The organism is Synechococcus sp. RSCCF101, from assembly GCF_008807075.1.
Taxonomy (GTDB): domain Bacteria; phylum Cyanobacteriota; class Cyanobacteriia; order PCC-6307; family Cyanobiaceae; genus RSCCF101.
In genome coordinates this window covers 2,847,160-2,902,678 of the sequence record NZ_CP035632.1, presented here as the reverse complement: position 1 = coordinate 2,902,678, position 55,519 = coordinate 2,847,160, and the positions used below count along the sequence as shown (strand labels likewise).

The 55,519-nt window shown below is 68.0% G+C and carries 55 protein-coding genes and 1 tRNA gene (2 of these 56 running past the window's edge); 28 read left to right on the top strand and 28 right to left on the bottom strand.

Annotated features, from left to right (window positions below; genetic code table 11):
* A protein-coding gene (locus tag EVJ50_RS14000; RefSeq protein WP_150884665.1) for a hypothetical protein crosses the window boundary here: on the bottom strand, positions 1 to 4,196 show its 5' portion. It extends 3,253 nt beyond the left edge of the window; 4,196 of the gene's 7,449 nt are visible here — the first part of the coding sequence; its start codon is at positions 4,194 to 4,196; the stop codon falls past the left edge of the window.
* Between the two features lie 289 nt (positions 4,197 to 4,485).
* On the opposite strand from EVJ50_RS14000, the gene EVJ50_RS13995 reads away from it, so the two are divergent.
* Complete coding sequence (locus tag EVJ50_RS13995) at positions 4,486 to 4,722, top strand: hypothetical protein (RefSeq protein WP_150884664.1); 237 nt, start codon at positions 4,486 to 4,488, stop codon at positions 4,720 to 4,722.
* A gap of 25 nt (positions 4,723 to 4,747) precedes the next feature.
* Here the strand turns inward: EVJ50_RS13995 and EVJ50_RS13990 are convergent, their stop codons facing one another.
* The 9 genes from EVJ50_RS13990 to EVJ50_RS13950 all read right to left on the bottom strand — a co-directional run bounded on the left by EVJ50_RS13990 (position 4,748) and on the right by EVJ50_RS13950 (position 13,498).
* Positions 4,748 to 4,930 (bottom strand): hypothetical protein, encoded by a 183-nt coding sequence (locus EVJ50_RS13990; protein ID WP_150884663.1) that lies wholly within the window; start codon positions 4,928 to 4,930, stop codon positions 4,748 to 4,750.
* Positions 4,931 to 5,036: 106 nt separating this feature from the next.
* Complete coding sequence (gene msrA / locus EVJ50_RS13985) at positions 5,037 to 5,705, bottom strand: peptide-methionine (S)-S-oxide reductase MsrA (protein ID WP_150884662.1); 669 nt, start codon at positions 5,703 to 5,705, stop codon at positions 5,037 to 5,039.
* 87 nt (positions 5,706 to 5,792) lie between these two features.
* Positions 5,793 to 6,995 carry a lipid-A-disaccharide synthase gene (gene lpxB / locus EVJ50_RS13980; RefSeq protein ID WP_150884661.1) on the bottom strand — a complete coding sequence of 401 codons (1,203 nt, stop codon included), beginning with the start codon at positions 6,993 to 6,995 and terminating at the stop codon, positions 5,793 to 5,795.
* Complete coding sequence (lpxA, locus tag EVJ50_RS13975; protein ID WP_150884660.1) at positions 6,995 to 7,828, bottom strand: acyl-ACP--UDP-N-acetylglucosamine O-acyltransferase; 834 nt, start codon at positions 7,826 to 7,828, stop codon at positions 6,995 to 6,997. The genes lpxB and lpxA overlap by 1 nt, the downstream gene beginning before the upstream one ends.
* Before the next feature lie 3 nt (positions 7,829 to 7,831).
* Positions 7,832 to 8,287, bottom strand: a complete 456-nt coding sequence (fabZ, locus tag EVJ50_RS13970; protein WP_191964795.1) for a 3-hydroxyacyl-ACP dehydratase FabZ — start codon at positions 8,285 to 8,287, stop codon at positions 7,832 to 7,834.
* Positions 8,284 to 9,147 carry a UDP-3-O-acyl-N-acetylglucosamine deacetylase gene (gene lpxC, locus EVJ50_RS13965; RefSeq protein ID WP_191964933.1) on the bottom strand — a complete coding sequence of 288 codons (864 nt, stop codon included), beginning with the start codon at positions 9,145 to 9,147 and terminating at the stop codon, positions 8,284 to 8,286. Before lpxC ends, fabZ begins: the two co-directional genes overlap by 4 nt.
* 2 nt (positions 9,148 to 9,149) lie before the next feature.
* Entirely contained in the window at positions 9,150 to 11,426 is a 2,277-nt protein-coding gene (locus tag EVJ50_RS13960; RefSeq protein WP_370455646.1) for a BamA/TamA family outer membrane protein, read from the bottom strand.
* Between the two features lie 339 nt (positions 11,427 to 11,765).
* Positions 11,766 to 12,527 (bottom strand): phosphoribosylaminoimidazolesuccinocarboxamide synthase, encoded by a 762-nt coding sequence (gene purC / locus EVJ50_RS13955; RefSeq protein WP_150884657.1) that lies wholly within the window; start codon positions 12,525 to 12,527, stop codon positions 11,766 to 11,768.
* A complete protein-coding gene (locus tag EVJ50_RS13950) occupies positions 12,524 to 13,498 on the bottom strand; it encodes a hypothetical protein (RefSeq protein WP_225322968.1) in 975 nt (324 codons plus the stop codon). The genes purC and EVJ50_RS13950 overlap by 4 nt, the downstream gene beginning before the upstream one ends.
* A 46-nt stretch (positions 13,499 to 13,544) precedes the next feature.
* Between EVJ50_RS13950 and purD the strand changes: the two genes are divergently transcribed.
* Together purD and EVJ50_RS13940 are read left to right on the top strand one after the other, a co-directional pair.
* On the top strand, positions 13,545 to 14,837 hold the full coding sequence (gene purD / locus EVJ50_RS13945) for a phosphoribosylamine--glycine ligase (protein WP_150884656.1): 1,293 nt from the start codon (positions 13,545 to 13,547) through the stop codon (positions 14,835 to 14,837).
* A 24-nt stretch (positions 14,838 to 14,861) separates the two neighbouring features.
* Positions 14,862 to 17,024: an ATP-binding protein gene (locus EVJ50_RS13940; protein WP_150884655.1), complete on the top strand. Its 2,163-nt coding sequence runs from the start codon at positions 14,862 to 14,864 to the stop codon at positions 17,022 to 17,024.
* Here the strand turns inward: EVJ50_RS13940 and kaiC are convergent.
* From kaiC to EVJ50_RS13925, 3 genes are all read right to left on the bottom strand, one after another.
* Positions 16,994 to 18,538 (bottom strand): circadian clock protein KaiC, encoded by a 1,545-nt coding sequence (kaiC, locus tag EVJ50_RS13935; protein ID WP_150884654.1) that lies wholly within the window; start codon positions 18,536 to 18,538, stop codon positions 16,994 to 16,996. The genes EVJ50_RS13940 and kaiC overlap by 31 nt on opposite strands.
* A gap of 73 nt (positions 18,539 to 18,611) precedes the next feature.
* On the bottom strand, positions 18,612 to 18,983 hold the full coding sequence (kaiB, locus tag EVJ50_RS13930) for a circadian clock protein KaiB (RefSeq protein ID WP_150884653.1): 372 nt from the start codon (positions 18,981 to 18,983) through the stop codon (positions 18,612 to 18,614).
* Entirely contained in the window at positions 18,980 to 19,876 is an 897-nt protein-coding gene (locus EVJ50_RS13925) for a circadian clock protein KaiA (RefSeq protein ID WP_150884652.1), read from the bottom strand. The genes kaiB and EVJ50_RS13925 overlap by 4 nt, the downstream gene beginning before the upstream one ends.
* A 182-nt stretch (positions 19,877 to 20,058) precedes the next feature.
* On the opposite strand from EVJ50_RS13925, the gene rplU reads away from it, so the two are divergent.
* Complete coding sequence (gene rplU, locus EVJ50_RS13920) at positions 20,059 to 20,427, top strand: 50S ribosomal protein L21 (RefSeq protein WP_150884651.1); 369 nt, start codon at positions 20,059 to 20,061, stop codon at positions 20,425 to 20,427.
* Between the two features lie 58 nt (positions 20,428 to 20,485).
* Entirely contained in the window at positions 20,486 to 20,749 is a 264-nt protein-coding gene (rpmA, locus tag EVJ50_RS13915) for a 50S ribosomal protein L27 (RefSeq protein WP_150884650.1), read from the top strand.
* A 66-nt stretch (positions 20,750 to 20,815) separates the two neighbouring features.
* On the opposite strand, the gene EVJ50_RS13910 is transcribed toward rpmA, so the two are convergent.
* Complete coding sequence (locus EVJ50_RS13910; RefSeq protein WP_150884649.1) at positions 20,816 to 21,571, bottom strand: bifunctional 2-polyprenyl-6-hydroxyphenol methylase/3-demethylubiquinol 3-O-methyltransferase UbiG; 756 nt, start codon at positions 21,569 to 21,571, stop codon at positions 20,816 to 20,818.
* A 25-nt stretch (positions 21,572 to 21,596) separates the two neighbouring features.
* Positions 21,597 to 22,367, bottom strand: coding sequence for a queuosine precursor transporter (locus tag EVJ50_RS13905; protein WP_225322967.1), 771 nt, complete (start codon positions 22,365 to 22,367; stop codon positions 21,597 to 21,599).
* A 51-nt stretch (positions 22,368 to 22,418) separates the two neighbouring features.
* Between EVJ50_RS13905 and truB the strand changes: the two genes are divergently transcribed.
* Positions 22,419 to 23,306, top strand: coding sequence for a tRNA pseudouridine(55) synthase TruB (truB, locus tag EVJ50_RS13900; protein ID WP_225322966.1), 888 nt, complete (start codon positions 22,419 to 22,421; stop codon positions 23,304 to 23,306).
* Between the two features lies 1 nt (position 23,307).
* A complete protein-coding gene (locus EVJ50_RS13895) occupies positions 23,308 to 24,027 on the top strand; it encodes a YebC/PmpR family DNA-binding transcriptional regulator (protein ID WP_150884648.1) in 720 nt (239 codons plus the stop codon).
* Between the two features lie 2 nt (positions 24,028 to 24,029).
* Here EVJ50_RS13895 and EVJ50_RS13890 read toward each other — a convergent pair whose 3' ends face one another.
* Both EVJ50_RS13890 and EVJ50_RS13885 read right to left on the bottom strand, forming a co-directional pair.
* Entirely contained in the window at positions 24,030 to 24,779 is a 750-nt protein-coding gene (locus tag EVJ50_RS13890; RefSeq protein WP_150884647.1) for a glucosamine-6-phosphate deaminase, read from the bottom strand.
* Between the two features lie 20 nt (positions 24,780 to 24,799).
* Positions 24,800 to 26,272 carry a SpoIID/LytB domain-containing protein gene (locus EVJ50_RS13885; protein ID WP_150884646.1) on the bottom strand — a complete coding sequence of 491 codons (1,473 nt, stop codon included), beginning with the start codon at positions 26,270 to 26,272 and terminating at the stop codon, positions 24,800 to 24,802.
* A gap of 91 nt (positions 26,273 to 26,363) precedes the next feature.
* On the opposite strand from EVJ50_RS13885, the gene rnz reads away from it, so the two are divergent.
* Both rnz and psbV read left to right on the top strand, forming a co-directional pair.
* On the top strand, positions 26,364 to 27,326 hold the full coding sequence (rnz, locus tag EVJ50_RS13880) for a ribonuclease Z (RefSeq protein ID WP_150884645.1): 963 nt from the start codon (positions 26,364 to 26,366) through the stop codon (positions 27,324 to 27,326).
* 101 nt (positions 27,327 to 27,427) lie between these two features.
* Positions 27,428 to 27,940 carry a photosystem II cytochrome c-550 gene (gene psbV / locus EVJ50_RS13875; RefSeq protein WP_150884644.1) on the top strand — a complete coding sequence of 171 codons (513 nt, stop codon included), beginning with the start codon at positions 27,428 to 27,430 and terminating at the stop codon, positions 27,938 to 27,940.
* A 152-nt stretch (positions 27,941 to 28,092) separates the two neighbouring features.
* On the opposite strand, the gene EVJ50_RS13870 is transcribed toward psbV, so the two are convergent.
* From EVJ50_RS13870 to serA, 3 genes are all read right to left on the bottom strand, one after another.
* Positions 28,093 to 28,392: a ferredoxin gene (locus EVJ50_RS13870; protein WP_150884642.1), complete on the bottom strand. Its 300-nt coding sequence runs from the start codon at positions 28,390 to 28,392 to the stop codon at positions 28,093 to 28,095.
* 211 nt (positions 28,393 to 28,603) lie between these two features.
* Complete coding sequence (gene prmA, locus EVJ50_RS13865) at positions 28,604 to 29,503, bottom strand: 50S ribosomal protein L11 methyltransferase (protein WP_150884640.1); 900 nt, start codon at positions 29,501 to 29,503, stop codon at positions 28,604 to 28,606.
* A gap of 33 nt (positions 29,504 to 29,536) precedes the next feature.
* Positions 29,537 to 31,123, bottom strand: coding sequence for a phosphoglycerate dehydrogenase (gene serA / locus EVJ50_RS13860; RefSeq protein WP_150884638.1), 1,587 nt, complete (start codon positions 31,121 to 31,123; stop codon positions 29,537 to 29,539).
* A 139-nt stretch (positions 31,124 to 31,262) separates the two neighbouring features.
* Here serA and EVJ50_RS13855 point away from each other — a divergent pair, with 139 nt between their 5' ends.
* The 6 genes from EVJ50_RS13855 (at position 31,263) to EVJ50_RS13830 (ending at position 35,401) form a co-directional block, all read left to right on the top strand.
* Positions 31,263 to 31,763, top strand: a complete 501-nt coding sequence (locus tag EVJ50_RS13855) for a hypothetical protein (protein ID WP_150884636.1) — start codon at positions 31,263 to 31,265, stop codon at positions 31,761 to 31,763.
* Positions 31,760 to 32,548 (top strand): photosystem II S4 domain protein, encoded by a 789-nt coding sequence (locus EVJ50_RS13850; protein ID WP_191964793.1) that lies wholly within the window; start codon positions 31,760 to 31,762, stop codon positions 32,546 to 32,548. The genes EVJ50_RS13855 and EVJ50_RS13850 overlap by 4 nt, the downstream gene beginning before the upstream one ends.
* A gap of 113 nt (positions 32,549 to 32,661) precedes the next feature.
* Positions 32,662 to 32,733: transfer RNA gene (locus EVJ50_RS13845), tRNA-Val, on the top strand.
* A 34-nt stretch (positions 32,734 to 32,767) separates the two neighbouring features.
* The gene (murD, locus tag EVJ50_RS13840) at positions 32,768 to 34,150 is read left to right on the top strand and encodes a UDP-N-acetylmuramoyl-L-alanine--D-glutamate ligase (RefSeq protein ID WP_150884632.1); all 1,383 of its coding nucleotides are present in this window, start codon (positions 32,768 to 32,770) and stop codon (positions 34,148 to 34,150) included.
* 49 nt (positions 34,151 to 34,199) lie between these two features.
* Positions 34,200 to 34,661 carry an EVE domain-containing protein gene (locus EVJ50_RS13835; RefSeq protein ID WP_150884630.1) on the top strand — a complete coding sequence of 154 codons (462 nt, stop codon included), beginning with the start codon at positions 34,200 to 34,202 and terminating at the stop codon, positions 34,659 to 34,661.
* Positions 34,662 to 34,672: 11 nt separating this feature from the next.
* Positions 34,673 to 35,401 (top strand): hypothetical protein, encoded by a 729-nt coding sequence (locus EVJ50_RS13830; RefSeq protein WP_150884628.1) that lies wholly within the window; start codon positions 34,673 to 34,675, stop codon positions 35,399 to 35,401.
* Here EVJ50_RS13830 and EVJ50_RS13825 read toward each other — a convergent pair.
* Genes EVJ50_RS13825 through EVJ50_RS13815 form a run of 3 tightly spaced genes read right to left on the bottom strand, consistent with a single transcriptional unit; the run spans position 35,390 to position 36,403 of the window.
* Positions 35,390 to 35,800 carry a DUF1818 family protein gene (locus EVJ50_RS13825; RefSeq protein ID WP_191964792.1) on the bottom strand — a complete coding sequence of 137 codons (411 nt, stop codon included), beginning with the start codon at positions 35,798 to 35,800 and terminating at the stop codon, positions 35,390 to 35,392. The genes EVJ50_RS13830 and EVJ50_RS13825 overlap by 12 nt on opposite strands.
* A gap of 44 nt (positions 35,801 to 35,844) precedes the next feature.
* A complete protein-coding gene (locus EVJ50_RS13820) occupies positions 35,845 to 36,069 on the bottom strand; it encodes a DNA-directed RNA polymerase subunit omega (RefSeq protein ID WP_150884624.1) in 225 nt (74 codons plus the stop codon).
* A gap of 43 nt (positions 36,070 to 36,112) precedes the next feature.
* On the bottom strand, positions 36,113 to 36,403 hold the full coding sequence (locus EVJ50_RS13815; RefSeq protein ID WP_150884622.1) for a hypothetical protein: 291 nt from the start codon (positions 36,401 to 36,403) through the stop codon (positions 36,113 to 36,115).
* 85 nt (positions 36,404 to 36,488) lie between these two features.
* Between EVJ50_RS13815 and EVJ50_RS13810 the strand changes: the two genes are divergently transcribed.
* Positions 36,489 to 38,132 carry an Hsp70 family protein gene (locus EVJ50_RS13810; RefSeq protein WP_150884620.1) on the top strand — a complete coding sequence of 548 codons (1,644 nt, stop codon included), beginning with the start codon at positions 36,489 to 36,491 and terminating at the stop codon, positions 38,130 to 38,132.
* Between the two features lie 67 nt (positions 38,133 to 38,199).
* On the top strand, positions 38,200 to 39,030 hold the full coding sequence (locus tag EVJ50_RS13805; protein WP_150884618.1) for a hypothetical protein: 831 nt from the start codon (positions 38,200 to 38,202) through the stop codon (positions 39,028 to 39,030).
* Positions 39,031 to 39,044: 14 nt separating this feature from the next.
* Here the strand turns inward: EVJ50_RS13805 and pyrR are convergent, their stop codons facing one another.
* A complete protein-coding gene (pyrR, locus tag EVJ50_RS13800; protein ID WP_150884616.1) occupies positions 39,045 to 39,617 on the bottom strand; it encodes a bifunctional pyr operon transcriptional regulator/uracil phosphoribosyltransferase PyrR in 573 nt (190 codons plus the stop codon).
* Between the two features lie 215 nt (positions 39,618 to 39,832).
* Between pyrR and gpmI the strand changes: the two genes are divergently transcribed.
* Genes gpmI through msrB form a run of 3 tightly spaced genes read left to right on the top strand, consistent with a single transcriptional unit; the run spans position 39,833 to position 42,174 of the window.
* Positions 39,833 to 41,398, top strand: a complete 1,566-nt coding sequence (gpmI, locus tag EVJ50_RS13795; RefSeq protein ID WP_225322965.1) for a 2,3-bisphosphoglycerate-independent phosphoglycerate mutase — start codon at positions 39,833 to 39,835, stop codon at positions 41,396 to 41,398.
* Positions 41,399 to 41,404: 6 nt separating this feature from the next.
* On the top strand, positions 41,405 to 41,632 hold the full coding sequence (secG, locus tag EVJ50_RS13790) for a preprotein translocase subunit SecG (protein ID WP_150884612.1): 228 nt from the start codon (positions 41,405 to 41,407) through the stop codon (positions 41,630 to 41,632).
* A gap of 59 nt (positions 41,633 to 41,691) precedes the next feature.
* Complete coding sequence (gene msrB / locus EVJ50_RS13785) at positions 41,692 to 42,174, top strand: peptide-methionine (R)-S-oxide reductase MsrB (protein ID WP_150885072.1); 483 nt, start codon at positions 41,692 to 41,694, stop codon at positions 42,172 to 42,174.
* A 137-nt stretch (positions 42,175 to 42,311) separates the two neighbouring features.
* On the opposite strand, the gene groL is transcribed toward msrB, so the two are convergent.
* Both groL and groES read right to left on the bottom strand, forming a co-directional pair.
* Complete coding sequence (groL, locus tag EVJ50_RS13780) at positions 42,312 to 43,946, bottom strand: chaperonin GroEL (protein WP_150884610.1); 1,635 nt, start codon at positions 43,944 to 43,946, stop codon at positions 42,312 to 42,314.
* A 51-nt stretch (positions 43,947 to 43,997) separates the two neighbouring features.
* Positions 43,998 to 44,309, bottom strand: coding sequence for a co-chaperone GroES (gene groES, locus EVJ50_RS13775; protein WP_150884608.1), 312 nt, complete (start codon positions 44,307 to 44,309; stop codon positions 43,998 to 44,000).
* Between the two features lie 247 nt (positions 44,310 to 44,556).
* Between groES and atpD the strand changes: the two genes are divergently transcribed.
* Both atpD and atpC read left to right on the top strand, forming a co-directional pair.
* Entirely contained in the window at positions 44,557 to 46,023 is a 1,467-nt protein-coding gene (atpD, locus tag EVJ50_RS13770) for a F0F1 ATP synthase subunit beta (RefSeq protein WP_150885071.1), read from the top strand.
* Between the two features lie 87 nt (positions 46,024 to 46,110).
* A complete protein-coding gene (atpC, locus tag EVJ50_RS13765; RefSeq protein WP_150884606.1) occupies positions 46,111 to 46,524 on the top strand; it encodes an ATP synthase F1 subunit epsilon in 414 nt (137 codons plus the stop codon).
* A gap of 401 nt (positions 46,525 to 46,925) precedes the next feature.
* Here the strand turns inward: atpC and EVJ50_RS13760 are convergent, their stop codons facing one another.
* A complete protein-coding gene (locus tag EVJ50_RS13760) occupies positions 46,926 to 47,399 on the bottom strand; it encodes a 30S ribosomal protein PSRP-3 (protein ID WP_225322964.1) in 474 nt (157 codons plus the stop codon).
* Between the two features lie 121 nt (positions 47,400 to 47,520).
* Between EVJ50_RS13760 and EVJ50_RS13755 the strand changes: the two genes are divergently transcribed.
* Positions 47,521 to 48,249: an HAD family hydrolase gene (locus tag EVJ50_RS13755; protein ID WP_370455645.1), complete on the top strand. Its 729-nt coding sequence runs from the start codon at positions 47,521 to 47,523 to the stop codon at positions 48,247 to 48,249.
* Between the two features lie 30 nt (positions 48,250 to 48,279).
* On the opposite strand, the gene EVJ50_RS13750 is transcribed toward EVJ50_RS13755, so the two are convergent.
* Complete coding sequence (locus tag EVJ50_RS13750; protein WP_150884600.1) at positions 48,280 to 49,599, bottom strand: aminopeptidase P N-terminal domain-containing protein; 1,320 nt, start codon at positions 49,597 to 49,599, stop codon at positions 48,280 to 48,282.
* 85 nt (positions 49,600 to 49,684) lie between these two features.
* Here EVJ50_RS13750 and EVJ50_RS13745 point away from each other — a divergent pair, with 85 nt between their 5' ends.
* The 5 genes in view from EVJ50_RS13745 to ald are tightly spaced (at most 60 nt apart) and all read left to right on the top strand, a layout consistent with a single transcriptional unit that may run on beyond the window.
* Positions 49,685 to 50,722, top strand: a complete 1,038-nt coding sequence (locus tag EVJ50_RS13745; protein WP_150884598.1) for a CNNM domain-containing protein — start codon at positions 49,685 to 49,687, stop codon at positions 50,720 to 50,722.
* Complete coding sequence (locus tag EVJ50_RS13740) at positions 50,719 to 52,041, top strand: GTP-binding protein (protein WP_150884596.1); 1,323 nt, start codon at positions 50,719 to 50,721, stop codon at positions 52,039 to 52,041. Before EVJ50_RS13745 ends, EVJ50_RS13740 begins: the two co-directional genes overlap by 4 nt.
* Positions 52,038 to 52,721, top strand: coding sequence for a nicotinate-nucleotide adenylyltransferase (locus EVJ50_RS13735; protein ID WP_370455526.1), 684 nt, complete (start codon positions 52,038 to 52,040; stop codon positions 52,719 to 52,721). The genes EVJ50_RS13740 and EVJ50_RS13735 overlap by 4 nt, the downstream gene beginning before the upstream one ends.
* Positions 52,681 to 54,375 (top strand): NAD+ synthase, encoded by a 1,695-nt coding sequence (locus EVJ50_RS13730; protein WP_150885069.1) that lies wholly within the window; start codon positions 52,681 to 52,683, stop codon positions 54,373 to 54,375. Before EVJ50_RS13735 ends, EVJ50_RS13730 begins: the two co-directional genes overlap by 41 nt.
* Positions 54,376 to 54,435: 60 nt before the next feature.
* On the top strand, positions 54,436 to 55,519 hold the 5' portion of the coding sequence (gene ald, locus EVJ50_RS13725) for an alanine dehydrogenase (protein ID WP_150884594.1). The gene runs 56 nt beyond the window's last position; 1,084 of the gene's 1,140 nt are visible here — the first part of the coding sequence; the start codon lies at positions 54,436 to 54,438; the stop codon falls past the right edge of the window.

Below are 55,519 nucleotides of genomic sequence, written 5' to 3'. Positions count from 1 at the left end.
AAGCTGGCGCCGCTGCTGCTGGTGAGGGTGCGTCCATCAAGGACCGTGCTGTCGGTGATGGCGAGCGGACCTGAGACCGTCAAGCCGCCGGTGCCAGCGATGGTGCCGCCGCTCCAAGTGGTGGACCCAGCAAGGGTCAGATCCCCCGCACCACCCAGACTGCCGCCGCTGAGAGTCAGCCCTCCATTCAGCGTCGACGCAAGCGTTGTGGAGTCGAGCGAGAGGCTGCCGCCGCTGATGGTGAGGCTGTTATCGGCTGTGGAGAACAGGCTGGCGATCGAGACGTTATTGGCAGCACCGGAGCCGTCAAAGAGAATGGCGTCTCCACCGATCAGTTCCAGGGCCACCTGATCGATGCTTGTGGGGAGGAGATCGGTATTCCAGTTCTCAGCTGTGCTCCAGAGGTTGTCGGTGCCGCCGCCGTCCCAGCAGATGGTGCCGTTGGCACAGCTGAAAAAGACCAGATCAAAGCTCTGCGGCGTGCTGGTGGTGTCGGTCTGAGAGGTGAAGCCTGGGGGGAGGGGTTCGCTGCTGAAGCTGCCGCTGATGGCACCGGTGCTCTCGATCAGAGCGATCTCGATCTGATCGCCGTTGGCTGGCGCGTAGCTGTTGATCAAGGAGGCATTGAGGGAGCCGCCCAGGGAGGTGGTGCCGCTGACGACGATCTGATCGGACTGGTTTGAGCCGGTGCCGCCAATCTCCAGCTCAAGCTTCCCCTCGCTGCCTTGCTCCAGGTTGCCGGTAATGGTGATGGAGCCTGCATTGTCGATACCTCCGGGGGAGATGGTCCCTTCGTTGATGAGGGTAGAGATGACACCACGATCCTGATCGTCCAGACCAATCCTTCCCTGACCGCTAATTGTGCCATCGTTAGTGAATCCAACTGGCACTCGCAGTGTCGCACCTTCAGAGATCTCGATCGCCCCCTCTTGATCAAAGAGATGCCGGACACGAATCCGTCCCTCCAGGATAAAAATCTCGCCAGAGCTCTCGTTCTCGAACGTAAACTTGGTGGAGCGCCTGAGGCCAGTGCGAAACAAACCAAGACCACTCTTCACAACTTTTCCTTTATTGCGAAAAATACCTTCCTCGTCCACCCTCTCACGGATAGCGGTAACACCGTTCTCACCAACAACCTCTATCTTGAGGTGTGCTCCAGTGTCGTTTAGGAAGGTGGCACCATTGCCGAGACTGACAGTGGCGCCGGAAACAAGGCTTGAGGAGCCCTCAGCGTTGGTGTGCTTAAGGGTGCGTCCATCGAGGACGGTGGGGACGGTGGATCCTGAGATTTCAAGGGGCCCTGAGACAGTGAGTTGACCGTTGCCGGAGATGGTGCCGCCGCTCCATGTGTTGTTGCCCGAGAGGGTGATGTCTCCGCTGCCCGTCAGCGTTCCGCCGGACATGGAGAAGCCGTTGAGGTCGTTGTAGGCGCCGTCGACCGTCAGCGATGTGGTGGCGAGAGACGTGGTTCCGGTTTGGAAGGTGGTGTTGCTGGCCACGACAGCCGCGCCGTTGATGACGGTTGGCCCATCTGTTGCCGAATCTCCAGTCAGTGCTTTGGCTGTACCGCCCCGGAGATCCAGGGTCCCGCTGGACCACTGGAAGGTCTCTCCGCCTGAGCTGTTGTCAGCATCGACGATGAACTCCACGTCCAGCGCATTGGCGGTGGACTGGATGTCGGCGTCTAGTTCAATGCTGCCGTTAGCGAGGAAGACCAGGGTGGCGCCGCCTGTTCCTGCCGTGGTGCTGATCGGCGCGAGGATGCGGATGTTGCCGGCGGGGGTGGAGGGTGCACCCTGTGTATCGATCTGAACTGTGCCGCCGGCGTTGAGTGCTGTGTTCAGGGTGGTGGCGCTGAGCTGACTGTTCTGGGTGCCATCCCCTGTGCCCTGAAACGGTGTGCCTGTGGTGATGCGCGAGTCAGGCGTGGTGACGATGTCGATGTTGTAGGGATCAATGAGCCACGTGCCTGCGTTGCCGTTGGTTGCGGAGATATCCGGAGCCTGGGTGACGGAGAGGAAGCCGGCGGAGGTTTCAATGAAGCCGCCGTCACCGGAGTCGGCACCGCCTGTGGCGGAGAGCTGCGCATCGATGGAGGCGACGTCTGAGGCATAGAGGATCAGCTCACCGCCATCGCCAGCGGTTGTGGCCTCAACGCTGATGGTGGTGTCGGCACCGGCCGTGAGGGTGGAGGCATTGCGGATGGAGGTGTCCTCACCGCGCCGTCCGCCACCGATCCGAACGGTGCCGCCTGCGGCGGTGCCACTGGCATCGATGGAGCTGGCGGCCAGGGCGATGGCGTCTGCTTCCAGGAGGATCGAGCCGCCGCGGGCCTGGGACCCTGAGCCGTTGGCGGTGAGGGTGGCGCCGGTGAGGGTGAGGGTGTCTGCGGCCTGGAGCGTGATGGCCCCGCCGGCCGGTTCTGCTGCATCCGCTGTTGTTGCCGGTTCGGGTTCGTCTGCCGGTTCCGCAGCGGCCGGGATGTCTGGTGTCGTTGCCTCGGCGCTGCCGCCGGCCTGTGAGACGAGCGTCGTGCTGCTCTCTGTTGCTGGAGCCGTGGGCTCAGGGCTGAGGCTGGTTTGAGTGGATGTGTTGTCTTCCTGCTGGAGCAGCGGATCTGGCGAAGCGGGATCGGTGGCCTCTCCGATGGCCTGATCCATCTGTGTTGCCAGACCGGTGCTCTGCAGCGAGGGGCTCCATGTGCTGGCGGAGGAGGAGTCGGTGGCGATCTGTCCGCTGTCCGTGCTGCCGGAGGCATCCAGGCTGCCGCCGGTGATGGCGATGTCGGCCCCGCTGATGCGGATCGTGCCGCCCGGCGCTGGGGCGTCTGCGGTGTCCGGTGCGGCCGGGGCCGCGTCGTTGCGAGCCGAGCCGTCCGTTTCGGTGCTGCTGCCGGGGAGACTGCCGGAAGGGTCAGGGTCAGGGTCTGTGGCTGCGCTGGCCTCGGCGGTGGACGGTTGGGTGTCCAGCTGTGGAGTGTCCTGTGGCTCGGGCTCGGGCTCGGGCTTGGGCTCGGGCTCGCCTGTGCTCACCGTTGTGGAGGCGTCGGGTTCATCGGCGCCGGGGGCGGTCTCGGTCTCTGCTGTTGATGGGGTGGTCTGGCTCGACTCTGTGGATCTGCCGTTGTCCTCTGCGGCCGTTGCGGTCGCAGAGGCATCGGTGCTCTCTGCCGTGGTGTCGGCGTCGGCGGTCTGTGTGGTGTCGTCTCCGCCTGCTCCGCCGGGGAGGGGGAGGGAGCCATCCCCCCCGATGGCGGTCAGATCGGAATCGCTGAGGTTGACGCTGCCCGTGGCGGCGATGGAGATGGAGCCGCCGGCGGTGGCGCCACTGGCGTTGATGGAGCTGGAGGCGATGACGATGTCAGCCGCATCGATCGACACCGATCCACCGCTGCCGATGTCATTGCTGACATCGAGGCTGGAGGACTCGAGCGAGACGGAGCGTCCGGCCAGGGCGATCGTTCCGCCGTCTGCGGAGAGGCTGCTGGCGTTAAGGAGGAGATGACCGCCCTGTGAATCGAGGAGGAGGGAGTGATCAACGGTGAGCAGGCCATCGTCGATGGTCAGGTCTCCGTTGGCCGAGAGGCCGATGGCGGAAAGGCTGGCGGGATCGGTGCTCAGGCCAGGTGAGCCTGGGATGGGGATGCCGCGGAGACCGGCGACCTGTGAGGCGGTGCTGCCGTAGACGTCAAAGAAACCGGAGCCGACGGCGAGTGTGGTGGCGGTGCTGAGCTGGAGTGTGGCGACGTTGGTGAAGCCGCCACCGGCGGTGAGGGAGATGCCGCCGGGAGAGAGCCAGAAGAGATTGCCCTTGCTGGAGAGGGCGACCATCTTGTTGATGAAGCTGCCGGCGGGATCGATGACGCCGACGATGACGTTGGAGAAGGAATCGTTGTTGATCGAGGCACCGCTGATGGAGCCGCGTGTATCGAATTTTTCGAAACGGTGAAAGAGGTTGCTGCCGGCGCCGGTGCCACCGGTGATGGAGCAGTGACCGGCGGTGCAGGAGCCGTTGCGGATGCCGTTGATGACCGAGCCGAGACTCTGGAGGCCGGAGGCACCCTTGATCTCACCGGCCCGGGCGACACCGCTGCCGAGGCTGGCGGCCAGGAGCAGGGGCGCGAGACCGACGGGGATGGCCAGCTTGACCAGCGCCGGTCTCTCGTCCTGGACTCCCATCCGCAAGGCCATAGACACGTTCGATCAACCGTACCCACGTCCTGCTCCGGATAGTTGTGGTCACTGTTGCCAGATCACGAATAGACGCAACAGAGCAGGGCGGCGCCAGAGCGTGACCCAGGCGAACGAATCACCTTCAAACCATTGGTCGGAACCAGGTCCGCTGACCTGGTCTCGGTCAAATCGTGGACGACCACGTCCGCAGGTTGTTGGCCAGTGTGATGGCAGAGACCCTGGCCATCACCAGCTATACCCTTGCCACCGGCGCCCGACCGTAGGTTGGGACACCGAGCTCAGCGCCGTTGCCATGCCCGCAGGCAAGATCCGCTGGTACATCCGTGCCCAGATGGGTGTGCTGCTGCTGCCGCTGGGGCTGTGCCTGTTCGGTGAGGCGATCGCCCGGCGCGCCACCCAGATGCTGGGAGAGGACCGGGGACCCTGGTTCTGGTACGGCACCCTCAGCCTGATCCTGATCACAGCCGGTGTGGGCCTGATGGTGGAGAGCGGGTTGCTGCGGGGCTATCCGAGAACGCCGAAGTCCTGAAGCCGATCCCTTCCTCAGCCGGCGCTCAGGCCACCTCGAGATCCATCGTCTTGGCGGACGGAGGAGCCTCGAGCTCATGGATCTGCCAGCGGGCCCGCTCGCCGCAGCCGCACAGCAGAGCGTCGATGTCGTCGGAGGCCTGCTTGGGGCTCTCGTACGGCCCGAAGTGACGGGTCACAAGGCCTTCTCGTATCGTCAGCACATACATTCAGCCACCCCCTGTCAGGGAAAGCAGACTCTAGGGCGCTCAGCCGGAAAGGCAAGCCAGGTCTGCACCAGAGCATTCCCCGCAGCAGATCCCGCCGGACGGTCGATCAGGGAGTCGCGGCATCGGCAGGCACGCTCCAGGGGCCACCCTTGCGGGCCTTGTCACCCCACACACGGCGCAGGCGCTGGTCACGCCGGCAGGCGAGCCGGTAATAGCGGTATTTCACCGGCTCCTTGCTGGCGTAGTCCTGGTGGTAGTCCTCCGCCGGCCAGAACGCGGCCGCCGGCCGGATCTCCACCTGGATCGCCTCGGGAGAGCGGCCCAGCTCACGCGCCGCTGCATCCAGGCTGGCCCGGGCCGTGCGGGCCTGGCGCTCGTCAGCCGTGAAGATCACCGGCCGGTAGGAGCCGCCGCGATCGCAGAACTGGCCCGATCCGTCGAAGGGATCCACGTTGCGCCAGTAGGCCCGCAGCAGATCGCCGTAACTGAGCTGGTCGGGATCGAACGTGACCCGCACCACCTCCTGGTGCCCCGTGCCGCCTGCCGAGACCTGCCGGTAGGTGGGTGCCTCCACCGTGCCGCCGCTGTAGCCGCTCACCACCTCGCTCACCGCCGGCAGCTTCTCGAGGTCGCTCTCCAGGCACCAGAAGCAGCCGCCGGCCAGGATTGCCGTTTCCGTGGCCGCCCAGGCCGCCGCCGGCATCAGAAGGCTGCCGGCCCAGAGGAGCGCCGCCACCAGGAACGGGGCTGAGGCACGGGAGGAGCGGACAGGCATCGGCGCAACACAAACGACAGCCAGCATCGCCAACGAAGACCCTGAAGCGACGGGGGCGGGAGGCCGGAGGCCGCCGGCAGGCGCCGGTCAGGCCGGCAGGGTGGCCCTGGCTGCGGGCACGAGGCGATCGAGAACGGCATCGGCGGCCCGGTCCGTCACGCCCGGATCGCCGAGCACGCCTCGAAGGCGCGCATACCCGTCCAGAACCTGCTGTCGGGGCAGCCCGTCGTTCAGCAGGCGTTCGGCCTCATCCACCAGCCGCTCCACGGTGTACTCGTCCTGCAGCAGCTCCGGCAGCAGCCGTTCGTGCAGCAGCAGGTTCACCGGTGAGATGTGCGCCACGTTGAAGCGCAGCAGCCAGCGGGCCACGAAGGCCGTGATCCGGCTCAGCCGGTAGCCCACCACCTGGGGTACATCCCGCAGAGCCAGCTCCAGGTTCACCGTGCCGGATTTGGTCAGCGCCAGATCGGCGGCCGCGAACAGCACCGGCTTCATGGCATCGGCCTGATCGGCCCCGATCATGCGTGCCCTGAGCCCGGCGGCGCCGATCATGCGCTGCAGGGGGGCTTCGAAGCGCTCCATGCTGGCCGAGAGGATCACCCGAAGCTTCGGGTGCCGGGCCTGGAGCCTGGCGGCGGCCTCGGCCATGGCCGGCATCAGGTAGGCCAGCTCCTGCTGGCGCGAAGCCGGCAGGAGCAGGAGCAGGCGTTCATCGTCCGCCAGGCCCAGCTCCCGACGGGCCTGCTGCCGGTCGGGGCCGTCGCGGACGGTGTCGAGCAGGGGATGGCCGACCCAGGACACGGACGCCCCGCGCTCGGCATAGAAGCGGGCCTCCTCGGGGAACACCGCCAGGATCAGGTCGGTGAAGCCGAGCAGCCGCGTGGTGCCGCCCTCACCGAGGCGGAAGGCCCACTCCTGCGGCGCGATGTAGTACAGGATCGGCAGGTCGGGATGCCGGCGCCTCAGTCTGCGGCCGAGGCTCACGTTGGCGCCCATGTAATCGATCATCACCACCCCGTCGGGCGGGGTCCGGCGCAGCCAGGCATCCACACGCCGCTGCAGCTTCAGGGTGGGCAGCACCAGGGGCAGCGCCTCCCAGAGCCCGATGGCGCCCATCGGCGCGGTGTCCGCCAGGAGGGTGGCGCCGGCCCGTTCCATCCGCGGCCCTCCGAGGGCATGAACCTCGAGCTCCACGCCGCGGGCTGCTGCGCGCCGGTGCAGGGCCTGGATCAGAAGGCTGCCCTGGAGATCACCGGAGACCTCGCCGGTGCTGATCAGCAGCCGCACCATCAGCGGCTCTGGGCCACCGGCGGCGGGAGGGGACCGCGCCGGCCGGGGCCGATCGAGGCCTCGAGGAACTCGCACAGATGGGCCGCCGGCGGCAGCAGATCCAGCTCGCGGGCCTCCCGCAGCGCATCGGCCAGCACCCGGTCGCCCTTGTAGAGCAGGGTCCAGACCTGCTGCAGCTGACGCATCTGGGCGCCGCCATCCGCCTGGGCCAGACCGCTGCGCCGCAGGCCGATGCGGTTGAGACCCCGCACACGCCCGGGGTGCCCCTCCACGATCGAGAAGGGCGGCACGTCGCGGTCGATGCGACTCATCCCGCCCACCATGGCCAGCCGGCCGATGTGAACGAACTGGTGGATGCCCAGCACACCACCGATCACGGCCCGGTCGTCGATGTGCACGTGGCCCGCCACGGCCACGCTGTTGGCGATAACCACCCGGTCGCCGAGCAGGCAGTTGTGACCGAGGTGGCTGTAGGCCATCAGCAGGTTGCCGCTGCCCAGCTGGGTGCGCTCCCCCTCATGGGTGGCCCGGTTGATGGTCACGCACTCACGGATGCTGTTGTCATCACCCATCACCACCTCGGTGGGCGCACCGCTGTATTTGAGATCCTGCGGCTCCAGGCCGATGCAGGCACCGGGGAACACCCGGTTGCGGCTGCCCATGGTGACCCGACCCTCGATCACCACATGCGGACCGATGGAAGAGCCATCGCCGAGGCTCACTTCCGGGCCGATGATCGCGTAGGGCCCGATCTCCACCCCAACCCCCAGCTGGGCGCGGGGATCAACGATGGCGGTGGGGTGAACCCGGGTCTGCAGGGCCGACGGAGTCATCGATCAGTCCACCAGCGAGAACATCAGCTCCCCCGAGCACACCAGCTTGTCCTCCACCGTGGCTTCAGCCTTCACTTTGCCGAACCGGCGCCGTTTCAGGCTGAGCAGCTCACAGGTGATCAGCAACTGATCACCCGGCACCACCGGATGGCGGAAGCGCACCCCGTCGATCCCGGCGAACACGAACAGGCCCTTGGGCAGATCAGGCATCTGGGTGACGATCAGCCCCCCCACCTGGGCCATCGCCTCCACGATCAGGACCCCCGGCATCAGGGGGCGGCCGGGGAAATGCCCCTGGAACTGGGGCTCATTCACGGTCACGTTCTTGAGCGCCACGGCCCGCTTGCCGGGCTCGTGGGCGATCACCCGGTCCACCAGGGCGAAGGGGTAGCGATGGGGCAGCAGGCCCTGGATCGCTTCACTCGAGAGCAGGCAGGGGGTGGTGGACGGCGCGGTCACGAAGCGATCGGTTCAGGCGATGGGGACGCCGCCAGGGCGGCGGCCAGGCGGGTGTGAAGGGTGTGGGAGGCGCGGAAGGCGAACACCTGGGCCCGCGGCAGACCCACCAGAGCCAGATCCCCCAACAGGTCCAGCAGCTTATGGCGCGCCGGTTCATCGGGCTGGCGCAGGGGCGGATTGACCCAGCGGTCGCCATCGCAGACCAGGGCATTCTCCAGGCTGCCGCCGCGGATCAGCCCGGCCGCCCGCAACTGCTCGAGCTGCTCCCGGAAGCCGAAGGTGCGGGCCGGGGCCACCTCACGCACGAACACCTCGGGGGTGAGGGTGAAGCTGACCAACTGGCGGCCGATCGCCGCCTGGGGATAGTCGACGCCCACGGCGATGCGCAGACGATCGGAGGGCAGCGCCGTGACGAACGACGTGCCCTCCTGCACCGTGAGCGGTTCCCGCACCACCGGACGTGTGGGGGGCTCCGCCAGAGGGGCCAGGCCCGCTTCGGCGATCGCCTCCACCCAGGGCTGGGCCGAGCCATCCAGCAGCGGCACCTCCTCCCCCTGCACGATCAGTCGGGCCTGGGTCACACCGCAGCCGGCGAGGGCCGCCAGCAGATGCTCCACCGTGGCCAGGCGACGGCCATTGTCGAAGCCCAGGGCGGTGCAGAGGCGGGTGTCGGTGACCTGGCCAGGCTGCAGCCGGACGGGACCCTCGCTGCCGGAATCCGACCACTGCACCCAGAAGCCGTCGACCTCGGATGGCTCCAGACGCACTGACCCGCTGGATCCGCTGTGCAGTCCATCTCCACGCCGGCTGCTGGAGCCGGCCAGGGTCCAGCGGCCGCTGTAATCGGCTGGCCAGTCCACGCTCAGAACTTCCAGCCCACCCCCAGGTTGAAGCGCCAGTCGCCGCTGAGATCGCGGCTGGCAGCCTCCAGCCGCAGGGGGCCCACCGGGGTGGTCACGATCACGCCGGTGCCGAGGGAGAAGCCGCTGCCGGGCTTGTCGAGGATGTTGCCCGGTTCGCCCGGCACCGCAGACTGGCTGCTGAAATCGGTGGCGGCATCGGCGAAGACCTCGCCACTGATGATGCTCCAGATCGGGAAGCGGTATTCGATTGTGGCCTCGCCGAAGCTGCGGCCCACCGCCAGGTCGCATTCGAAGTAACCCCGAACCGAGTTGGTGCCGCCCACACAGAACGCTTCATAGGGAGGCAGATCACCGATCACCGTGCCCGCCTTCACCTGGAAGGCCAGGGCCTGCTTGCAGTCCTCCGGTTCGCCGGGCTCGGGCCGGCAGCCCTTGTAGAACTTCAGCCAGTTGACCGGAAAGAACTGGGTGTAGGTGGCGCGCAGTCGGTTGAAGGTGGGTGAATCCTCACCCACCGAAACGAACTGCTCGGTGCTCATGCTGAGGAAGTTGCCCTCGCGGGGATTGCGGGGGTCATCGAGATTGTTCATCGTGGCGGCGAAGCGCAGCCCCACGAGCTGGTTCTCGCTGGCGCAGTTGTAGGCGATGCAGATGACATCATCGGTGGGGACCCGGCTTTCGGTTCGGTCCTGGGTGCCCACGCCGAAGCGTCGGCTGGCACCGGTGAAATCGATCGGGCGCACCTGCTGGGCATTGAGTCCGAGCACCAGCGTCCACGGAGCCCGCTTGAACGGGTCACCCCCGTTCATGGGACGGATGAACTGCATCGTGCCGCCGAAGCGCTCGAGGGCCACCGTGTTGCCGCGGTAGTCGTACCAGCTTTCGTCCGGGAACAGATCCTCCGCCTGGCCGACGGAATCGAACTTGCGGCCGGCCGGGTTGTTGTCGGAATCGATGTCGTAGGCGATGTCGGTGCCGGGAGCCTCGTAGAAATCCGACGCAGTGCGGATGTTGCCGTTGTCCTGGCTCTGGAAGATCTGGGGCACCTCCCGGCTGATGAACAGGCGGGCGTTGAAGGCGGTGCGATGCCGGTCACCCCGGATCCAGGGGTCTGTGAAGCTCAGGGTCGCCAGACCGCCGAACTGGCCGTAGGTGAAGTTGAGGGCCGTGTTCCAGGCCCGCCCGAGCAGGTTCGAGTCACTGACCTGAATCTGACCGAACACACCCTGGCTCTGGCTGTAGCCCAGGCCCCCTGAAAGTGAGCCGGTGGACTGCTCGACGATGCCCAGGAGGATGGTGACCTCACCCGGCGTCTCCGGCACCGGCTTGAGGCTCACCTTCACATCGCTGAAGAGGTTCGTTCCGTAGAGGCGCTGCAGATCCGCCTCCAGGTCGTTGCGGTTGAACACATCGCCCGGCTGCAGGGAGATCTCCCGGGTGATCACCCAGGGCCTGGTCTTGCCCCGCACCGGCTCGCCGTTCTCATCGACGTTCTCCCCTTCCCGATTGAGGAACTCCACCTCCACACCGGCCACCAGACCTTCGCTGATCTTCAGCTCGACCACACCCTGGGGGCTGACCCGCTCCGGGCCGGTGACCCGCGCCAGAGAGAAGCCCTCATCCGCATACCAGGTCTGCAGCTCCTTCATGCGCGTCTGGAGCACATTCAGATTGAGGGTGCGTCCGAAATCAGCGGCGAAGGTGTCGGCAACGATCTGGTCTGGGATGCGGGCGTCGCTGGGGTCGAGATCCACCTCGGTGAGCACCGGGTTGGGGGTGACCATCACCACCACCTGCACGCCCAGAGGACCATCGACCGGCTGGATCCGCACATCGGAGAACCAGCCCGTGGCGTAGATCGCCGAGAGATCGGTTCTCAGCTCCGAACGGGTCACCAGGCTGCCCGGCCGGGTGCGCATCGCGTCGTAGGCCTCCAGCTCGAGCCGTTCCTGCTCGGGATGGCCCTCCAGGCCCTCGATCACCACCTCGCTGATCAGAACCTGCGGCTCGGCCGGCTCCTGATTGAAGTCTTCCGCCGCGGGGCCCGGAGCGCCCTCCACCCCGCCGCCGGCAGGTGGTGCATCGGGAGCGGGGACCTCCTCGACCGTCTCAACCTCGATCTCTTCCACTTCGATCTCCTCCACCTCAGCGGGGGGGGCGGCGGGATCAGCGTCGTCGGCTTGGGCCAGCTGGGCGTTGGGCAGCCGGCTCTCGCCAGCCTGTGGGGGGAGAGACTCCAGCGGAGGGAGGGGCTCCAGCCGGGGGAGGGTCACCACGTGTGGTGACAGCGCCGTGCGGCCCAGGGCTGCAACAGCCCCGTCCAGGGCCGAGGCCACCGAGGTCACGCCCGTGGAGGCACCCGAGAGAGCGGCGAGGGCGGCGCGGGACTCTCCGGCACCGGCACGCCCGGCCAGCTCAACCACTGACCCAACGCCCGCATCAGAGGGAAGCTCAGCAGCCCGTGCCGGGCCCATCCCATCCAGCATGAGGCCGGCGCCACCGCTCAGTGCCAGGGCCCAGGAGACACGAGTCAGTGCTGCACGAAGGGATCCCTGTCGGTGGCCGGCCATCACAAGTCTGAGGACATGCGGCCGAGCCGCAAATGCCCGCAGACCTTACCTGCAGACGCAAGGGTCGGGGCAGGCCCCTTGGACCCGTTTGTAGACCTCCCTGTAGGCCTCGATCACACCGCCGAGGTCGCGGCGGAACCGGTCCTTGTCGAGACTCCGCTGCGGGTCGTCGCCCGCCCGATCGCGCTGATCCCACAGACGGCAGGTGTCGGGGCTGATCTCATCGGCCACCACCAGGGTTCCAGCCTCGGTTTCGCCGAACTCGAGCTTGAAGTCGATCAGATCCAGATCCAGAGGAACGAGGAGCGCCTGCAGGGCGGCATTCACCTGGCGGGCCATCCGTTCAATCTCCTGCCGTCGCTCGGGAGTCACCAGATCCAGCAGCGTCAGCCTGGATTCGGTCAGCAGCGGATCCCCGAGGCCATCGTCCTTGTAGTAGAGGTCGAGCAGCGGCGGATCGAGCGGGGTGCCGGGGTCGATCGGCAGCTCGCGGCAGAGGGACCCCGCGGCGCGGTTGCGGATCACCACTTCGATGGGCACGACACGCACCCGCCTGGCCGTCATCCAGTGGGCGCCCCTGGGGGACAGCCCCAGGTAGTGGGTGGGGATACCGCTGCGTTCCAGGTGATCGAACAGCCGGGCCGAGATCTGGCAGTTCAGCCAGCCCTTCCCCTCGAGATGGGCCCGCTTGGCGGCATTGAAGGCAGTGGCCTCGTCCTTGAACTCCAGATCCACCCGGTCCGACGAGGCGCCGGCATGGATGCGCTTGGCCTTGCCTTCGTAGAGGAATCCGCTGCTGCCGGTCATGGGCCTGCCTGAGGGAGGGTCGATGCGCCGTGTCCGCCGGGATCGCGGGGGGAGCGCAGCCGTTCCTCCAGTCTCTGTCGCCGCGCCTCGCTCTCGGGATCCAGCGCTTCGTCCTGAAGCAGACGCCACTGGTTGTAGGGATCACGCAGCCGGCGACTGAGGCGGTCGCGCCGCTGGCGGGGCCGCTGGGCGTCGCCACCGGCGGCCCGTTCGATCGATTCCTGAAGCACCAGCAGCTCCAGGGCCAGTCCCCAGGCCTCATCCACGGCCGCCTGGTCGAGAGCCTGCTCCAGCAGCAGAAGGCGGCGCTCCAGGGCGAGATCGTCCATCAGGGCGGCAGCGCGAGCCAGCCGCTGAGCCGTCTCGGGGCCGGCGCTGCGGCTTGCGAGCAGCACCTCCACCGCCCGATCCGGCGCGCCCATGCCCTCGTAATGGTCGGCAAGAACATCGACTGCGGCACGGGTGGTCCAGGTGCCGTCCTCCTCTCGGCGCACGGGCAGGAGCACGGTATCGAGGCGGGAGAGATCGCCTTCCACCAGACGGTGCAGAGTCCTGGCGGCGCGGCGGTGGTCGAGGGCCGCATCGGCGGCCTGCCAGCGGAGCACGAGCCAGGCCCGCCGGGTCGGGCCCGGCGCGGGGCCGACCCGGCTGAGCACCGTGAGGGCGGCGGAGGGGGCACGGCACTCGATCAAGGCCGCGGCATTGGCCATCACCAGCACCGTGTTCTGGGGTGCGGGCCAGCCCTCGAGCAGGCGGGAGCGAAGCGGCTGCAGGCGCTGGTCCAGCCCCGCCGCCAGCGACTCGCTGCAGGCGGCCTGAAGCTGATCGATCGTCCCGTCCTCGAGCAGGGTGAGGAAGTCGGCTTCCGACATCGCCACAGGCAGTGGTGTCTGCGCCGCCGAAGGCCCGGCGGCCGCGAGCAGGAACAGGCCGGAGATCAGGCCGGCCGCGGCAGTAGGAAGATGAGGCAAGCGTCCGGGCCCCGACCGCCGCACGCTATCTCCTGTGGTGACGAGCATGACCCTGACCCCCGAGCGGATCCTGGTGGTGGGCTCCGGTGGTCGTGAGAACGCCCTCGGCTGGGCTCTGGCCCGCTGCCCGGGGGTGGCCGAGGTGCTGATCGCGCCGGGCAACGGCGGCAGCGATGACCATCCGGGCTGCCGCAGCGTGCCCGTGGCGGCCGGCGATGACCCCGACCTGGAGGCCCTCTGCCGCAGCGAGCGGATCGAGCTGGTGGTGATCGGTCCGGAGGCTCCGCTGGCCGATGGCCTGGCCGACCGGTTGCGGGGGGCGGGCTTCCAGGTCTTCGGTCCGGGTGCCGAAGCCGCCCGGCTGGAGGCCAGCAAGCAGTGGGCCAAGCAGCTGATGCAGGAGGCGGGAGTGCCCACCGCCCGGGCCTGGCGGGTCGGCAGCCTCGAGGAGGCCCGCCCCGTTCTGGACGCACTGGCCACATCGCCGGTGGTCAAGGCCGATGGCCTCGCGGCGGGGAAGGGGGTCACCGTCGCCGAAACGCGTGAGCAGGCCGAAGCGGCCATCGCCGAGGCCCTGGCCGGTCGCTTCGGGGCGGCCGGAGAACAGCTGCTGCTGGAGGAACGGCTGCGGGGCCCCGAGGTGTCGGTGCTGGCCCTCAGCGATGGGCAGGATCTGGTGCTGCTCCCGCCGGCTCAGGATCACAAACGCATCGGAGAGGGGGATACCGGGCCCAACACCGGCGGCATGGGGGCCTACGCACCGGCTCCGGTGCTGGACGCGGCCGGGCTGGAGGCGGTCCGCCGCACCATCCTCGAGCCCACCCTGGCGGCGCTGCGGGCCCGGGGGCTCGATTACCGCGGCGTGCTCTACGCCGGCCTGATGGTCACCGAGGCCGGGCCCCAGGTGATCGAATTCAACTGCCGCTTCGGGGACCCCGAATGCCAGACCCTGATGCCCCTGATGGGTCCGGAGCTGGCCGCTGTGCTCCTGGCCTGCGCCCGCGGCGAGCTGGCGGAGGCCCCCGACCTGACAGTGCGGGACGGGTGCAGCGCCTGTGTGGTGATGGCGGCCCCCGGCTATCCGGGCTCGGTGCAGCTCGGTGACCCGATCCGGATCGCGTGGCCGGAGCCGGCCGGGGATCGTCAGCTGTTCCATGCCGGCACGCGACGGGAGGCCGGCGGCACGCTGGTCACCTCGGGCGGGCGGGTGCTCGCGGTGGTGGGACAGGCCGATAGTTTCGACGGCGCCTTCGAGACGGTCTATGCCGCCATCGAGGACATCCGCTTCGATGGAGCGCTGCTGCGGCGCGACATCGGCCATCAGGTGCGACATCTCTAAGGTTGGGCAACGCCTCTGGAGCGGATGAATCCCACATCTGCCGCTGCTGACGCTTCCGCCGCACCGGAACCGGCCGCCTGGGCCGAGGGTCTGGATCTGCAGCCTCAGCCCACGGGCTGGCGCCGGCGACTGGCGCTCTGGTGGGCCGAATTCAGCCTGCAGACCAAGCTGCTGGCGGTGGCGACCCTGGTGGTGAGCCTGGTGATGACCGGCATCACCTTCTTCGCCCTCAACGGCATCCAGGTGGATGCCCGCAGCAGCGACACCCGCTACGCCCGCGATCTGGGTCTGCTGCTCTCGGCCAACGTCACACCCCTGGTGGCGGAGGGCAACGACCGTGAATTGGCTTCGGTCGCTGATCGCTTCTGGCGATCGAGCCGCAGCCTCCGCTACATCTTCTTCGCCGATCCCCAGGGAATCATCTACCTGGGCATCCCGATCAGTGGCAGCGCCAGCGGCGATGCCGGCGACGGCAGCGAGCTGCTGCTCAACCGGCGGCTGGAGCTGCCACCCGACCTGCGCAACCGCCCCCAGAACCCCCTGATCCGCCAGCACCTGACCCCGTCCGGGCAGGTGACCGATGTGTTCGTGCCCATGGTGAGCGACGGCACCTATCTGGGTGTGCTGGCCCTGGGCATCAATCCCAACGAAGCGGTTCTGGCCACGGCCGCACTCACCCGGGAGGTGACCGTGGCGGTGTTCATCTCGATCTGGGTGCTGGTGATCCTGGGGGCCGTGTTCAACGCCCTCACCATCACCCGACCGGTGAAGGAGCTGCTGCGCGGGGTCCGCGCGATCGCCGGTGGCACCTTCTCGGCCCGCATCGCGCTCCCGGTGGGTGGGGAGCTGGGGGAACTCCTCAACGGTTTCAACGACATGGCCTCCCAGCTGGAGGCCTACAACGAAGCCAACATCGAGGAACTCACCGCTGCCCAGGGCAAGCAGCAGTCCCTGATCGCGACCATGGCCGATGGCGCGGTGCTGCTGGATGAGGAGGGCCGGATCGTGCTGGTCAACCCCACGGCCCGGCGGCTGTTCCGCTGGGAGGGCCGCAACCTGGAGGGCAAGGAGCTGGTGCTGGAGATGCCGGAACGGCTCACGCTCGAGCTGGGCGGTCCGCTGGAAACGGTGCTGGATGGAGAGCGGGAGAGCACCGACGTGCGCTGCAACTTCGGCGAGCCGCCGCGCACCCTCCGGATCGTGCTCCAGTCGGTGCGCGACGGCAGCGGCACCAGCATCAAGGGCATCACGATGACCATTCAGGACCTCACCCGCGAGGTGGAGCTGAATGCGGCCCAGAGCCGCTTCATCAGCAACGTGTCGCACGAGCTGCGTACACCGCTGTTCAACATCAAGAGCTACGTCGAGACCCTGCACGATCTGGGCGATCAGCTGAGCGATGAGGACCGCAGGGACTTCCTGGCCATCGCCAACGACGAGACCGACCGCCTCACCCGGCTGGTGAACGACGTTCTCGACCTGTCGCGGCTGGAGTCGGGACGGCAGGTGAAGCTGGAGAGCATGGATCTGCGTCCGGCGCTGGAGCAGGCGGTGCGCAACTACCGGCTCAATGCCGAGGACAAGGGGGTGCTGATGGAGCTGCTGGCCGAGGATCCGCTGCCTGCCGTTCTGGCCAACTGGGACCTGCTGCTGCAGGTGATCGACAACCTCCTGGGCAACGCCCTCAAGTTCACCGGCAATGGCGGAGCGATCCGGCTGCGGGCCTACGTCTGGCCGGACAGCTGTCAGCTGACAGTGCCGAACACCGCCCTGAACGCCCCAGCAGACGATGAGAGTGAGGCCGAAGCCGGAGCCGATGCACCGAGCTGCGAGCTCAGTTCACCGCTGCCGCGCCTGCGCGTGGAAATCGCCGACAGCGGCTGCGGGGTGTCGGAAGCGGATCAGCAGCGCATCTTCGAGCGCTTCTTCCGGGTGGAGAACGCGGTGCACACCGAAGCCGGAACCGGCCTTGGCCTCTCGATCGTGCGCGGCATCCTCGACAAGCACAACAGCCGCGTTCACATGATCAGCGAACCGGGGATCGGCACCACATTCTGGTTTGAGCTCCCCCTGGAAGGAGCCGATCAGGATGAGCTCAATCTGATGGTGGAGCGGCGCAGCAGCCAGGAACGGACCGATTCGCGGGCGAAAGCCAATCAGGTGTTGTCTTCACCGGCAACGCCGTGAAGGATGCGGGAGAGCTCGGTGCGCTCGCTGCCGGTGACGCGGTGGGGGACACCGCTGATGATGCGTTCGAAGTTGGTGAAGGAATCCTTGATGTCGGGACCGTTGGAGGTGATCACGAATTCGCGGATGCCCTTGTCGTGCTGTGAACCACGCATCTTGAAAACGTTGATTGCGCGGGCCATCTCACCGCGGATCTCCACATACTGAAGCAGGATGATCGTGTCAGTGATCGTGGAGATGTGGGAATCCGTGATCGAGTGGCTGCCCATGAACTCCTCCGAGGTGTTCGTGAAGAAGCCGGCGATCTCTTCCTGCTTGGCGTAACCGGTGACTCCGATCACGAACTGGCGGAAGGCGTTATGGCTCACGCCTCGTGCCAGAGCCGACAGGGAGTCGATGGCCATACGGGATGGCTTGAACTCCTGAATCTCGGTTTTGATGATCTGCAGGTGATCTTCCAGGCCAGTTGACTCCGGGTAGGCACAGATGATCTTCAGCAGACCATCCTTCTCCATTTGCTCGAAGTCGGTGCCCCAGCTGGATCCGTTGCGCAGCAACTGAGCGCGGGATTCCTCGTAGGCGAAGAGAATCGCCCGCTCCTGGTTGACGCAGGCATTCTCAATGAACTTGCTGACCAGAAGCGTCTTGCCGGTTCCCGTCGCGCCGGTGGCCAGAATGATGGAATCCTTGAAGAAGCCACCACCACACATCTCGTCCAGACGCGGAACGCCGGAGCTGACCCGAACATTCGAGGACCGCTGGGTGAGGCGCATGGCACCCAGCGGGAAGATGTTGACGCCGTGGGCACCCATCGTGAAGGGAAACTCCCCCTTCATGTGGGTGGTGCCGCGCAGCTTGAGGATCTCAACGGTGCGGCGACGCTTCTCGCCCTCAAGCACGTTGCGGAGAATCACCACGTTGTCGGAGACGAACTCCTCCACCCCATAGCGCGCGATCGGGCCGTATTCATCGATCCGCTCGGTCGTCATGATCGTGGTGACGCCGATCTCCTTGAGGCGTGCGATCAGACGGAAGATCTCGCGGCGCACCGTGGACACGGCGTCGTATTGCTGGAAGACAGCTGTGATCGAGTCGATCACGACCCGCTTGGCTTTGTATTTGCGAATCGCGTAATTGATCCGCTCGATCAGACCTGAGAGATCGAAGCTGCCGGCCACATCCTGACCATCGGGGTCGGGTGAGGCATCAAGAATGAAGAGCTTGTCCTGCTCCGCCATCTCCTGCAGATTCCAGCCGAAACTGGCCGCGTTTCGGAGGATGTCGAGCGGGGACTCCTCAAAGGTGACGAAAATCCCTGCCTCGTCGTAGTAGGAAATTCCGTTCTGGAGGAAGTGCAGCGAAAACACCGTCTTGCCCGTTCCCGACGTGCCGCTGAGCAACGTCGCCCGGCCGGCGGGGAGACCGCCCTGACAGATGTCGTCGAAGCCCTCGATCCCCGTCGGCAGCTTCTGAACCTGCATCAGGGGCAGGGTTCCGGACGACTGGTCAATCATGGTGAGGGGGGAGAGTCGCTGCTGGGAACGCGTGCGAAGGGTGGAAGCGGTGGCGGCAGACGGGGCAGAAGCCTCAATCGGTCGGATCAGCCGGAACGGCAGTTCCATCCTCCGATTCCAGAGACTGACTCAGCGGAATGCCAAGTGTGTCATCCGTTAATTCATCGTACAGCAGATCGAGTCCGATCAGAACACGCTCGCGATCGGAAAGATCACCGATGATCCGGCGCACTGGGGGTGGCAGGATCTTCGCCAGAGTCGGTGTCGCCAGGATCTTGTCTTCCTCGGCGAGCTGGGGGTTCTTGAGCACATCAATCACCTTCAGGGCGTAGACGCCGCTGAAGTCTGTTTCAAGAATGCTGCGCAGGGTCTTGAGAGCCCGCATCGAGTTGGGCGTGTTGCCGGCGACGTACAGCTTCAGGATGTAGGTCTTGCGGGCACTCATTGGGCCACCTCCCCCTCACTGGCGACACGGGAGGAGGATCGGCGCCTGGCGCCAAGCTCGGCATCGGGCGGCACGGAGCGCCGGTACATTTCGCAGAGGTGAGCCATCACATCCAGCAGGGCCAGGCGATAGTCCTGGAGAAAGTCATTGTTGTGGCCCTCCAGTTTTAGCTGCTTGCCGAATCGGTCAATGAGATTCATGTGGATTTCCACGGTTTTTGTAATCGGGAGATCACTGAAGAAGGCGGTGTTCACGAAGCTTTCCAGCGCCTGGTTCGCAGCGGGACGGTCGCGGAAGTAACTCAACAGCAGATCGCGGTAGGTTCGCTCCAGCGACTGAAACAACTCGGCCCGCTCACCCGGCGGCAGGCTGCGCAGGAAGCGGCTGGGATCCCGCTTGTAGAAGACTCCGAGATAGCCGAGGCGCTCCCGCAGGCGCTGCGCGAGCTGCCAGGTCGGTGGCGTGGCGTCCTCGCCCTGGGCTGCCGGCCCCGTGCTGCTCTCGGAGTCCGATGCACCGCCCATGCGCAGCCCCTGGCGAAGGAACCTGGCGATGCAGGCATCGACGCTGTAGCTGAGCTGCTCCAGCTGATCGGCCGGCAGGTGCACCTCGGCCTCGTGGTAGTCGACGCTGCCGCTCACATCGCCGATCACCACGGCCGGCACCAGGACATCCGCATCCCGCAGATCCCTGAGCTGCTCGGGAGTCAGCCCCTGCCGGTCGAAAACAATCACATCACAGCCATCGGGGTGCTCCCTCAGGAAGCGGACCGCATCCCATCCCAGGCCGAGCGGATTCTGGCGGTGGCCTGTGGCCTTCAGCCACTGGTTGCAGGAGTGCTGAAGCGTGTCATCCGTGAGCGCATACCCGATGGTGAGAGCCGCCTGGCTCATGCGTTCGGCGTGTCCCAGCTGAGGTCAATGTTGACAGGGCCCCGTCCGTCGCCCGAAAATCTCTGTTTGATTTCACAAGCGATCTGAAGCGGCCGGCAATCGCCGCTCACCGCCCTCTTCCGCCGGATCAGCGGCGTGAGGAACCGGTGCCGGCAGCCGTGTTCAGGAGCTCCCCGACGCCCATGACCAGCACAACGGCCCCGGAGACGGCGGCCACCTCCCTGTACGCCATCGTCGAGACCTCCGGTCAGCAGATGTGGCTGCAACCCGGGCGTTACTACGACGTCGACAGGATTCAGGCCGAAGCCGGTGACACCCTTGAGCTGACCGACGTGCTCCTGGTCCGTCACGGGGATCAGTCCCTCGTCGGACAGCCCACCGTGGAGGGCGCAGCCGTTCAGCTCACCGTGCTCTCCCACCGCCGCGGCCCCAAGGTGACCGTCTACAAGATGCGGCCCAAGAAGAAGACGCGCCGCAAGAACGGCCATCGCCAGGAACTCACCCGCGTGAGCGTCACCGCCATCACAATGGCCGGCAAGCCCCTGAGCTGAGGCCTCGGCACAGGCCCAACTCCACCATTTCCCTTCCCTCCAGCGTCCCCATCAGCGAATGGCTCACAAGAAAGGCACCGGCTCCACCCGCAACGGCCGCGACTCCAACGCCAAGCGCCTCGGCGTGAAGGCCTACGGAGGCGAGCATGTGCGTCCCGGCGCGATCCTCATCCGTCAGCGGGGCACCAGTGTTCTGCCCGGCGTGAACGTGGGTCTCGGCAAGGACGACACCCTCTTCGCCCTTGTTGAGGGAACCGTTCAGTTCCAGACGATCCGCCGCGGTCTGCGCCAGCGCAAGCGCATCTCGGTCGTCGGGGCCTGAGCGGAAGCCCGGCTGACCGCCAGCCTGGCCTCAGCAAGCGATGACCCCACCGTCTGTACCGGCGCCTCAACGCTGACGCCGGTACAGACGGGTGGTGATCAGGTAGGGGTGAAACACCTCGAGGTAGCGACTCTGAAGCGTCTGGAAGAACCGCTCGACCAGTTCGGGGTCGTCGTAGTGAAAGGGGTACTCGCCTGAGAACCCCTTGAAGAAGTACCAGTTCAGCGCCGCCACGCCGGTTCCGGTCAGCCGCTCGGCAAAGATCTCGAGCTGACCGGCGGGGTCGCTCAGGTGTTCCAGCACGTCGAGGCAGATGAGCGTATCGAAGCGGGCCGGGAGCGCGGGGTCGTCGAGATCGCGGCAGCAGTGCAGCCGCGATGACACACCGAGTCGTCGGGCACGTTCGGCGACAAAAGCCCGGTTGTGGGGATTGAGATCCACCACCCACACCTGATCCACGGCTTCCATGGCCAGAGCGGCCAGGGCATGGGTACCGATCCCCCCGCCGAAATCCAGCACCTGCCCCGTGGCCGCCTGCTCGATCACCCGGATCGTGTCGGCGATGTAGTCGCAGCTGCCGAGATGCCAGTCCGCCAGCTCCAGCAGATGACTGGTGCCCACGGCGTCCTCGTAGAAGCGCTCCGGGCTGGCCTCATCGAAGCCGCCCGGATGGAGGGCAGCCAGAGCCTGCCGGCTGTGGGGCAGCCGCTGTTCAAGCGTCTGGGAATCGAGACCGAGGTACTCCTGCAGGTGCAGCCTCAGATCGAAGCCGTCGGCGAGAAAGCGGTCCGCCGCCGGTTCAGCCGATGGGGAGACGGTCAAGGCGGAAGGCCGGTGCTCTCAGAACCTACGCCTGGGGAGCGATCTCCTCCCCGGGCTCCGGAATCCCGAGCCAGGGGCGCAGCCAGCCCACCAGGAGGATGAAGGGTACGGTGTCCGCCAGTGCGACCAGGAGCTTGAACAGATAGCCGCTGGCGATGAAGCCGAGCAACTGGGGCGGCAGTGCCGCAGCGGGGTCCACCGGCAGCACGTGGGCGCCGTAATGACTGATCAGCACAACCGCACTGGTGTCGACCAGCTGGCTGATCAGGGTGGACCCGTTGTTGCGCAGCCAGAGGGCACGGCCTCCGGTCAGGCGTTTCCAGAAGTGAAACAGGCGCACGTCGGTGAACTGGGCGGCCAGGTAGGCCACCATCGAGGCCGTCACGCCTCCGAAGGTGAGCCGGCGGAGCTCGTAGAACACCGGCAGGTCACCGGTGGCCGCCGGATCCGGCAGCCCCAGGCCGCCTCCGAAGCCATCGGTCCCGGGCAGCACGCCACCCAGCCAGAGGATCAGCACGATCCAGCCATTGAGCAGGAAGCCCACCCACACCAGCTGGCCGGCCCGGCGCTCGCCCCAGAGCTCACTGATCAGATCCGTGCAGAGGAAGGTGAGCGGGTACGGCAGCGCTCCCACCGCCACCACGAGAGGCCAGCGGCCCAGGGAGCCCAGCAGCAGGAACCGCGTCAAGCCCAGCAGATTGAGCATCGCCATCGTGCCCAGGAACAGGCCCGAGAGCAGCAGAAACACCAGGTCGCGCCGCTCCTGGAACGCCTGATGGTCCGTCGCCGACGGCACTGCTGGGTGAGACACTCGTTCAGCTGATGTGGAGCGAGGGGTGAGAGCGGCGTGACCGGCTCGGGCCTGCCCTGCGGCTTTCTGGTGCTGGACAAGCCGGCCGGGCTGACCTCCCACGATTGTGTCTCCCGGGTGAGGCGGGCCTACGGCCTCCGGCGTGTCGGTCACGGCGGCACCCTCGACCCGGCCGTGACGGGTGTTCTGCCGATCGCGGTGGGAGCCGCCACCCGGTTCCTGCCCTACCTGCGGCAGGACAAGCGCTACCGGGGACGCATTCAGCTGGGGCTGCGCACCGACACCGACGACCTGGAGGGCGCGGTGCTGGAGCGTCAGCCGCCTCCCGACCTCAGCCGCGACGAGCTGGAGACGGCGCTTGAGCGGTTCCGGGGCGTGATTCAGCAGGTGCCGCCCCAGGTGTCGGCCGTGCGGGTGGATGGCGTGAGGGCCTACCGACTGGCCCGTCAGGGGCAGACCGCCGTGCTGCAGGCACGCAGCCAGACGGTGCACTCCCTGGAGCTGGAGCGCTGGGACGCCGCCAGCGGGGAGCTGGAGCTGAGCGTGGTCTGCTCCGCCGGGACCTACATCCGGGCCCTGGCACGCGACCTCGGGCAGCTGCTCGGGTGCGGGGGATGCCTGGCTGAGCTGCGCCGCACGGGTGCCCTCGGATTCGAGGAGAGCGAGGCGGTGCCGCTGGCCCGCCTGTCGGAGCCCCCACCGCCGGACCTGCTCGATCCCCTGCAGGCCCTGAGGCACTGGCGCTGGCACCGGCTGGATCATGAAGCCATGACCGCCTGGCAGTGCGGGCGACGGCTCCGGGCGGCGGAACCGGACGAGCCCGGGCCGGTGGTGGTGCTCGGGCCCGAGGGCGACCTCGCCGGCATGGCCCATCCCGACGGGGAGTGGCTGCAGCCGAAACTGGTGCTCAACGCGAGGGGGTGAGATGGCGGGTCACAGCAAATGGGCCCAGATCAAGCGCACCAAGGCGGTGGTGGATGCCCGCCGCGGTGTGGTCTTCACCCGGCTGGCGCGCGAGATCACCGTCGCGGCCAGAGGCGGGTCCGATCCGGCCGGCAACTTCCAGCTGCGCACGGCCGTCACCAAGGCCCGTGCGGCCGGGGTCCCCGCCGCCAACATCGAGCGGGCCATCGCCAAGGGCTCGGGAGCGGCCGGCTTGGCCGGCAGCCAGCTCGAGGAGGTGCGCTACGAGGGCTACGGGCCTGGCGGGATGGCGGTCCTGGTCGAGGCGCTGACCGACAACCGCAACCGCACCGCGGCCGATCTGAGGCTGGCCTTCAGCAAGAACGGCGGCAACCTCGGCGAAAGCGGCTGCGTCAGCTACCTGTTCCAGCAGCTGGCCGTCATCAGCCTGGCCTCCGGGGACGCGGAGAACGAGCCGTTGCTCGAGCTCCTCACCAGGCTCGAGGCTGAGGATGTGCGGCCCGCCGATGAGGGACTGGACGTGATCGGCCGGCCGGAGCGCCTGCAGGCCCTGCAGGAGGGCCTGCAGGCCGAGGGGTTGCCGGTCACAGGCTGGGAGCTGGTCTGGCAGCCCCTCAGCACCGTCACGGTGGATGCCGATCTGGAGCCGGCCTGCCTCAACCTGCTGGACAGCCTGGAGAACCTGGATGATGTCCGGGCGGTCAGCAGCAATCTGGCCTGATCTCAGCCCTGCAGCCCGGCGGCAGCCATCGCGTCGGCCCAGACCGTGAACCGGGGATGCTGCTGCAGCCAGCTGGCCGGGCAGTCGGCTGCGGCCGGCTGCCGCAGGGCCCGGGCCAGAACGGAGGCCTTCGCCGTGCCGTTCACCACGAGCCAGAGCTCGCGGGCCGAGAGGATCTCCTTCAGGCCGAGGGTGATGGCGCGGGCGGGAACGGCAGCGGCGGTGTCGAAGCCGCCGGCATTGCTGAGCCGCGTGCTGGGGGAGAGTGTCACCACGCGGGCCGTGCAGTCACGCGGGCTGGGTGGCTCGTTGAAGGCCACATGACCATTGAGACCGAGGCCCAGCAGCTGCAGGCCCAGGCCTCCCGCGGCCGCGACACGCTCGCCGTAGGCACGGGCCTCGATCTGGGGATCGGATGCCTCGCCGCGGGGACCGTCGCAGGCCCCGGGCGGCAGCTCCAGCGGCTCCTCGAGCTGCCGCCTGACGTACGCGGCGAACGAGCCGGGATCGGCCGCGTCCAGGCCGACATAGTCATCGAGATTGAAGCTGGACCAGCGCTGACGGATGCCCGCCAGAGCGTCTCCGGAGCCATGGGCCTTCAGCTGCTGGCAGAGGTGTCCATAGACCGGTTCCATCGTGCGTCCCGTGGCCAGGCCCAGAGGCCATGGAGCGCCACCCAGCAGCCGCCGGCTCAGCTCCGTGGCCACGGCCTTGGCCAGCGCCTCGGGCGAGGCGAACACGCGCACATCCATGGTCGTCCGGATCGCGCCTCTCAGCGCATCGCGGCCCGCCGGCCGGCGGGCTGCAGACGAGCCAGAGGCCCCGAACCCATGGAGGTGTGGGGGGTGATCTGAACGCCCCGGTAGTAGTGGCGCAGGATCGTTCTGTAAGTCTCTCCCTGCAGCGCGAGCCCGTGGGCACCCCACTGGCTCATGCCCACGCCATGGCCGAATCCCCGCCCGACGGCGACCAGACCCATGGCCTGGGTCTCCGGGACCGGGAGGGTGGGCGAAGGGGCCACCGGGACCATCTCGCCGGAGAAGGGGGAGACCGAGCGAGTGGCCACCATCGGCTGCATCCCCGGCCGCCAGCGGACTCCTGCGCGGTCCGCGGCGACGTCCGCAGGGACGGCGGTGGGCGCAGCGGGCTGGAGCGGCTCGAAGGTGACCAGGGTGCTGCGGAGGCCCAGACGGCGGCGCAGCTCGCGACCGCTGACGCTGAGCTGACCACCGGGACCGAGCACGAGGGCCTGGCGCACGCGGCCGGAGGGCGACGTTCCCGAGATCCGGATGCTGTGAACCCCGCCGATCTCGGAGAAGGCTCGGCGCAGCGTGGCCGCATCGAGAGGCTTGCGCCAGCGATGCACCGGGCTGTGCTCGTCGTGATCGGGCACGCTGATCAGATAGGGCAGCTGGGACGTCCAGACCTGGCCGCTGTAGGCGGTGCGGCCACCACTGCTGCTGTGGAACACCGCATCGATCAGCCGGCCGCGGAAGGTGAGCACGAGGTCCCGCGTGCTGTGCACGGCCTGGCGGGTGGACTCCGTTTCGGACTCAACCCCTTTGTAGACCTGGCTGGCCACGGTGGCCTTCAGGTCGTAGCGACCCCGTCGCCCGCGGTGGCGCAGGGCATAGGTGCGGGCGGCAACGGCCTGGGCCTGCAGCGCCGCCAGGGGCCACTCGGCCGGCATCTCGGCACCCACCACGCTCGGCAGGTAGGTTTCGAGCGGGATGTGGTTGATCACCTCGAGCGCCTCACCCGCCGGCACGATCCGCAGCGCCCCCCGGTAGCGGCGGGGATGGAGCCACACCCCGGCATCGGCGGCGCCCCCGGCCGCCCCACCCGCGGCGGGAACCGAGAGCACCCAGAGCTCGGCCTGCGCTCCCCGGAGACCTGAACCGGCCGCCCCGGGCCCACGAACCGTCAGCGCGCCGCCCTCCATGCGCAGCTGCAGGCGCTGAGCATCCTTCAGGCGGGCCAGCGTCCGGCCGCTGCCGTCGCGCACCTCCAGCTCACGGCCGCGTGGGGCCCGAAGGGTCACATCGGGGCCATGGCGCACCAGGATGCGCATCATCGGATCGCTCCCCATGGCGACCGCCGAGCTTGCATCGAGTCCGGAGGGGCCGGACCGGTTGTGCGGAGACAGGGGGCGCGCCGCCAGCGGAGCGCTGGCCAGCAGCGCGCACACACCGACCAGCGCGGCCAGGCCCCGGGCGGGGGCAACGGACAGACCACCTCGTCGCATCACGGCGTCTGCAGGGCAACCGATTGTGCACCGCTCACCCGACCGCCGCCAGTGCACTGCATGGCAGCATGCGGGCTGGGTGTGATCAGGTGTGCAGATCACTTTTCTGGGCACGAGTTCGGGCGTGCCGACCCGTGCCCGCAACGTGTCCTCCGTGGCGCTGCGGCTGCCCCAGCGATCCGAGCTGTGGTTGTTCGATTGCGGTGAAGCCACCCAGCACCAGTTCCTGAGGTCCGATCTGAAGGTCTCCCAGCTGCGGAGGATCTTCATCACCCACATGCATGGGGATCACGTGTTCGGGCTTCCCGGACTGCTGGCGAGCCTCGGGCTCTCCGGCGTCTGCAACGGGATCGACCTCTACGGGCCCGATCCGCTCAAGGACTTCGTGGAATCGGCCCTGCGCACCTCCTCGACGCGACTGGGCTATCCGCTTCGCTTCCACCGGGTCTCCCGGGCGCTCGAGCGCGACGGGACGGTTCTGGCGAGCGACGGCTTCCTGGTGCGCTGCGCCCCCCTACGCCACCGCATCCCGGCCTTTGCCTACCGGGTGGATGAGGAGCCGCGGCCGGGCCGGTTCGATGTCAGCAAGGCCGCAGCGCTGGGGATCGCCCCGGGGCCCGTCTATGCCCGGCTGAAGGCTGGCGAGACGGTCACCCTCGACGACGGCAGGCAGGTGGACGGCCGCCAGCTGACCGGCCCGGACCGGCAGGGGTTGAGCATCACCTACTGCACCGACACGGTGTATTGCGAGGAGGCGGTGGAGCTGGCCCGCGGCACCGATCTGCTGATCCACGAATCCACGTTCTCCCACGCCGAAGCCGATCTAGCCTTCCAGCGGCTCCACTCCACCAGCACCATGGCGGCCCAGGTGGCGCTTCAGGCCGGCGTGGGGCAGCTGGTGCTCACCCACCTCAGCCCGCGCTACACGCCGGGCAATGCAAAGCGTCCGGAGGATCTGCTCAGCGAAGCCCGCGCGATCTTCCCCGAAACGGTTCTGGCACGGGATTTCCTCACCCTGGAGGCGGGGCGCCAGCCGGCGGCCGCGATGGTCTGAGAGCCCTCGCAGCGCAACAGTTCGTGATCCGTGAGCGGAGGGCCCATCCTGCGTGATACAAGAGCTTTGCTCGGTGCCACGCACCCCCACCGGCTTCGTCCATGGTCCGATTGCTCACCCACCTCCTGTCCAGGCTGCGGCCGCTGCTGCTCATCCTTCCTCTGGCCGCCATCAGCTGGCTCGGAGCGCCCGCGATGGCCGCTCAGTGGGACGCCGCCACACTCACGGTTCCGGCCGATGCCAGCGGAACGGAGGTGACCTTCTCCGAGCCGGAGATCAAGTCCGGTCGCCGACTCTTCAACGACAGCTGCGGCACCTGCCATGCCGGTGGCATCACCAAGACCAACCAGAACGTGGGTCTGGATCCCGAGGCCCTGGCTCTGGCCACCCCGCCGCGGGACTCGGTGGCCTCACTGGTCGACTACATGAAGGATCCGACGTCGTACGACGGTGAATTCAGCATCGCCGACATCCACCCCAGCCTGCGCAGCAGCGATGTGTTCGTGAAGATGCGCGATCTCGATGAGGACGACCTCCGCCTCATCGCCGGTTACATCCTCGTGGCTCCCAAGGTTCAGGGTAACCAGTGGGGTGGCGGCAAGATCTACTTCTGATCGCAGGAATCCCAACCCGGCGGCATCCCGGCTGATGGGATGCCGCCGAACTCTCCCAACGGGAAAGCCACTCCCTCGGGAGTGGCTTTCGACTTGAGGGGACTACCCGAAACGGATCCCCTCGATCGCGACACCTCAGCGCGAGGCAGGGCTCAGTAGAGCTCTTCTTCGGCGTGGGTGGTGATGGTGCAGTCGGAGGTGGGGTAGGCCACACAGGTCAGAACGAAGCCCGCTTCAATCTGGTCGTCGTCCAGGAAGCTCTGGTCGGACTGATCCACAGTGCCGGTGGTCAGCTTGCCGGCGCAGGTGGAGCAGGCACCGGCACGGCAGGAATACGGCAGATCAATGCCCTGCTCTTCGGCCGCGTCAAGGATGTACTGATCATCGGGGACCTCGATGGTCTGGTTGAGACCTTCGCCTTCGTTGACGAGGGTGACCTTGTAGGAAGCCATGAACGGGGTGGGACGATTCGGATCTCCGTGAAAGGGTTGGGCCGAAGCCCGCGGAGCCCGAAGGACAGCCCTGTCCTAACTCGGAAGCGGCGCGGCATCGCATGAGAAGGGTCGGGTTCGATGGAAGGCCAATCGGATGAGCCATTCCCCATAAGCCAAAGTGATCGGCACCGTTGGTTTGTGCCGCGTCCCCTCACACCCCGGCGCGCTCTCAGCTCCTCTCCGGGCTGCGGATCAGGAGCATCGACCAGCGTTCGCGTCGCGCCACGTCGAGCCGTTCCCAGCCCGCATCGCGGACAGCGGCCAGCACGGTGGATTCCTGATCCTCAAGCAGGCCGCTGAGGATCGCCAGGCCGCCGGGCTTCACCAGCGGCTGAAACGCCGGTGCCAGATCCACGAGCACCGGCGCCAGGATGTTGCAGAGCAGCAGATCGGCGGGCTCGTCCCCCAGCAGCCCCTGCAGAGCCTCAGCCGAGCCTGCAACCACCCGGAGATGGCTCCCCAGTTGGTTGAGCGCAGCATTGGCCTGGCTGGCTCGAACGGCGAGTGGGTCGACGTCGCTCGCCAGCACGCAGCGGGCACCGAGGCGCAGAGCTGCCAACCCGAGAATCCCGCTGCCGCAGCCGAGGTCGGCCAGGCGGAAGCCCTCCGGCTGGAGCCGCTCCAGGGCCTCCAGACAGAGACGGGTGGTGGCATGGCTGCCGGTGCCGAAGGCGCTGCCGGGGTCGATCCGAATCACCCGGCGCTGACGCAGAGCATCGGGGAGCGGAAGCCAGGCCGGCAGGATCAGCAGCCGCTCGCCGACCGGGTCCGGGCGCCAGTGGGTCTTCCAGAGGCTGGACCAGTCCTCCTCCGGCGCCTGCCGCCACTCCAGTGGCTCCAGGTGGCCGCCGGAGAGATCGGTCAGCTCCGAGAAGCGCTGATCGAGGCGGCGACGCCGCAGCTCCGGCCAGTCGGCCACCGGCAGCCAGGCCCGCAGAGCGAGCCGGCCGCCGGGCTCTGGATCGCGCTCGAAGGCGACACGATTCACCCCCTGGTCATTGAGGAGCCAGTGGAGGGAGTCCTCGAGCTCCCAGGGCACCGGTCCGCTCAGAAGCCACCAGCTCTCCATGGCCACCTCAGCCGTCCCTGGACCGGAGTCCGCTCAGAGGGTGACGGGGTGAGCCTGCTGGATGCCGTTGATCGTGTGGATGCTGGCCAGCAGGCTGGGGGGAATCGGATCGTCGATGCTCAGCACCATCACCGCATCGCCGCGGACGATGCGGCGGCCGACCTGCATCGAGGCGATGTTCACGTTGTGCTCACCCAGAAGAGATCCCAGCTGGCCGATGATCCCCGGCATGTCCCGGTGGCGGGTGAACAGCATGTGCCGGCTGGGAGGAACGTTGACGGGGAACTCATCGATGGCGGTGATGCGCAGCACTCCATCGGCGAAGACCGAACCGGTGACCTGATGGTCGCCCTGCCCTCCGCGCGAGGCCAGCTGCAGGGACCCCCCGGCGAAATCACGGCTGGATTCATCCCGGATCTCAACCACATGGATGCCGCGGCCACGGGCCTCCAGTGAGGCGTTCACGTAGTTGATGCGCTCGCCCAGGGCACTGGAGAGAAGGCCCTTCAGGGCCGCCACCACCAGGGGCTGGGATGGGTAGGTGGCGAACTCCCCCTGGAGGCGCACTTCCAGCTGATCGAGCGGTCCGCCGCTGATCTGGCTGAGCAGATGGCCGAGGGTTTCCGCGAGCTGCAGGTGGGGCTTGAGCCGCTCCATCACCTCCGGTGTGAGGCCGGGGATGTTCACCGCGCTGCGGGCCGGCAGGCCGAGCAGCACATCCCGGATCTGCTCCGCCACGTCGATGGCCACGTTCTCCTGCGCCTCAGCGGTGGAGGCACCCAGATGGGGCGTGAGGAGCAGGTGTTCCTCCACGCCGCGCAGGGGGGAGGCCGGGTCGAGGGGCTCGCTGGCGAAGACATCGATGGCGGCACCGGCGATGACGCCGGAGCGCACGGCCTCCGCCAGGGCCGCCTCGTCCACGATGCCGCCCCGGGCACAGTTCACGATGCGGGCCGATGGCTTCATCGAGCGCAGCAGCTCGGCATTGACCAGGTTCTCCGTCTCCGGCGTGCGGGGAAGGTGGAGCGTGATGTAATCCGCCTCGGCGAAGACGCGGTCGAGGTCGGTCAGGCGCACCTGCATCTGCTGAGCCCGCTCAGCCGAGATGAAAGGGTCGTAAGCCAGAAGATCCATGCCCATCGCCCTGGCGACACGGGCCACATGGGAGCCGATCTTCCCCAGACCGATGATGCCGAGGGTCTTCTTGTAGAGCTCGTTGCCGACGTACTTCTTGCGGTCCCAGCCGCCGCTGCGCATGCTGGCGTGAGCCTGGGCCACATGGCGCGAGAGACCCAGCATCAGAGCCAGGGCATGTTCCGCCGCCGCGACCGTGTTTCCCTCCGGTGAGTTGACCACCAGCACGCCGCGCTGGGTGGCGGCGGGAACATCGACGTTGTCGACGCCGACACCCGCACGCCCGATGATGCGCAGGCTTCCGGCCGCTTCGAGGATGTCGGCGGTGACCTGGGTGCCGGAGCGGATCATCAGGCCGTCGTACTCACCGATGACCTCCTTCAACTGGTCAGCGCTGAGACCGGTCCGGACATCGACCTGGGCCACCTGCGACAGGATGTCGATTCCTGCCTGATCGATGGGGTCGGAAACCAGAACCTTGGTCATGAACGGGGCCGTGGGTGAGGGCGAGCCGGGCGAGTGCCCGTGGCCGGTTGAAGTGTAGGGATCGGCCCCTGAGGCCCTTTCCCGGGCCTGGGCCTCCGGACTCGCACGACAGAATGGGCAGCCCGATCCCCCGGTACCCGTGGCCACCTGCGTCGTCGTGCTCTCGAAGCGGTCTCAGCTCGACGACCTCTGCAGCGCGCTCGAACGCCAGGAGCCCGGCCCCTCCCGGCTCGAGCGCATCGGAGAGGGCGAGACACCGGTGGACGCCGTGGACCTCCTCTCCCCCAACATCGGCCGGCGGCGCCGGCAGCAACGGATGGCGCTGTGGCTGATGCCGTTCGGCTTCTTCGCCGGCGCCACCTTCACCCAGATCGCCGACATCCACCCGTTCGCCTTCGCCGGAGCCATCGGCGAGGCCGTCCTGGGCGGAATCCTCGGGATGGGCTCCGGCTGGATGGGCAGCATCGCCGCGGCCGCCAGCGTCACCTCCGACAGCGATGACGCCGTGCGCGTGCTCCGGAACCGCCTCAATGAAGGCAAATGGCTGCTGCTGATCGAGACGCCCATGGGTGTGCCTCTGCCCTGGCCGCTGCTGCAGCGTCAGGCGATGGCCGGCGTGGTGAGGCTCTCCGATTCGTGAGTGGAGGCCTGAGCGCCCTCCTGAGGGACTGCCGCAATCCGGATGCGCTGCGCCCCCTCCTTGTGCAGGCCGAGGCGAGTCTGCGCACCTGGACCGTGCAGGTGACCCCGTTTCTGCCCGGCCCGATCTGGCATGAGCTGACGGAGCGGTTGTCCGTTCTCAGCGAGCTTCAGGTGCAGAGCCATGGCGGGGTGCCCGGTGCGGAGCGCCGCCGACTGATCTTCAGCCGTGCGGAGCAACCGGGCCCGGACCCCGCCGCCGCCGCCGGCTGTGAGGGCCTGGCCGTGCATGCGAACTTCCTCTTCGATCGGCCCAGCGGCGACGAGCTGAGGCAGGCCGTGGAAAGCCTGGGCGTCAGCTCCGGCGCACTGGGAGATGCCTGGCTGTGCGGCGACCGCGGCGGCCAGATGGTCTGCACGGACACGACGGCCGGGCAGCTGGACGGCCGCGGCGTGAGGCTGCGGGATCTCGAGCTGAGGCTGGAGCGGATCGATTGCGACTGGCTGCAGCCGCCCCAGCGCCGGGCTGCCCGTCGCTTCACCTCGATCGAGGCCTCCTGCCGGCTGGATGCCGTGGCCTCGGCCGGATTCGGGATCTCCCGCGCCCGGGCCGCCAGGCTGATCCGCAGCGGCGGCATCCGTCTGAACTGGGAAACGGTGAGCCAGCCCAGCAGGCCGGTGTCAGCCGGAGATCGCCTCCAGCTGGCCGATCGGGGCGAGGTGAGCGTGGAACAGATCAGCCAGACGAAGCTGGACCGATGGCGACTGGAGCTGGCGCGCAGCTGAGGGCCTCAGCAGGGCAACTGCTAGGTTCCTGGTGTCGCACGAGGGGTTGATCCCCTGTCCGGGCGGCGACGTCACGGAGGGAATTCAGGCCTGGGCTCTGACGTTCTCCGACCGGGCGATTAGCTCAGAGGTAGAGCACTACCTTGACACGGTAGGAGTCACTGGTTCGATTCCAGTATCGCCCATTCGTTCTCACAACCTCCGTTGCCGACCGGTCTGATGGATGCCACCGCCGTCATCGGTCTCGGCCGATCCGGCCTCGGTGCAGCCCGTCTTCTGAGCCGGGCTCCGGGCACGATCGTGGTGGGAATCGACTCGGCCGAGGGCGTTCTTCAGCAGGAGCGCGCCGCAGCCCTGAGAGCTGAGGGCATCGCCGTCGCCCTGGGCTGCCCGCTCACACCGGACGCTGTCCGGGCGGCCGCGCCACCCGGCACGGCCATCACACGGGTGATCCTCTCTCCAGGGATCGCATGGGATCACCCGGCCATCGAGGCGATGCGCCGGAGCGGCATTCAGGTCGACGGAGAGATGGTGGTGGCCTGGCAGACCCTGCGGCACACGCCCTGGGTCGGCATCACCGGCACCAACGGCAAGACAACGGTCACCCACCTGCTCAACCATGTGCTGACCCAGGCCGGGCTGGACGCACCGATGTGCGGGAACGTGGGGTTCTCGGCCACCGAGCTGGCTCTGGAACGGCATGGCGGGGCGGCCCCCGAGGCCGTGGTGGCGGAACTGAGCAGCTACCAGATCGAGGCGGCAGCCTGCATCGCACCCCGGGTCGGGGTCTGGACCACGCTCACACCCGACCATCTCGAACGTCACGGCACCATCGAGGCCTACCGGGCGATCAAGCGCGGACTGCTCGAACGCTCGCAGCACCGGATCCTCAACGCGGACGATCCCGACATCGCCCGCTTCGCCGCCAGCTGGGATCAGGCCCTCTGGGTCACCGCCGGCGACCGGTCCGCCCTGCCGGGGGGCATCGCCCCCTTCCTCTGGGTCGAGGGGGACTGGATCCGATCAGAGGAGGACCGGATTCTGCCCGTCTCCGCCCTCGCCATGCCCGGGCGTCACAACCGGCAGAACATGCTGCTCTGCTGCGGAGCCGCCCTCGCCCTGGGCGTCGAAGGATCCAGGCTGGAGCCAGGCTTCCGTTCCTTCAAGGGGGTGCCCCACCGCCTGGAGACGCTGCGACAGCTTGACGGTCTCACGATCATCAACGACAGCAAGGCGACGAACTTCGATGCCGCCGAAGTCGGCCTGGCCGCGATCGATGCCCCGGCGGTGGTCCTGGCGGGCGGCCAGGCCAAGACGGGAGACCCGGAGCCCTGGATCCGACAACTCAGCCACCGTGCCGCGGCCGTGGTGCTCTATGGCGCCTCGCGGCAGGCTCTGGCGGAGCAGCTCACTGCCGCTGGCTACCCCGGCCGGGTCACCCTCTGCACCGGCCTGAATGACGCCGTTCCGATCGGTCTTGATCTGGCCCGGCAACTGGGCTGTCGCACCCTGCTGCTCTCACCGGCCTGCGCCAGTTTCGATCAGTTCCGTGATTTCGAGGATCGCGGCGATCAGTTTCGGCACCTGGTCGAAGCGCTCTGAGCCTGCGATCGGCCAGCGCGTCAGGATGGCAGGCCCGCCTGAACTGCCGATGGCCACCTGGCTGATGAAGAGTGAACCTTCGGCCTACAGCATCAGCGATCTGGCCAGAGAAACCATCACGCTCTGGGATGGGATCCGCAACTACCAGGCGCGCAATCACATGCGCACGATGCAGCCGGGAGAGCTGGTGTTCTTCTACCACTCCAATGCCAGGCCGACCGGCATCGTCGGCGAGATGGAGGTGATCGAAACCGGTGTGATCGATCCCAGCCAGTTCGACACCACGTCTCCCTATTTCGATCCCGCCTCCTCTCCCGAACGCCCCCGCTGGGACTGCGCCAGGCTCCGCCACCGCCGCACCTACCCAGGCATCATCGACCTGCCGACGCTCCGGGAGACCTTCACACCGGAGGAGTTCATCCTGGTGCGGCGCGGCAACCGTCTCTCGGTTCTGCCCGTTCCGGACAGCGTTGCGGAGAGGATCCTCGCCATGATCCCCGCAGGCGCCTGACCCGACGCACCGTGCCCCCTGAACCCGCACGTCAAGGGGACGATGAGCCACTGAGGCCGGGGGCCAGTCTGAGTCAGGCCTGGGATCTGTTCCATCAGGCGCCCTGGCGCTTTCTGGGTCTCTCCGCTGCGGGGAGTGCCGCCTTCATCGGCCTCGGGCTTCTGGCCCGCGCTCTCCAGGAGAGTGAACGGGGAGCGCGGGGGGCTCTGCTGATTCCATCCCTCGTGTTGACCGCCCTCAGCCTGACCATGCCACCGCTGACCGTGGCGCTGGTGATGCGTTTCGGTGACGGTCTGGAGCAGCGCAGCAGCGGACAGCCCCCCCTGCCGGAGGCCCTGCGCAGGGCACTTCTGGTTCCGGCGCTCCAGATCCTGTTGGTGGCCGGCCTGGCCCTGCTCGCCCTGGGGGGATGGGTGCTGATTCAGCCCCTGTCCGACTTCGCCGGTCTCGTGCTGCTTGCCGCGGTGGGACTGGTGGCCCTGGAGCAGATCATCACCCAGCTGTTCGCCCTTCCCATGGCGGTGCTGACCCGGCGGGGCCCCTTCGAGGCGATCCGGAGCAGCCACCGGGTGCTGGCGGCACACCGGTTCGAAGCCACACTGCTGCTGCTGCTGATGGTGGCGGTCGCGGCCGGGGGGCTGCTGCTGATGGTGGGCGGGGTGCTGATCAGCCTGCCGATGGCAATCCTGATCCAGATCAGCTGCTTTCGCCGCTGGCAGCGGCGCCATTCAGACGGGTGAGGCGTCAACGCCACCGGCATCGGTGAGAGCCCCCTGTCGCAGCAACCGCAGCGAGGCCATCAGCGCGCGGGTCGCCGCTCCGTGCCAGGCCCCCTCGACGCCGCGACGGCCGGGCTGCGCCGGCGTGAGGACGAACCGGAGCGTGCGCTGCTGGCGACAGCCCTCCAGCTGAACCCACAGCTCACCACGCTCGAGCTCCAGGCAGAGCTCCTCCTCGGGCATCAGATTCGCCGAGCAGCGAGACCATTCCCGCTCCAGATCGGCCGCCGCGCGGGCCAGGTCGTGACCCTCCTGCAGCGTGAACTCCGCAGCCCAATCCTCTCCGGCAAGCAGCAGGGCATGGGTCTCGCGGGTTCTGTCCAGGCTGAACCGCCAACCAGGTCCCTCCTCAACGATCACCCGTCCTGATCGGGAGGTCAGACCAGCGGTTCACTGCAGCCGACTCAGCCGGCGAGCAGAGCGGGCTGGTCCTGTTCATCGCTGAGTTCCACGATCGCCCGCTGAACGGGCTTCAGGGGTGCTTCCTCGAGCAGGCCGTCGAAATCGTCAAAGCGGCGCTGCTTGGCGCGGAAGGCAACCCTCACGGTGGTGAGATACCGGTTGCTCGACTTGGCGATCAGACTCTCGGCCCTCTGGGCGAGGTCGTTGGCATTGGGATGAAGGCTCAAGCGCGAGGTGCGGCAACGGAGAAGCTGACTCTAGGCGAGGCCCTCAGGCCAGGAGATCCGGCGAAAGGCTCACCCGCACGGGGTAGCTGCGCGTGGGCCGGCCGGGCGCCCGGAGCACGATCTGCCTGGCCAGGCCCAGGGCCAGGATCGGGGCTCTGAGCAGATCGATCAGGGCGTTGACCTCCTCCAGGTGGGCGCCGTCGACGCAATGGACCCGAAGCACCCCCCAGAGGCGGGAGAACTGGCAGTCCTGCAGCGGCTCGAGGCGATCCCAGAGGTGAGGCTCCTCCCTGTAGAAGGAGAACAGAAGTCGCTGCAGGCGCTCTCCACCCATGACACTTGATCGACCGTCTCTTCCCAAGCTGGCGAGGGAGCGCGCCTGAGGAACCCGCCAGCAGGAAAGCTTCAAGAACTCAGCCATGCACGGCACGCTTGCGATCGACCTGGGCAGCACCACCACCGTCGTGGCGTTTCAGGCCAGCGGCAGCCCGACCTGCGAGCTGGTGGCGATCCCGGAGCTCTCGCTCGGGGATCCTGCCGTCATCCCCAGCCTGGTCTGGTCCCGGGGCGGAGCGGCGATGGAGGCCCGAGCCGATGGAACGATCCCGGATGGGGCGGTCCTGGTGGGCCGGCAGGTGCTGGAGGCGGGTCTGGATGTGGCTCCCGCCACCGAGCTGAAGCGGGATTTCAAGCGCTGGATCGGTGCTCCGCCCGGCGTGGAGCGTCCCGTCGAGGCCTCGCTTCCCGCGTTCTCTGCTGAGACTGCGGGCTCGCTGCTGATCCAGCGACTCTGGGCGCGTCTGCCCGGCGAGCTGGTGCCCGACCGGCTCGTCCTGACCGCACCGGTGGATGGCTACAGGGCTTACCGGAGCTGGTTGATGGAGGCCGTGGCCTCGCTGGACATCCCCGAGGTGGCTCTGGTGGACGAACCCACCGCCGCGGCCATCGGTGCCGGGGTGCCGGCCGGGTCCCGACTGCTCGTGGTGGATCTGGGCGGAGGAACGATCGACATGGCGCTGGTCGCCCTGGAGGGGGGAGAGGGACGGGCAGCGCCCCTTGCCCAGCTGCTCCGGTTCGCGGGGCGGGACCTGCCGCAGCGGGACTCCGGCGGCCAGACGCTGCGATGCGCCAGGGTGATCGCCAAGGCCGGCCTCCGTCTGGGCGGGCGGGATGTGGATCGCTGGATCGCCCGGCATCTCTGCCCGGATCGGCCGGCTTCCGCGGCCCTGCTCCGGGCGGCCGAACGGCTGAAGTGCCGCCTCAGTGACGCTGAGGTGAACGGCCGTGAGGACCCAGCGGAGGAGGTGGAACTGACCGGTGACGGGGACCCGGACACCGCTCGGCTGAGGCTGACGCGGAGTGAACTGGACGATCTTCTGCAGCGGAACGGCCTGGAGGGCGCACTCGACCGGATGCTGGAGGAGGTGCTCACCGGCGCCAGGGCTGGCAGCGTGGCGGAGGAACAGATCGATGCGGTGCTGCCGGTGGGCGGGTCCGCCCGGCTGCCCCTGGTGCGTCGCTGGCTGCAGGAGCGCTGCGGACGCTGGCGCTGCCTGGACCGCCATCCGATCGAGGCCGTCTCCCGGGGAGCCCTCTCGCTGACGCCGAACGTGGCAATCCAGGATGTGCTGCATCGGGGCGTGAGCCTGCGCACCTGGGACCGTCGTCAGTCGGTGCATCGCTGGCACCCGCTCTTCCTCGCCGGCCAGACCACGCCCACCACCACGCCACTGGAGCTGGTGCTCGGCTGCCAGCATCCCGACCAGCCCGCGATCGAGCTCGTCCTGGGTGAGCCCACGCTGCGCTCCCAGCGGGAGGTGGTGATGGTGGACGGCCTGCCGGTGGTCATGCCTGTCGGACAGGACGACGACCCGGAACGGGAGACGGCACGACCCTGGCCAGGTGATCCCCTGACCCTTCCGCTCAGCCCCCCCGGTCAGCCGGGCAGCGACCGCGTGCTCCTGCGCTGGTCGATCACGGGCCGCGGCGCCCTGACCCTGAGCTGGAGGGATCTGCTCACAGAGGCGGAGATGGGTGAGATCGTGCTCGGCACGCTCCGCTGAACCCTCACGGCAGGTCGGAGCGGAGACGCAATCCGCCTAGGATTGCAAAACCCCTTCATTTCAGGCGTTGGCCCTGCGCCGCCACCGGCTCCCGCGGTTCTGGCTGGTGGCCACCCTGTCCCTGGTGGCGGCCGGAGTCGGATCGGCCCTCTGGTGGGAGAAGCAGCTGCCCAGACGACTCGAGGCCGCGGCCGCGCGGGGGGATCTGGAGGCCTGCCTGCGGTATGGCGAGCAGATGGCCGCCCTGCGCTGGTTGTCAGGCGGTGGTCAGGACGCCCAGGCGGGATGCCGCCGAACCCAGGCGGAGCAGCTCTGGAGCCGCTCGGAATGGACCGGCGCCATCGCGCTCCAGCGCAAGCTGGCCCAGTCACCGGTTGCCCTTGACAGCGACAGGGAGCGGCTCGTGGTCTGGGAGGACCAGCTGCGCAACCAGGCTGTGGAGCGCTTCCGGGAGGGTGATCTGGACCGTTCCCTGGCCCTGCTCGAGCCCCTCGGCGTCGCCGGCAACGCTGATGGCGACGCCCTGGGCGACACCTTCAGGGAGATCTGGAACCGCAACCAGCTCGACCATGACCGTGGGGATCGTCTGGTCCGGGAGGAGCGCTGGTGGGAAGCCCTCGCAGCGATCAACCGGCTGGATCACCCGTGGTGGCAGAACCGGGCCGCCGATCTGCGACGCAGGGCCGAGGCCGGCATCGAAGCCAGCCGCGAAGCTGAGGAGGCTCTGCACACCCATGGCGACGGCCCCTCGGATGCGGTGCCGGCCGAGGAGCTCGACCCGGTTGTGCAGCGCCACCTGGCTGCCGGGATGGATGCCTGGCAGGCGTTCGAGGCGGGCTGCCGCGAGCTGGGCGGTCGCATCGAGGAGTTCGGACCGGAAAGCGCCTGCCGTCGCTGACCGGCGGATCCGGATCAGTCGGCGGCGGGCTCCTTGATCAGATAGACGCCCTCCTCTCCGTCGATCGCGGCCAGACAGAGATGAATGCGCTCCAGCCGGCTGGTGGGGACGAGCCGGCCGCAGAAGTCGGGCTGAATCGGCAGTTCGCGGTGGCCCCGATCCACCATCGCGACCAGCTGCACGCGGCGGGCCCTGCCCCAGGTCTGAAGCGCCTCCAGCGCGGCACGCACCGTGCGCCCGGTGAAGATCACGTCATCCACCAGCACCACCTCCCGGTCTTCGACCGACGCCGGCAGCTGCGTGGGTTCGACCAGCCGCGTGCCGACCCGCTCGAGATCATCCCGGTGGAAGGTGGGGTCCAGCGTTCCGCGGTCCACGGGATGGCCGGAGACGCGTTCGATCTCGGCGGCCAGCACATCGGCAAGGGCCACGCCGCGGGTAGGAATTCCTAGGAGCACCAGATCGCCGGCGTCCTGGACGCTCTCCAGCACCTGGGAGGCCAGGCGTCGGATGGTGCGGCGCAGAGCCTCCGCCGAGAGGATCTCTACCCGCTGCAGGGCGTCAACCGCGCCGGAGCTTCGTTCCATTCTCACCGTCTGCGCCCATCACACTAGGAAGTGGACTGTGTTCAGGTTGTCTGACCTGAGCGGGCCGGCGTGCTGCGGCTGAAGGCCCCAGGGTTAGCGTTGGATCATGAAGAAGTGCTGAAGAAGACCCGGTGCCGGTATCCGTCCCCTCTTCATCGTCCGGTCCTGAGCGTGACTCGCACGCGGCCCCAACGGGTCGAGCCTCCGTGGCTCCGGTGGTGCTCACCATCCTCGATGGCTGGGGCTATCGCCCTCAGAGCGACCACAACGCGATCCGGCAGGCCGACACCCCCGTCATGGATGCGCTCTGGAGCGCCTACCCCCACACCCTGATCCAGGCCAGCGGAGCCGACGTGGGCCTTCCCGACGGGCAGATGGGCAACTCCGAGGTGGGGCATCTGACCATCGGTGCCGGGCGCATCATCCGCCAGGAGCTGGTGCGGATCGGCCAGGCCGTCCGGAATGGCGATCTGGCCCCGAACCCGGCTCTCCAGAGCCTTGCGGCCGAGCTCCGCTCCAGCGGCGGCACGCTCCATCTGATGGGACTGTGCTCCGAGGGGGGAGTCCACAGCCATGTGTCCCACCTCATCGGGCTGCTGGAGTGGGCTGCCGCCAACGCCATCAACGATGTGGTCATCCACGCCATTACCGATGGTCGTGACACCCCCGCCCGCAGTGCTGAGTCCGCACTCACCACGCTTCAACAGGCCATCGACGCAACGGGCACCGGAACCGTCGCCACCCTGTGCGGTCGCTACTGGGCCATGGACCGGGACACCCGCTGGGAGCGCACCGAACGCGCCTACCGGCTGATGGCCGAACCCGGCGAGCCCTCCGGGGCCTCTCCGCTGCAGGCCCTCGCCGCGTCCTACGCCGACGGAGTGGGCGATGAATTCCTTGAGCCCGTGCGTCTCCAGCCGGGCCATTTCAAGGATGGCGATGGGCTGATCTGCTTCAACTTCCGGCCCGATCGCATGCGCCAGATCCTGCATGCCCTGGTCAGCAGGGACTTCCAGGGCTTCGAGCGGGGTCCGGTGCCGGCTCTCGATGTGGTGACCTTCACTCAGTACGAACGGAATCTGCCGGTCCGGGTGGCCTTTCCGCCCGAGAGCCTCGACGGTCTGCTCGGTCAGGTGGTGGCCGATGCCGGCCTGTCGCAATACCGCACCGCGGAAACGGAGAAGTACCCCCACGTCACCTACTTCATGAACGGGGGCATCGAAAAACCCTTCGCCGGTGAGGAGCGGCATCTCGTGCCCTCACCGAGGGTCGCCACCTACGACCAGGCTCCCGCCATGTCCGCCGTGGAGCTGACCGACAGCTGCATCGACGCCATCCGTCAGGGCACCTACTCCCTGGTGGTGATCAACTACGCCAACCCCGACATGGTGGGCCACACCGGCCGCATGGAGGCCACCACCGAGGCGATCGCCGCGGTGGATGCCTCGCTCGGGCGCCTGCTCGAGGCCACCAACCGCATGGGCGGCACGATGCTGATCACGGCCGACCACGGCAACGCGGAAGTGATGCAGGGAGAGAACGGCCAGCCCTGGACCGCCCACACCACCAACCCAGTTCCATTGATCCTGGTGGAGGGGGAGAAGCGCAAGCTGGCCGGCTACGGCAATGCCATCCAGTTGCGTGACGGAGGCGGGCTGGCGGACATCGCACCCACCTTGCTCCAGATTCTCGGACTCGCCCAGCCTGCCAACATGACCGGTGAGTCGCTGGTGCGCCCCCTCAGCCTGCCGACTCTGCCCAGAACTCCCCAGCCCGTCTGATTCGCCATGGTCGCCACCGTCCTGTCCTGGATCTGGATCGCCACGGCCATCCTTCTGATCATCAGTGTTCTGCTCCACAGTCCCAAGGGAGATGGCATGGGTGGTCTGGCCGCCAGCGGCAGCTCCATGTTCAGCAGTGCCAGCAGCGCGGAAGCCACACTGAACCGCATCAGCTGGACGCTGCTGACCCTCTTCCTCGGACTGGCGGTGATTCTGAGCGCCGGCTGGCTGTGACCTCGTTTCTCATCCGCGTGCCCCACGACGCTTCAACGGACCACGACCATTCCATCGCGCTGCCGCGACGCAGCGTCCTCCAGGCCCTTCTGGGTGTCTCCCTGCCACTGGCCCTGCCGATCCCGGCGGCGCTGGCCGCCTCTGCGGCAGACGATCCGGCCTGGGATCTGACGCCACAGCAGTGGCGCAAGCGCCTGTCCAAGGAAGCGTTCGAGGTGCTGCGCCAGGAAGGAACGGAACGCCCCTTCAGCAGTCCGCTCAACAATGAGAAGCGCGACGGCACCTTTCTCTGTGCCGGCTGCGGTCTACCCCTGTTCAGTTCGGTTACCAAGTACGACAGCGGCACCGGCTGGCCCAGTTTCTACGACCACCTTCCCGACGCGATTCGCACCAAGGTGGATTTCAAGCTGATCATCCCCCGCACCGAGTACCACTGCCGCCGCTGCGGCGGGCACCAGGGTCATGTCTTCAATGACGGCCCCCGACCCACCGGCAAGCGCTACTGCAACAACGGCGTCGCCCTGGTGTTCGAGCCCGGCTGAAGCGCACTGAAAACGAGGAACAAAAAAGGAGGGCCTGAGCCCTCCTGCTTCGTCCGTCCGGCCGCTGCACGTGGCACCGGCCATGGCCAACCGATGAGGGGTCGCGGCGCATGGCTGCGACCCCTGCGTGGATCGGATCAGTAGTCGAAGTCGCCGCCCATGCCGCCGCCACCGGCGGGGGCCGCTTCCTTCTTCTCGGGCAGATCAGCCACGATGCACTCGGTGGTGAGCACCATGCCGGCGATCGAGGACGCGTTCTGGAGACCGGAGCGCGTCACCTTGGCCGGATCGACGATGCCGGCGCTGAGCATGTCCACGTACTCGCCGTTGGCGGCGTTGTACCCCTCGGTGAACGGCTTGGACTTCACGTTCTCAGCCACAACCGCGCCGTTGGCACCGGCGTTCTCGGCGATGCGCATCAGCGGAGCCGTGAGGGCGGACGCAACGATGCGGGCACCGATCAGCTCCTCACCGGTGAGGTTGGCTGCTGCCCACTCCTCGAGGGTGGGGGCGAGGTGAGCCAGGGTGGTGCCGCCACCGGGAACGATGCCTTCCTCAACGGCCGCCTTGGTGGCGTTGATGGCATCCTCGAGGCGCAGCTTGCGGTCCTTCATCTCGGTTTCGGTGGCCGCACCCACCTTCACCACGGCGACGCCACCGGCCAGTTTGGCGAGACGCTCCTGCAGCTTCTCCTTGTCGTAGGAGGAATCGGTCTCGTCGATCTGCTTGCGGATCTGCTCGCAGCGGGCCTTCACCGCCACCTCGTTGCCTTCGGCCACGAGGGTGGTGGTGTCCTTGTTGATGGTCACACGACGGGCGGTGCCCAGCATCTCGAGCTTGGCGTTCTCGAGCTTGAGACCGGCGTCCTCGGTGATGAGCTGGCCGTTGGTCAGCACTGCCATGTCCTCGAGCATGGCCTTGCGGCGATCACCGAAGCCCGGAGCCTTGACTGCGGCGACGTTGAGCACCCCACGCAGGCGGTTCACCACCAGGGTGGCCAGGGCTTCCTTCTCGATGTCCTCGGCGATGATCAGCAGAGGCTTGCCGGTGCGGGCGATCTGCTCGAGCACGGGCACCAGATCCTGAACCAGACCGATCTTCTTGTCGGTGAGGAGGATGTAGGGCTCATCGAGCACCGCTTCCATGCGCTCGGTGTCGGTGGCGAAGTAGGGGGAGATGTAACCCTTGTCGAAGCGCATGCCCTCGGTGACCTCCAGTTCGGTGGTCATGGACTTGCCTTCCTCGAGGGAGATCACACCCTCTTTGCCGACGCGGTCCATGGCGTCAGCGATCATCTGGCCGACTTCCTCGTCGTTGCCGGCGGAGATGGTGCCCACCTGGGCAATGGCGCTGCTGTCGCTGATGGGCTTGGCCTGTTCCTCGATCTTCTGGACCAGGAAGTCGGTGGCCCGGTCGATGCCGCGCTTCAGGGTGATGGCGTTGGCTCCTGCCGCCACGTTGCGCAGACCGGCCTTGACCATGGCGTGGGCCAGAACGGTGGCGGTGGTGGTTCCGTCGCCGGCCGCATCGTTGGTCTTGGAGGCGGCCTGACGGATCAGGGAGACACCCGTGTTCTCGATGTGGTCCTCGAGCTCGATCTCCTTGGCGATGGTGACGCCGTCATTGATGATCTGGGGAGCACCGAACTTCTTCTCGAGCACGACGTTGCGTCCCTTCGGTCCGAGGGTCACGGCAACGGACTCAGCCAGGATGTCGATTCCCTTCTCCAGGGCGCGACGGGCCTGCTCGTTGTAAATGATGCGCTTGGCCATGAGAGGCGATTCGAATGGTGTATGGGGTTCGTGAACGACGCGTGAACGCGCTCAGCTGACGACAGCCAGGATGTCCTTCTCGGACAGCAGCACGTACTCATCCGTCGAGAGCTTGATGTCCGTGCCGGCGTACTTGCTGTAGAGCACCTTGTCGCCGACGCTCACTTCGGGAGCCTGGCGGGTGCCGTCGTCGTTGCGCTTGCCGGGGCCCACCTGGACCACCTCACCGACCTGGGGCTTCTCCTGAGCCGTATCGGGCAGGAGGATGCCGCCGGCGGTGGTCTCCTCCGCAGCGGACACCTTCACGAACACGCGATCTCCGAGCGGCTTGACCGTGGAGACGCTGAGGGAAACAGCAGCCATGGTTGGAAAAATGACGGGGATGTGGCGCGGTGCACCACAGAAAAACGGGCTGCCCGGCGCTGGACCTGGCACTCATGCCCGCTGAGTGCCAACGTATGGGTTGAGGCGTCCGTAGCGCCACCGCTTCGGCGTGCGGTTGACCGAACAGGAACCGTCCATCAGGGCGGCCCGGAGGAGGGGTGGCGAGCGGTGGTAAGGTTGCCGCGCTTTGGGTGGAGCACATCCGCCGCAACACCCCTTTTCCTCCATACATATGGCTGCAACTGCCTCCGCCGGCACGACAGGCGTCGTCCGTCAGGTCATCGGTCCGGTTCTGGATGTGGAGTTTCCCGCTGGAAAGCTGCCCCGGATCTTCAATGCCCTGCGGATCGAGGCCAAGAACTCCGCCGGACAGGATGTGGCCCTGACCGCCGAGGTGCAGCAGCTGCTGGGCGACCACCGTGTGCGTGCCGTGGCCATGAGCAGCACCGACGGCCTCGTCCGCGGCATGGAGGCCATCGACACCGGTGCCCCGATCAGCGTCCCTGTGGGTGAAGCGACCCTCGGACGGATCTTCAACGTTCTCGGCGAGCCCGTGGACGAGCAGGGCCCGGTTCCGGCCAGCGCCACCGCGCCGATCCACCGGGAGGCCCCCAAGCTGACCGAACTGGAGACCAAGCCCAAGGTCTTCGAAACCGGGATCAAGGTGATCGACCTCCTGGCTCCCTACCGACAGGGCGGCAAGGTCGGCCTCTTCGGCGGCGCCGGTGTGGGCAAGACCGTTCTGATCCAGGAGCTGATCAACAACATCGCCAAGGAGCACGGCGGTGTGTCCGTGTTCGGTGGAGTGGGCGAGCGGACCCGCGAGGGCAATGACCTCTACGAGGAGTTCAAGGATTCCGGCGTGATCAACGCCGATGATCTGAGCAAGTCGAAGGTGGCCCTCTGCTACGGCCAGATGAACGAGCCTCCGGGTGCCCGCATGCGGGTGGGCCTCTCGGCGCTCACCATGGCGGAGCACTTCCGTGACGTGAACAAGCAGGACGTGCTGCTGTTCATCGACAACATCTTCCGCTTCGTGCAGGCCGGCTCCGAGGTTTCTGCCCTGCTCGGCCGCATGCCCTCGGCTGTGGGCTATCAGCCCACGCTCGGCACCGACGTCGGCGAACTGCAGGAACGCATCACCTCCACCCTGGAGGGTTCGATCACCTCGATCCAGGCGGTGTACGTTCCGGCCGATGACCTGACCGACCCGGCTCCGGCCACCACCTTCGCCCACCTCGACGCCACCACGGTGCTCAGCCGTGGCCTGGCCTCGAAGGGCATCTATCCGGCCGTGGACCCGCTCGATTCCACCAGCACCATGCTGCAGCCCTCCGTGGTGGGAGAGGAGCACTACCGCACAGCCCGCGCCGTGCAGTCCACCCTGCAGCGCTACAAGGAACTGCAGGACATCATCGCCATTCTCGGCCTGGATGAACTGTCCGAAGAGGACCGTCAGACCGTGGACCGGGCTCGCAAGATCGAGAAGTTCCTGTCCCAGCCCTTCTTCGTGGCTGAAGTCTTCACCGGCATGCCCGGCAAGTACGTGAAGCTGGAAGAAACCATCGCCGGATTCAACATGATTCTCTCCGGTGAGCTCGACGATCTGCCGGAAGCCGCCTTCTACCTCGTCGGCAACATTGATGAGGTCAAGGCCAAGGCTGCCAAGATCGCCGCTGAAGCCAAGGGTTGAGGCACCCCCCTGCAGCGCCGGCACAGCTGTGCCGGCGCTGCAACCCACCCGTTCCAACCATCCATCCCCTGAACCCCTGCCACACCCATGTCGCTGACGCTGCGCGTTCTTTCTCCTGATCAGAACGTCTTTGACGGTCCGGCCGACGAGGTGATCCTTCCCAGCACGACCGGTCAGCTGGGCATTCTTCCCGGTCACGTGTCCCTGCTCACCGCTCTGAGTATCGGTGTGATGCAGGTCAGGGAAGGCAAGGAGTGGCAGTCGATCGCCCTGATGGGCGGTTTTGCCGAAGTGGAAACCGATGAAGTGACCGTTCTCGTCAACGGTGCCGAACTCGGCTCCGGCATCGACTCCGAGGCGGCCTCAAACGAACTCAGCAGCGCCCGCGAAGCCGCTGAGCGGTTCGAGGGCACCCCTCCCAGTGTGGAGAAACTGCGTGCCCAGCAGACGCTGGAGCGAGCCCGTGCTCGTGCCCAGGCGAGCGGCAGCACGGACGCCTGATCGGACAGGCGACAGCGCAACACACAACCCAATTGGTCGCGATCGATTGGGTGCTCCCGACCCGTTCCCGGATCGTCCGTCCTTGCGTCCTGTCCGGTGCATTGAAGCTGAGCCGACCACCGAGGCCGATGAACAGCAGTTCAGTGAAGCGAACCACAGCTCACTGATCGGGGGCTTTCCTCCGTCGACGCACTGATGCATCCGTCGACGTGACCGTTCAGGTCTGGCTTATCCAGACGTGCGGCAGAGAAAAGCCCACGTACAAGGGCTGGGCTGCACGTGGGCTTCGATCCCTGGTGGGTGAACGCCGTGGATCAGGCTTTCAATCGATCTGTCAGAACCTCGCGGCCGGAACGCAGGACTTCGAGGCCCGGCCGTGAGGCTGCGCAGTGCGCCCCCGTTCAGGCCGTGCCGCAGAACGTCACTTCCGGGAACTTGAGCTTGGCTTCCTCAAGACTCTTGCCCTTGCCCTCTTCCTGCCAGTAGTTGATCACTTCCGTGGCCTTGTTGAGGACTTCAACCCTCTCGTTGTCGGTGATCCAGCTTTTGCCCTCGAGTTCACTCTTGAGCGTCTCCCAGGCATCCTCGCGCGGCCAGAAGAAGTAGGCCGTGAGCGGGCTGGGCCCGCCCCCGACAATCTGATCCACCGCAAGGGCCACATTGTCGGGCAGCCAGAGGATCTTCAGGAGGAACCGACCCTCATCGGCCTTCGGTGTGTATCCGGAGGGCACACCATCGGCATCGATCGTGGCCGTGGCCAGTGCCGCGCTGCCGCCCCGTTGCGCCGGGCGTCCTTCCACAGGAGCGGGTGTCGCCGCCTCCTCGGGTGCTGCCACGGCCGGGGAGCTGCCGTCACCGCTCTCAGTCACGACCATGCTTTCAGCGCTCAAATCGTCAGGGACAAACAACTACCCTACCAGCCACATCCCTCTCCTCCCGGAGCCCCCAACGCAGGTGTCAGCGCGTCTCTGTGCCGTGGTCTTCGACATCGACGGGGTGATCCGCGATGTCTCCCGCAGCTACCGCAGGGCCCTCGCCGCGACCGTGCATCACTACAGCGGCTGGCGGCCCGACAACACCCACATCGACGCCCTGAAATCAGAGGGCTGCTGGAACAACGACTGGGACGCCAGCCTGGAGCTGCTGAGGCGACGCGCCCATCAGCCCTTACCGGAGCGAGAGGAGGTGATCCGAATCTTCAGCGGGTTCTACTTCGGCCCCGAAGCCGGGGAGGATCCCGGCAGCTGGACGGGCTGCATCCGCGACGAGCCCCTGCTGGTGGCGGCCCCCTTCTTCGCAGCCCTCAGCGGCGCCGGAATCCAGTGGGGATTCGTGAGCGGAGCCGAACCCGCTTCGGCCCGCTTCGTGCTCGAGTCGCGACTGGGCCTGGCGGATCCCCCCCTGATCGCCATGGGCGATGCGCCCGACAAGCCCGACCCCACGGGACTGATCCGCCTGAGCAGGACGCTGATCGACAGGGATGGCGGCGCCGGGACCGCGCCCCGGGTGGCCTATCTCGGAGACACCGTGGCGGACGTGCTCACCGTGCAGGCCGCGCGCAGGGAGCATCCAGCCATTGACTGGCTGAGTCTGGCGGTACCCCCGCCGCACCTGAACGGGAGCGAATCGGAACGAGCGGCCTATGCCGAGCGCCTGCGTGGGGCCGGAGCCGATCGCATCCTCACCTCCACGACTTCACTGCTGGCGGAGCTCGACGCGCTGTGAGTCCCGTCACCGGCCGGGATCGGCGCGGGGTCACCGCTCCATGGCGTCGGGCAGCTTGAGCGCCGCCGCGCTCAGCACCTCGGAACCGCTCTCGGTCACCGCCGCGTCGTCCTCGATGCGGATTCCGATGCCCTGCCAGCGGGGATCGATCTCCGGCTGCCCGTCCGGGACCGGCAGCCGATCGCTCACGTAGAGCCCCGGTTCCACCGTGAGCACCATCCCGGGCTCGAGAGTCACCGGGTGGTCCCCGAGCCGGTAGGCGCCGACATCGTGCACATCCAGACCGAGCCAGTGCCCGGTCCGGTGCATGTAGAGATGGCGGTAGGCGCCCGTCTCGATCACGGCATCGGCACTGCCGAGCAGCAATCCCAGATCGAGCAGTCCCTCCACCAGCACCCGCAGAGCGGTCTCGTGCACCGCGTCCGCTGTCGTGCCAGGCCTCACGGCAGCCAGTGCAGCCAGCTGAGAGGCGAGCACGAGCTCGTACAGCAGCCGCTGCTCGCTGGTGAAGCGCCCGTTGATCGGGAACGTCCGGGTGATGTCGCCGTTGTAGTAATCGCTCAGGCTGCAGCCGGCATCGATCAGCAGCAGATCTCCGTCGCGCAGCACATCGGCATTGCTGGTGTAGTGGAGAACGCAGGCGTTGTCGCCCCCGGCCACGATCGAGCCGTAGGCCGGCCCACGGGCCCCGGCCTCCAGGAACGACTGTTCCATCAGGGCCTGGACCTGACGCTCGCTCATGCCGGGCCGGGTCCGGGCCCTGGCCAGCTCATGGGCCGCAGCCGAGATGCGGGCCGCCTCCCGCAGTCGGTCCAGCTCGATCGGGTCCTTGATCTGGCGCATCCCGTGCAGGAGCGCGCTGGGATCCTGCAGGGCCAGAGGGGCCTGGCCGCTGCGCGGGGCTCGGTCGAGCTGCCGGGCCAGGGCCTTCAGCACCAGGGGCTCGACGCCCGGGTGGCGACCCACCCGGAAGAGAACGGCGCTGGCACCGTCGAGGTACTCATCGAGGCGGCTCTCCAGCTCGGCGATCGGGTGGGCCACATCGGCGCCGAACTGCTCCACGGCACCCTCACAGCCCCAGCGGAATCCGGTCCACACCTCCGCAGCCGGGTTCCGGGGCGACACGAAGAGAACGAAGCGCTCCTGCTCGCGGTGCGACAGAAACAGCGCCACGGCGTCGGGCTCATCGAAGCCGGTCAGGTACCAGAAGTCGCTGTCCTGGCGGAAGGGGTATTCGACGTCGGCATGGTGGGTGACCAGCGCCGCGGCGGGAATCACGGCGGCACGGTCGACGAGCTGGCTGAGCAGACGGTCGCGTCGCGTTCCGTGAACGGGTGAGACCTGAACCATGGCGGGCCCGCGCAGAGACGGGACGAGGGACAACCGATTTAATGAATGTACGAATTCCCGCATCCGGCGGTCCCACAGCTCCTGCATGACTCCGCTGCTCGGACTGACCGCCCTTGTGCTGGTATTGCTGCTGGGATCGGCCCTGAGCTCGGGTGTGGAGGCCGCCATGCTCACGGCCAGCCCGGTTCAGGTGCACGAGCTGGCGACGGCTCCCCATCCCGTGGCGGGGGCCCGGACCCTCGAACGCCTGAAGCAGCGGATGGGGCGCACCCTGGTGGTGCTGGTCATCGCCAACAACGCCTTCAACATCTTCGGCAGCCTGATGCTGGGCAGCACCGCCAGCGCGGTGTTCAGCGGCATGGGGATCGAAGGAGTGGCGCTGCCGCTGTTCTCGGTGGGCCTGACCGTTCTGGTGATCCTGCTGGGCGAGATCCTTCCCAAGGCGGTGGCCAGCCGCACCCCGATGGCCATCGGTCTGGCTGCCGCACCTGTGCTCAGCTTCCTGCTGCGCCTGCTCCTGCCGCTGGTGCTGCTGCTGGAGCGCCTGATGCCGGCGATCACCGCCCAGAGCGAACTCACCACCGATGAGAACGAGATCCGCCTGCTGGCCAGGCTCGGATCCCGCACCGGTGGCATCGAGGCCGACGAGGCGGCCATGATCGGAAAGGTGTTCCAGCTCAACGACCTCACCGCCAGGGACCTGATGATTCCGCGCGTGTCGGCCGACACCCTGAGCGGTCAGCAGAGCCTGGCGTCGGCCCGGGAGGAGCTGCTGGACTCCAGCTCCAGCTGGTGGGTCGTTCTGGGTGAGGAGGTCGATGAGATCCTCGGCGTGGCCAGCCGGGATCAACTGCTCACCGCTCTGCTCAGGGGGGAGGGGGAACGGCCCATCCACAGCCTCTGCGAACCCAGTGACTTCGTTCCCGAGATGATGCGGGCCGATCGCCTGCTCACCTCCATGCGGCGCCGCAGCCGCGGCGTACGGGTGGTGGTGGATGAATTCGGGGCCTTCGTGGGGGTCGTGGGGGCCGACGCGGTTCTCGCCGTGCTGGCCGGCTGGTGGCGCCGCCCCCAGCTGGGGGCCGCCCCGGAGAGCGGCAGCACCGCCCGGGACCAGCCATGAGCGGGCCGAGCGCCGCATGGAGGCCTCCCTCGGCGGAGCAGCGCTGCGACCAGCTGCTGCAGCAGTGGCGAGGCGGGCTTCGGCTCGATCGCTCCGAGCGCACCCGGTTGGCCGCCGATCTCGCCGCGCTCGACGATCACCTGGGACGGCTGGAGCGGCGCGAACTCCGCATCGCCGCCGTGGGACGGGTCGGTGTCGGCAAGTCGAGCCTGCTGAATGCCCTGCTGGGGACACCCCGCTTCCACACCGATGTGGCCCACGGCTCGACACGCACGGCGGAGCAGGCGCACTGGTCGCGGCAGCTGCCCGGGCTGGGGTCGCTGACCCTGATCGACACGCCGGGCATCGATGAAGTGGACGGTGAGGTGCGCGAGCTGCTGGCCCGGAGCGCCGCGCTGGGGGCGGAGCTGGTCCTGTTCGTGCTCGACGGGGATCTGAGCGCGCCGGAACGGCTGGTCCTGGAGGGGATGCTGGGCCGGGGACAGCCGGTGCTGCCCGTGCTCAACCGGCTGGACATCTGGCCGGAGGAGCAGCGGGAGCAGCTGATGGCCAGCCTGCGGAAGCGGTTGCCGCGCTCACGCTTCTGCCTGGAGCCGGTGGGGGTGATGGCGGCCCCGCGCCGCCCGGCGCTGCTGGAGGACGGCCGGGTCCGCAGCGAGCCGGGGCCTCCGGACCTCACGGCCCTGCTGGAGGCCCTGCTGCCCCTGCTCGAGCAGCAGGGTGCCCTTCTGCTCGCCCTCAACTGCCTTCAGGCCGCGGACCGCTTCCATGGACAGCTGCACCGCTCGCGCCTCAGGCGGGGCCAGCGGCAGGCCCGTGGGCTGATCCAGAGGGTCGCAGGGGTCAAAGCCGCTGCCGTGGCCGCCAATCCGCTGCTGCTGCTCGATCTGGCCGGCACCGCAGCCATGGACGCCACCCTCGTGCTGCGGCTGTGCCGGCTCTACGGCCTGGACATGGATCCGGCCCAGGCGCGCCGTCTGCTGCGGCAGCTGTCGGGGCATGGCCTCTGGCTGGGAGGCGCCCAGCTGGGGCTGCAGACCGTGCTCAGCCTCCTGCGCCAGCTGCTCACCCTGGCGGCACCCGTCACCGGCGGCCTGAGCCTGGCGCCGGCAGCACCTGTGGCGATGGCGCAGGCCGCTCTGGCTGTCCACACCACACACCGCACCGGCCGGCTGGCGGCCGAGGCTCTGCGCCGCAACGCCAGCCTGGCGCCGGGACGACCCGGCGCTCTGATGCGTCGTCTCTGGCGGGACGACCCGCAGGCTCGCCGCTGGCTGTCCCCACCGGTGCGGCGGCCGGCGGCCCCGCAGCGACCGTGATCGAGGGGACCGGTGCAGCGGGCCGGCCGCCGGCCGGGGCTGACGCTCCCCGGCAGTCCCTGGCCCTGTTCGGGACCAGCGCCGATCCACCGACCCTCGGGCATCGCGCCTTTCTGCAGGGCCTGAGCGAGCGTTACGGGCTGGTGCGCACCTGGGCCAGCGACAACCCGCTCAAGCAGCACGGCGCGCCCCTCGCCATCCGCAGTGCTCTGCTGCAGGCGGTGGTGACGGATCTCAATCGGCCCGGTCTGAAGCTCGACCAGCGCCTCAGCAGCCGCCACACCCTCACCAGCGTCCGACGGGCCGCTGAGCTGTACCCCGGCCGGGACCTGGTCGTTGTGGTCGGCAGCGACCTGCTGGGCCAGATCCCCCGCTGGCATGCGAGCGAGGAGCTGCTGCAGCACTGCAGCCTGGCGGTGGTGCCGCGGGTGGGCTGGCCCGCGCGGCAGAGCGATCTGGAGCGGCTGCGCGCCATGGGGGGGACGGTGACGCGGCTCGATCTGACCATCCCGGCCACGGCCAGTTCGAGCGTCCGCGCCCGACCGGACCCCGCGATGGTGCCACCGGAGCTGTGGCAGAGGCTTCGGGAGCAGGATCTCTACGGATGGGGAGGACTCGATGAGTGGAGCGGCAATGGCGATCCGGCTGGCGCTGGCGCAGCTGAATCCCACGGTCGGTGATCTGCAGGGCAACGCAGACCGGATCCTGTCGGCCTGTCGTGACGCCGCCCGGCAGGGGGCCTCATTGGTGCTGACACCGGAGCTGAGTCTCTGGGGCTACCCGCCACGGGATCTGCTGCTGCGTCCGTCGCTGCTGGAGGCCCAGCAGCGGGCCCTCGACCGCCTCGCAGCGGCCATGCCGGCGGACCTCACGGCGCTCGTGGGTGTGGTGGAGGGCGTGGGCGACGGGCGCCAACCGGCTCTCTTCAATGCGATCGCGGCGGTCCGGGCTGACGGCTGGCGCATGCAGTCCCGCAAGCGCCTGCTGCCCAGCTACGACGTCTTCGACGAGCAGCGCTACTTCCGCAGCGGCGGGGAGGCCGGCCTCCTGCGTCATGAGACCGCGGGCAGAGCGGTGCATCTCGGGCTGACCCTCTGTGAGGACCTCTGGGTGGATGAGGCACTGCAGGAGCAGCGCCTGCATGGCGCCGACCCTGTGGCGGAGCTGGCCGGACGCCGGCCCGATCTGCTGGTGAATCTCTCGGCCTCCCCCTACGGACGCGGCAAGAGCGCGATCCGCAGGCGGCTGGCGGGGGCAGCGGCCAGGCGGCTCGGCTGTCCCGTGGTCTACGTGAATCAGGTCGGCGGCAACGACGAACTGGTGTTCGACGGAGGCTCCTTCGTTGTCGGCGCCGACGGGGCCGTTCTGCTGCAGCTGCCGCACGCCGAATCGTGCCTGGCGGTGTGGGCCTCCGACGACGCGCAGGCCCCTGCCCCTGGGGCCGTGCCGGCGATCGAGCCGCTCGAGGAGGTGTTCCGGGTGCTGGTGCTCGGCGTGCGGGACTACGCCCGCAAGTGCGGCTTCCGCTCAGCCCTGCTGGGCCTCAGCGGAGGCATCGATTCGGCGCTTGTGGCGGTGATCTCCGCGGCCGCGCTCGGGCCGGAGCGGGTCCGGACGCTGCTGATGCCCTCGCCCTACAGCTCCGAGGGCTCCTGGAAGGATGCGGAGGCGCTGGCGAACCGCCTCGACCTCCGCACCGATCAGTTGCCGATCGCCCCTCTAATGGAGGCCTTCGACGGGACGCTGACCGCGATCTATCCCGGAGGCCCGGCCGGTGTGGCGGCGGAGAACCTGCAGTCGCGCATCCGGGGCACCCTGCTGATGGCGCTGGCCAATCAGGAGGGGGGTCTGCTGCTCTCCACCGGCAACAAGTCCGAGCTGGCCGTGGGGTACTGCACCCTCTACGGCGACATGAACGGCGGCCTGGCGGTCATCGGTGATCTGTACAAAAGCACGGTGTTCGCCCTCTGCGACTGGCTCGACAGCCCCGCCTCAAGAGGCTGCCGGCGCGAACTGGGTCTGCCCGATCAGGTGGCTCCCGTGGGCGAGGCCATCCGCCGCAAGCCCCCCAGCGCGGAGCTGAGGCCGGATCAGAAGGACAGCGATTCCCTGCCTCCCTACGAGCGACTCGATCCGATCCTCAGGGCCATGATCGATGACCACCGCACGCCGGAGGAGCTCATCGCCGAGGGCATGGAGCCCGATGTCTGCCGCCGCGTGGACGCCCTGATGCGCCGCGCCGAGTTCAAGCGCCGCCAGGCACCACCGGTGCTCAAGGTCAGCCGCCAGGCCTTCGGCGGAGGCTGGCGCATGCCGATCGCCGCCGGAGGCTGAATCGGGCCGCGTGGCGCACTCGCCCGGCAGCGGGCAGGCTTGGTTCAGCGATCCGCTCCCATGGCCTCCTCCGTTCTGTCGGCGCCGATGGCCAGCATCGGTGTGCCCACCGAGATCAAGCGCGACGAGCAGCGGGTGGCCCTCACTCCCGACGGGGTGAGCGAACTGGTGTCCCACGGACTCGAGGTGCGAGTCCAACAGGGTGCCGGCAGCGGTGCCGGCATGGCGGACAGCGACTACGCCGAAGCCGGGGCCCGGCTCGTGTCCTGTGAGGAGGCCTGGGGCGCGCACCTGGTGGTGAAGGTGAAGGAGCCCCAGCCGGAGGAGTTCCGCTTCCTGCGCGAGGACCTGGTGCTGTTCACCTACCTGCACCTGGCCGCCTATCCCCACGTCGGACAGGCTCTGCTGGAGGCCGGCACCACCGGACTGGCCTACGAGACCGTGCAGCTGGACAACGGTCACCTGCCGCTGCTGGCCCCGATGAGCGAGATCGCGGGGCGACTGGCGGCCCAGGTGGGGGCCCATCTGCTGGAGCGACCCCATGGCGGGCGCGGTGTGCTGATCGGGGGCTGCACCGGCGTGCGGCCGGCGCGGGTGGTGGTTCTGGGCGCCGGCACCGTGGGCTGGAACGCCGCCCGCCTCGCGGTGGGGATGGATGCCGAGGTGTTTCTGCTGGACCGCTCGCCGGACCGGCTGCGCAGCCTGGAGTCGGCCCGCACCGGCCGGCTGGTGAGCGTGGTGAGCAGCCGGGGCCTGATCGAGCGGCTGGTGCCCACGGCGGATCTGCTGATCGGGGCGGTGCTCACCCCGGGGGGCCGGGCGCCGCGGCTGGTGGGGGAGGACCTCGTGCGGCGCATGAAGCCCGGATCGGTGATCGTCGATGTGGCGATCGATCAGGGCGGGTGTGTGGCCACAAGCCGGGAAACGACCCACACCGATCCGGTGGTGACCATCCACGGCGTGCAGCACTACGCGGTGGGCAACATGCCGGGGGCTGTGCCGTTCACGTCCACTGAAGCGCTGGTGAGCGTCACCCTGCCGTACGTGATCGGCATCGCCGGCCGCGGGCTGGAGGAAGCCGTGACGGAGCGACCGGAGCTGCTCTCCGGACTCAACACGGTCTCCGGCTCGGTCTGCCACCCGA

What these genes read in the sequence shown, in the direction of transcription:
- EVJ50_RS13995 (WP_150884664.1), top strand. Translation starts at nt 4,486, where the DNA reads ATGCCCGCAGGCAAGATCCGCTGGTACATCCGTGCCCAGATGGGTGTG.
- EVJ50_RS13990 (WP_150884663.1), bottom strand. Translation starts at nt 4,930, where the DNA reads ATGTATGTGCTGACGATACGAGAAGGCCTTGTGACCCGTCACTTCGGG.
- msrA (WP_150884662.1), bottom strand. Translation starts at nt 5,705, where the DNA reads ATGCCTGTCCGCTCCTCCCGTGCCTCAGCCCCGTTCCTGGTGGCGGCG.
- lpxB (WP_150884661.1), bottom strand. Translation starts at nt 6,995, where the DNA reads ATGGTGCGGCTGCTGATCAGCACCGGCGAGGTCTCCGGTGATCTCCAG.
- lpxA (WP_150884660.1), bottom strand. Translation starts at nt 7,828, where the DNA reads ATGACTCCGTCGGCCCTGCAGACCCGGGTTCACCCCACCGCCATCGTT.
- purC (WP_150884657.1), bottom strand. Translation starts at nt 12,527, where the DNA reads ATGACCGGCAGCAGCGGATTCCTCTACGAAGGCAAGGCCAAGCGCATC.
- purD (WP_150884656.1), top strand. Translation starts at nt 13,545, where the DNA reads ATGACCCTGACCCCCGAGCGGATCCTGGTGGTGGGCTCCGGTGGTCGT.
- EVJ50_RS13940 (WP_150884655.1), top strand. Translation starts at nt 14,862, where the DNA reads ATGAATCCCACATCTGCCGCTGCTGACGCTTCCGCCGCACCGGAACCG.
- kaiC (WP_150884654.1), bottom strand. Translation starts at nt 18,538, where the DNA reads ATGATTGACCAGTCGTCCGGAACCCTGCCCCTGATGCAGGTTCAGAAG.
- kaiB (WP_150884653.1), bottom strand. Translation starts at nt 18,983, where the DNA reads ATGAGTGCCCGCAAGACCTACATCCTGAAGCTGTACGTCGCCGGCAAC.
- EVJ50_RS13925 (WP_150884652.1), bottom strand. Translation starts at nt 19,876, where the DNA reads ATGAGCCAGGCGGCTCTCACCATCGGGTATGCGCTCACGGATGACACG.
- rplU (WP_150884651.1), top strand. Translation starts at nt 20,059, where the DNA reads ATGACCAGCACAACGGCCCCGGAGACGGCGGCCACCTCCCTGTACGCC.
- rpmA (WP_150884650.1), top strand. Translation starts at nt 20,486, where the DNA reads ATGGCTCACAAGAAAGGCACCGGCTCCACCCGCAACGGCCGCGACTCC.
- EVJ50_RS13895 (WP_150884648.1), top strand. Translation starts at nt 23,308, where the DNA reads ATGGCGGGTCACAGCAAATGGGCCCAGATCAAGCGCACCAAGGCGGTG.
- EVJ50_RS13890 (WP_150884647.1), bottom strand. Translation starts at nt 24,779, where the DNA reads ATGGATGTGCGCGTGTTCGCCTCGCCCGAGGCGCTGGCCAAGGCCGTG.
- EVJ50_RS13885 (WP_150884646.1), bottom strand. Translation starts at nt 26,272, where the DNA reads ATGCGACGAGGTGGTCTGTCCGTTGCCCCCGCCCGGGGCCTGGCCGCG.
- psbV (WP_150884644.1), top strand. Translation starts at nt 27,428, where the DNA reads ATGGTCCGATTGCTCACCCACCTCCTGTCCAGGCTGCGGCCGCTGCTG.
- EVJ50_RS13870 (WP_150884642.1), bottom strand. Translation starts at nt 28,392, where the DNA reads ATGGCTTCCTACAAGGTCACCCTCGTCAACGAAGGCGAAGGTCTCAAC.
- prmA (WP_150884640.1), bottom strand. Translation starts at nt 29,503, where the DNA reads ATGGAGAGCTGGTGGCTTCTGAGCGGACCGGTGCCCTGGGAGCTCGAG.
- serA (WP_150884638.1), bottom strand. Translation starts at nt 31,123, where the DNA reads ATGACCAAGGTTCTGGTTTCCGACCCCATCGATCAGGCAGGAATCGAC.
- murD (WP_150884632.1), top strand. Translation starts at nt 32,768, where the DNA reads ATGGATGCCACCGCCGTCATCGGTCTCGGCCGATCCGGCCTCGGTGCA.
- EVJ50_RS13835 (WP_150884630.1), top strand. Translation starts at nt 34,200, where the DNA reads ATGGCCACCTGGCTGATGAAGAGTGAACCTTCGGCCTACAGCATCAGC.
- EVJ50_RS13815 (WP_150884622.1), bottom strand. Translation starts at nt 36,403, where the DNA reads ATGGGTGGAGAGCGCCTGCAGCGACTTCTGTTCTCCTTCTACAGGGAG.
- EVJ50_RS13810 (WP_150884620.1), top strand. Translation starts at nt 36,489, where the DNA reads ATGCACGGCACGCTTGCGATCGACCTGGGCAGCACCACCACCGTCGTG.
- pyrR (WP_150884616.1), bottom strand. Translation starts at nt 39,617, where the DNA reads ATGGAACGAAGCTCCGGCGCGGTTGACGCCCTGCAGCGGGTAGAGATC.
- secG (WP_150884612.1), top strand. Translation starts at nt 41,405, where the DNA reads ATGGTCGCCACCGTCCTGTCCTGGATCTGGATCGCCACGGCCATCCTT.
- groL (WP_150884610.1), bottom strand. Translation starts at nt 43,946, where the DNA reads ATGGCCAAGCGCATCATTTACAACGAGCAGGCCCGTCGCGCCCTGGAG.
- groES (WP_150884608.1), bottom strand. Translation starts at nt 44,309, where the DNA reads ATGGCTGCTGTTTCCCTCAGCGTCTCCACGGTCAAGCCGCTCGGAGAT.
- atpC (WP_150884606.1), top strand. Translation starts at nt 46,111, where the DNA reads ATGTCGCTGACGCTGCGCGTTCTTTCTCCTGATCAGAACGTCTTTGAC.
- EVJ50_RS13760 (WP_225322964.1), bottom strand. Translation starts at nt 47,399, where the DNA reads ATGGTCGTGACTGAGAGCGGTGACGGCAGCTCCCCGGCCGTGGCAGCA.
- EVJ50_RS13750 (WP_150884600.1), bottom strand. Translation starts at nt 49,599, where the DNA reads ATGGTTCAGGTCTCACCCGTTCACGGAACGCGACGCGACCGTCTGCTC.
- EVJ50_RS13745 (WP_150884598.1), top strand. Translation starts at nt 49,685, where the DNA reads ATGACTCCGCTGCTCGGACTGACCGCCCTTGTGCTGGTATTGCTGCTG.
- EVJ50_RS13740 (WP_150884596.1), top strand. Translation starts at nt 50,719, where the DNA reads ATGAGCGGGCCGAGCGCCGCATGGAGGCCTCCCTCGGCGGAGCAGCGC.